We start from the raw sequence: 57068 nt of genomic DNA on the forward strand, positions 1-57068 counted from the left end.
CCAAAAGCGGCTTCAGCTCCAGAATATCCGCCGCTGCCTCGACCCGCTCGTCGATCTCCTTCTGCGACCGCTTGGCGATTTTCAGCGAGAAGCCCATATTCTCGCGCACCGTCATATGCGGATAAAGCGCATAGGACTGGAACACCATGGAGATGTTGCGCGCCCGGGGCGGCAGGTCGTTGACTACCTTCCCGCCGATCTCCAGCGCCCCGTCGCTGATATCCTCCAGCCCCGCGATCATGCGCAGCGTCGTCGATTTCCCGCAGCCCGAAGGGCCGACCAGCGCCACGAATTCGCGATCCTTCACATCGAGGTCGATGCCATGCACCACTTCGACCGTGCCATAGCGTTTGACGAGTTTTTTCAGCGAAACAGTAGCCATGAAAGCGTTACCCCTTTACCGCGCCGAAGGTGAGGCCGGAGACCAGATGTTTCTGGATGATGAAGGTGAGGATCAGCGCCGGCACGATCATGACGACGGCAAGCGCGCACATGCCGCGCCAGTCGATGGTGAACTCGGCGGTATAATCGAGAAGCCCGACCGGCAGCGTCTTGGAATTGACCGAGCGGGTCAGCTGCGAGGCGAGCGCATATTCATTCCATGAGGTGAGGAAGGCGAAGATACCCGCCGACGCGATGCCGGGCCCGGCCAGAGGAAACTCCACCTGCCAGAATGCCTGCCAGCGGGTGCAGCCATCGATTTGCGCCGCTTCGGCGAGATCACGCGGCACCTGCCGGAAGAACCCGTCGATCAGCCAGATCGTGAAGGGCACATTCAGCGCCACATAGGTGAGAATCAGCCCGAAATGCGTGTCGATGATGCCAAGCCGCGCATAGATCATGAAGAGCGGCAGCGACAGGGCGATACCCGGCACGGCACGCGTCAGCATGAAGCCAAGGAAAATCGCCGACTTTCCCTTGAAGCGGAAGCGGGCGAAGGCATAGCCCCCCGCCATGCCGATGGCGAGCGCGATCACCGTGGAGGTAATCGACACGATGATCGAGTTGCGGAAATAATCCCACACCGGCACGCCGCCCGCGCCGATGCCGCCGAACATCGCGCGATAGGCATCGAGCGACAATTGCGTCGGTATCCACACCGGCGGTTTCGCCATGATCTCGACGGTCGGGCGCAGCGAATTCAGCACGATCCACAAACCCGGCAGGCAGATGACCGTCATCGCCAGGAAAAGGCCGATCAGATGCGCGGCCTTGAGGACGCGGCGCTTGATGCGATGGGCAGCGTTCTGGTCGGCCATCTTACCACTCCGCTCCGATCTGCTGGCGCGCGGCGGCCAGTTTTCTGAAGAAATAGACGGTGAAAAGGATGGAGGTGAGGATCGATACATAGGCCATGGCATTGGCCACCCCCATGCGCGCATCACTATAGGCCGTCCGGCCCACCAGCGTCCAAAGCAGCTCCGTCCGCCCCGCCGGCCCGCCATCGGTCATGATCTTGACGATGTCATAGGCGCGGGCGACATCGAGAGAGCGGATCGTCATGGCGATGAAGGCGAAGGGCATGACAAACGGCCAAGTGACATAGCGGAAAGTCTGCCAGGGCGTGCACCCATCCACCCGCGCCGCCTCCACCGGCTCCTGCGGCATGGCGAGGAGCCCGGCGAGGATCAGGATCGCGAAGACGGAGGTGGAAGACCAGACCTCGGCGACGATGATCGAAAACAGCGCCAGATTGCCATTGATCAGCCAGGGGATCGCCTGATCGGTCAGCCCCAGCGCTTGCAGCGCATTGTTGACGAGGCCGATATTGTCGTTGAACATGAATTTGAACTGGAAGCCGACGAGGACTGGCGAAAACATCATCGGAAACATCATCAGCGTGCGCAGGACCCGCTGCCCATGTGTCGCCTTGTTGACGAGCATCGCCAATCCCAGCCCCAGGAACATTTCAGCATTCAGCGCGATGGTGAGCAGCAAAATGGTGCGCCCGAATGCGACCCAGAAATCCCAATTGCTGAGGACATTGATGTAATTGCGCAGGCCGATGAAGGTCCACAGCGTGTCGGGTCTCGTGAGACGGAACGGCGTGAAGCTGGAGTAAAAGGACAGAAGCAGCGGGAGAAGGATGACCGCGACGAGCACGATGATCGCGGGGAGAAGCAGCAGGATGGGGGCGGGGAGTTTGAGTTTCATTGATAAGCCCTGCTCCTGATCGGCATGCGGCATAAAGGTTCGCGCCCGCCTTCCCCCTTGCGGGGAAGGTGCCCGCGTTAGCGGGCGGATGGGGGTGGTGAAGAAGGTGCTTTTGCTGGAGGCAGTGGCGAAACGTCACCACCCCCACCCCTAACCCCTCGCAAGGGGAGGGGAAAGAGGAGCGCGCTACAGCTTCCCCGCATCCTCCAATATCTGCGTGGCCTTCTTCGCCGCATCATCCAGCGCCTGCTTCGACGTCTTGTCCCCAAGGATCGCCGCCTGCAGCTCCGGATAGACCGCGTTGGAAATCTCGATCCACTCGGCCGTCGGTGGCACGGGGAAGGCGTATTTCGCCGCTTCCTGGAAGGTCTGCAGCACTTCCGTGCGATAGGCATCGCCCTTGGCCTGCTCGATATCCCACGCCCACACCGCAGTGCGGGTCGGCAGCGGACCGGCGGAGGATTCGAGCTTCTGGCTGTCCTCATTGGTTAGCCACCAGACCAGCGAAGCAGCCGCGTCCTTGTTGGCGCAGTTTTCGGTCACCGAGAAGCCATGGAAGCCGGACCAGCCGGTACGCTTGCCGGACGAACCCTTCGGCTGCACCTTGACGGCGACATTGCCTGCCACCTTGGAAGTCTTCGGATCGTTGAAGAAGCCCGCCCAGCCCGGCCAGTCAAGATTGAGCGCGATGGAACCTGAGGCAAAACCCTGCCCGAGATCGTCCCAGAGATAGTTGGTCGTACCCGCCGGTACGGCCTTGGCCTTGTAGAGATTGACGAACCAGTCGAGCGCCTTGACGCCGGCTTCTGAATTGAAGGCAGGCTTGCCGTCCTTGTCCAGATATTCGCCGCCATCGGCGACCAGCATTTCATAGAAGCGGCCATTGATCGCCTCTTCCTTGCCGGCGAACTGCGTGCCGTAGAAGGTGGGCGGATTGGCGAAGAATTCGGCCTGACGCGCCACTTCGTCCCACGTATCGGGTGGCAGGAGGTCCTCGCCATATTTCTCCTTGTATGCCTTCTTCTTCGCCTCGTCCTGATAGAGGCTCTTCTGGTAATAGAGCGCCGAAACATCGAACTGCGCGCGCGGCAGCATCACAAGCTTGCCATCCAGCGTCGCCGCCTTGATGGTGGACGGCACGAAAGCGTCGATCTCTTCCTTCGGAATATATTTTGTCAGGTCGGTATAAAGACCCGGATATTGCGGCGCGAAGGATGAGTGGTTCGACCCCACGCACCAGTTGACGCTGCCCGCCGCGATATCCGACTTGATTTCCTTGTCGAGCTCGAAATGGTTCTTCTTGGAGAGAATATTGACCTTGGCGCCGGTCAGCTTTTCCCATTCGCCGATGCGCTGGTAGAGCGCCTCATATTGCTGGCCACCGATCAGCTTGGCGTCGATGGTAACGCCTTCGAACTTGCCGGGCAGATTCTGCGCCCCTGCGGCTCCCGCGGCAATGATGAGCGCTGCCGTGGAAACGGCAGTAAGCAATGCCTTCATGACTTCCTCCCAAGCCAAGTCCCGGAAAAGTGCGAAGCGGTCTTCCGTACGGACTTTGCACAAAATAACAGGCCATCGCCTCCCGACGCCCGGAACGCTCATTGATGAGCGCTTCATTCATATGCAAACACTTAATTTATGCCCCGTCAAGCGATCATTTTGCTTTTCGGGCATATCGCTGTTCGTATATGAGTGAAGAAATTTATAGGAGAGGAATATGTCCGACGACGAGGACAGCGAACGCTATCGTGCGCCGGCGCTCGACAAGGGGCTGGACATTCTGGAGCTGCTCGCCGGCATCGATGGCGGTCTGACGCAGGCGGAGATCGCCAAGGAGCTTGGCCGCAGCCCGAACGAGTTCTACCGCATGCTCGACCGGCTGGTGCGGCGCGGCTATGTCACCCGGCTCGACGGCGACCGTTTCTCGCTGACGCTGAAACTCTTCGGCCTCGCCCAGCTTCATGCGCCGGTGCGCCGCCTTGCCTCTTACGCCACGCCCATCATGCGCGATCTGGCCATGAAGACGCGCCAAGCCAATCAGCTCGTGGTGTTCGACCGTGGCGCAGCTGTGGTCATCGCTCAGCAGGAAGCACCCGATTATTGGGGCATTTCGGTGCGCGTCGGCTCGCATATCGGCCTTTTCAACACCGGTTCCGGCCATGTGCTGCTCGCCTTCCGTTCGGAGGAGGAGCGGCTGATGATGATATCGGAATATGAGCGCCGCGCCGACGAAACCATCCAGCCCGCCGATTTCGACGCCCGCCTCGATGCCATTCGTGAGCGCGGCTATGAGATCATGACCAGCGCGCAGATCGCCGGGGTCTATAATCTCTCCGCCCCCATTCTCGCCCCCGACGGCCACGCCATCGCCGCGCTGACGGTGCCCTATGTCACCCTCGTCAACGCGCCGGGCGCACCTGACATCAGCCAGACCACGGAATTGCTGGTGAAAGCCACCAGGGCGCTGTCGGAACTGGCGGGGGCGAAGCTGGGGTAGAAGACATGCGCGTCATTTTCGGGACAAGCCCAAGAATGGCGGCCGGAATAAGCTCTGGGAGGAGCGCTAATGTTCATCGACACACATCTGCACATCATCGACCGGCAGGCGCTGGCCTATCCATGGCTTGCTGGCGTCCCGGCGCTCGATAAGGATTTTCTCTATTCCCAATATGCGACGGAGGCGAAGCGAGTGGGCATCACCGCCGCGCTCCATATGGAGGTGGACGTCGCGCCTGACGCGATGGCGGCCGAAACCGATTATATTCGTGGCCTCGCCTCGCAATCCGGCAGCCTTATCGCCGGAGCAATTTCCTCCTGCCGCCCGGAAGAGCCGGACTTTCCCGCTTTTCTCGAGCGCTGCAAGGCCGACCCCTTCATCAAGGGATTCCGCCGCGTTCTTCACGTCATGCCGGATGATCTCTCCGAATCCGCTCTCTTTCGCGAGAACGTCAAGCGCCTCGACGGAAGCGGCCTCACCTTCGATCTCTGCGTCCTGCCGCACCAGATCCCCCGCGCGATCGCTTTGGCCGACCTCGCGCCCGGCACGCAATTCATCCTCGACCATTGCGGCGTCCCGGCCATCGCAGCTGGCGAGGAACACCCGTGGCGGGAACACATCGCCGATATTGCCCGGCGCCCCAACGTCACCGCCAAGATTTCCGGCGTCATCGCCTATGCCGATGCGGAAGTCTGGGACGTCGCCACGCTCGCGCCCTATGTCGACCATGTGGTCGATTGCTTCGGCTGGGACCGCGTCGTCTGGGGCAGCGACTGGCCCGTCTGCACGCTGGGCGGCGGGCTATCGACATGGGTAGCCGCGACGCACGCGCTGTTTGCCGGGGTGAGCGAGGAGGAGCGGAAGAAGCTTTATTCGGGAAATGCCAAGCGGATTTGGGGGCTTGCGGAGTAATTACTCAGCGGCGCGCCCCCCTTGTCCCGCGACCTCTCCGTTCGAAACGCTACCCCGCCAAATGCCGGAACGCCCCCACTATCTGCTCATACAACGCCCGCTTGAACGGCACGATGAGCGACGGCAGTTCCTCCATCGGCTTCCATGCCCAATCGTCGAACTCGGCGGCATGGCCGTCCGGCGGCGGGTTAATGGCGATTTCGCTTGTGTCGCCTTCGAAGCGGTAGGCGAACCATTTCTGCTTCTGGCCGCGATATTTGCCCTTGAGCGCCACGCCGACGAGATGCGGCGGCAGGTCGTAGCGGATCCAGTCCGGCGCTTCGGCCAGCAGCGACACCGAGCGGATGCCGGTTTCCTCGTAAAGCTCGCGCCGTGCCGCGGCTTCGGCGTCCTCACCCTCGTCGATCCCGCCCTGCGGCATCTGCCAGAGCTGCGACGCCCCTTCCATCTCGCCATCGGGAACGACGATGCGCCGCCCGGCCCAGACGAGGCCCTCGCGGTTCAGCACCATGATGCCAACACAAGGCCGGTAAGGCAGCGTCTCGGGGTCCACGGCAGCCTTGGTCTCACTCATGTCGATCTCCCCTCAATCTCACCTGAACGCAAAGCCTCTCCACTGCCATTCCCCGCCTGATGGCCGAGAATGACGGTTAAAAAAGGCATGGAAAGCCCTATTCCCTTTCCGGGTCACGGACAAGCGCGGAAACCGGCACGATCTCGATACCACGAGTCTTCGCCTCGTTCGCCCAGACCGACACGGCCTCGACCGTGACCGGAAAAGCCGAGCCGGTGGCGATGGCCGTGCCCTTGGCGCGGGCGGTTCGCTCCAATTCGTCCAGTTTTTTCAGGATATCGCCCCTCTCCTGCACCGCGTCGAGCAACAGGTCGGCGGCAGCGAAGGGCGCCGCCTGCTCCAGCGCGATCCGCTCCGCCTGGCTGCGCGCCGACGTGCCATCGTCGAGATAAAGCAGCCCGCGCCGGCCGATTTCCTGCACCACCGGCGTCAGCGCCGCCGGGTCCGCCGTGAACCGCGCGCCCATATAGTTCATGACACCGGTGTAATTGGTGATGCGCGACAGCGTCCAATGCAGGTCGCCGATATTCTTCTCCGCTCCGCCATCCACCGTCAGCGTATGACGCCCTGGATCGACGCGCGGATAATCGAACGGCTCCAGCGGCACCTGCATCAGGATTTCATGGCCGCGCTGGCGTGCCGTCTGCATCCAGCGCGTGAGGCTGTTGCCCTGCGGCGCGAAGGCCAGCGTCACCTCCTCGGGCAATTGACGGATGGCATTCTGCGTGCCGGTCTGCGACAGGCCGAGCCCGCCGATGACGATGGCAACCCGCGCGCCCCGCGCGCCCGACCATTCCCGCGCATAAACATCGAGCGGACGCCGCCCATCCGGCCCGCGCACCGGCAGCGGGCCGGTTTCGGTCTGCTCGATGAGTTCAGGATCGGGGAGATGAGCAATGCGGAGATTCTGCCCGATTTTTGTGGGATCGGTGACGGAGATATTGGCCGGCATGTCCGGCGTCACTCTGATGATCGCCGGGCCGTCGCCCTGCCGCAGCGGCGGCAATTGCGGCCTGCCCGCCGCGATGACATTCGACGCGGCCGCTTTTTCCTGCGGCGGCGGGGGCGCTGGATTGCGGAACACCGCGCCATTGCTCATCGCCAGATAGCCCGCGATGCCCGCAATGCCGATCACGGCGACAGCAGGCATCATCCATGAATAAGCGCGAGGACGGCTGTCCCCGCGCTTGCGCTTTTTTTTGTCCTGCCCCAGCGGGCTATGAATGTCCGACATGGACCATCAGTTCGGCACGCCCTTGTTCGGGTCGGGCGGGAAGGCTGCGTTGGCCATTTCGCCGCGCAGCAGCTTGAAGGCCTGGTTGAGCTGGACGTCGTCCTTCGGATCGGGCGGCACGTAGGCCGCGGAACCGGAGCCCTTGTCGTCCTCTTCGGCGCCCTTGATATGGCCCTTCAGCTCCGACTCGCCACGCGTGACGTTCTGGTCCTTGAACTCCTCGGGCAGCGGCTGCTCCACGACGATGTCGGGCGTGATGCCCTTGCCCTGGATCGACTTGCCCGACGGCGTGTAATAGAGCGCCGTAGTCAGCCGCAGCGAGCCGTTTTCACCCAGCGGAATGATCGTTTGCACCGAGCCCTTGCCGAAGGACTGCGTGCCCAGCACCGTGGCGCGGCGGTGATCCTGCAAGGCGCCCGCGACGATTTCCGAGGCGCTGGCCGAGCCGCCATTGACCATGACGATCAGCGGCTTGCCATTGGTGAGATCGCCCACCCGCGCGTCGAAGCGCGTCACATCCTGCGGATCGCGGCCGCGGGTCGAGACGATCTCCCCCTTGTCGAGGAAGGCGTCGGAAACCGCCACCGCCTGATCGAGCAGGCCGCCCGGATTGAGCCGCAGGTCGAGCACATAACCCTTGAGCTTGTCGTTGGGAACCTTGGACTGAATGTCCTTGATCGCCTTCTGCAGATCGTCATAGGTCTGCTCGGTGAAGGAGATGACCCTGAGATAGCCGATATCGCCCTCCACCTTATAGCGCACGGCGCGTACCTTGACGATGTCGCGAACGATCTTGAGCTTGATCGGCTTGTCGACGCCCTTGCGCATGATCGTCAGTTCGATCGGCGTATTGACCGCGCCGCGCATCTTGTCGACGGCGTCGTTGAGGGTCATGCCGCGCACCTCGGTCCCGTCGATCTGGGTGATGAGATCGCCTGCCATTACGCCCGCCTTGGAGGCTGGCGTGTCGTCCATCGGCGAGATCACCTTGACGAGGTCGTTGTCCATCGTCACCTCGATGCCGAGGCCGCCGAACTCTCCCTTGGTCTGCACGCGCATGTCCTGCGCGGCCTCGGGGTTCAGGTAGGACGAATGCGGATCGAGCGAGGTCAACATGCCGTTGATCGCATTTTCGATCAGCTTCTTGTCTTCCGGCGGTGTGACATATTGGGCACGCACGCGCTCGAAAATATCGCCGAAGATCGCAAGCTGTTTATAAGTATCGCTGCCGGCAGCCGCATTGCTGGCCGATGAGGCCGGGGCCCCCTGCACCACAACCATCGCCGAGGCTCCCAGAAGGGCGCCAGCGAAGAGAAGCGATAGTTTACGTATCATTTTGGGTCCTTCCAGAAAGCCGCACCGTCCACCAGGGGGCGGGATCGACTGGTTTTCCATCTTTCCTGAATTCTATGTAGAGCATGGGTGCGCCATTGTCCCCACCCATGGAAGCAGCACTCGCCAAAAGCCTCTCCCCCATCGCCCCGACCGGCTCGCCCGCCAACACGAACTGACCTTGGCTGACGTCGATTCTCTTCATTCCCGCCAGAACGATATGATATCCACCACCGGCGTCCAGGATCAAGAGTTGACCATAGGAGCGGAATGGACCGGCATAGAGCACCACGCCATCGGAAGGTGACGTAATCGTGGCGTTCGCGGCGGTCTCCAGCATTTCTCCCATGCTTGTGCCTGATATGTCGTCCCTGTCACCGAAACGCCTCACCAGACGCCCCGACGCCGGCTGGATCAGTTGTCCGCGCAGCGTGCCGAAATCCGCCTGCGCCGTCAGGCGAAGCGCGTCGGGATCTTGCGTTTCCGCCCGCTCCTGCCCCTCCGCAAGCCGCCTTTCTTCCGCTGCTCGCGCGGCCTCTGCCGCCTGCCGCACCGCCTGCATCTGGCTGTCAAGCCCGGCGATCAGTTCCTTGAGGCTCGTCGCCTTCCGCGACAGCTCTTCGGCATGGGCGCGCTCGGCGGCAAGCTGCTCTTCCGATTGGGAATGCAGCTTCTTCTTTTCCTCCAGCAGCAGGGAAAGCCGCTTCTGCTCCTCGACCTGCGCCTGGCGCGTTCCGGAAAGCCGCTGCTGCTCCTCAGCAATCGAGGCGGTGACGCGGCTCATATCCTTGAGATCGTCCATCAGCTCTTCGGTCTGCTGGCGCATCTCCGGCACCACCGCGCCGAGCAGCACCGCGCTGCGTACCGAGGCAAGCGCATCGTCCGGCCGCACGAGGATGGCAGGCGGCGGATTGAGGCCCATGCGCTGCAGCGCCGCAAGCACCTCCGCCAGCACGCCGCGCCGCGCCCGGAGCGACAGCCTGATTCCGTCCTCCTGCTCCTTGAGCGAGGTGAGCCTTTCGTCGATGTCCGCGATGTCTTTGGCCAGCTTTTTCTCGGTCTTGGCCGACTGGATCAGGGCGGCCGATATCGTCGTCTGATCCTTTTTGAGCGCCGCGATTTCCGCGTCGAGCTTGGCGAGCTTTTCCTGACTGAGGGTGATTTCGCTCGTGACCTTTTCCAGCTCGCTGCCGGTCTCAGCCCGCCGCGCCTCCAGCGGCGTCTCCTGCGCTCCGGACGAAGCCAACCCTGCCCCCAACCCGGCGCACAGGAACATGAGAAGCCCCACGCCTTTTCTCAAAGCGCGGCATCCTCCCGAAGCGGTCCTCGATACGCTGGACTTCTGGCACATATACGAATTCGCCGCCCGTGAAGCGCGGCCCGATGGTCATGATTGGTCGCATGCCTCCGAAAGCTGCGGACTTTTCGGATAGGATCATGCGGTGAAGCAGTGCCGACATTATGCCCTGTTTCGTTAAGGAAGCATCAACCATAATGCGGAATGTGGGAGAAAAATGTTCCTGCCGTTATCGGCTGCGATCTGTACAAGCCGATTGTATCCCCGCCTCTCTCCATACTATCGTTGCGCTACATTCGAACTGTCCCGGAGGCCGCTATGCCCCAGACCGTCTACAAAATCAGCGAAGCCCGCAAGAATTTCACCGAAATCCTTGACCGCGCCAATCGGGGTGAGGAAATCCTCATTATGCGCGGCGCGCAAATTTATGCCCGTATCGGTCCAGCCAATAGCGAAAAGCGCCCGTTCGGCCTCCTGCGCCATCGTGGCCTGCCGGACGATTTGTTCGACGACGCGGACGGAGGTGCATAGGGAAGCGTAGCGGACGGTTAGGGGGGTGCTTGGCGCGGCAGAGAGGATGAGCGGTATGCTGGGCACTTCTATCAAACATCAACCGCCCGAAGCAACTCCGTCAAACAAGAACGGCTCAAACCCGGTGATAAGGATGCCCTGCCAATATCGTCGCGGCGCGGTAAAGCTGCTCGGCGATCAATATCCGCGCGATCTGGTGCGGCCAGGTCATGGCGCTTAGGCTCAGGATCAGATCGGCCCTTTCGCGCAGGCGCGGATCGTGCCCATCCGGCCCGCCGATGGCGAGGATCAATTGCCGCTTCCCGTCGTCGCGAAAGCGGCCGAGACGACCGGCGAAATCTTCCGAGCCCAGCGCCTTGCCGCGTTCGTCGAGCAGGATAAGCCCTGCCCCGCCATCCAGCGCCTCGAACAATCGCGCCGCTTCCTCTTGCTTGCGTAAGTCAGCCGTCGCGGCGCGGCTTTCAGCGATTTCCGACACGCCGGAGAATTCCAGTCCCAACGGCGGCCCCGCCTTGGAAAAGCGGTCGAAATAACGGTCGGCCAATTCCCGCTCGGGGCCGGCCTTCATCCGGCCCACGGCAAAAACGGCGATGCGCATGACCTTCCCTCTTCCTCTGATTTCAGCCGACAAGCCGGCTTGATATCAGTGAAAGGTTCCCGTCTCAAACTCCTCGTCGAGGTCAGGCGCGAGCCACATCTTTTCGATGTTATAGAACTCGCGCATTTCCGGACGGAAGAGATGGATGATGATATCGCCGGTATCGATCAGGACCCAGTCGCCATTCGTCAACCCCTCGACCCTGGCATTGCCGTAGCCGGCATCTTTCAGGGTGCGCAGGAGCTGATCGGCCACCGCCGTCACATGACGGTGCGAGCGGCCCGACGCGACCACCATGTAATCGCCGAGCGCCGACTTTCCTCTGATATCGATGGGAACGATCGCCTCCGCCTTGGAGTCTTCGAGACTGGCGAGGACCATTTCGAGAGCATGGGTTACGGAGTGAAGCCCGCTGACCCCAGCTGTTGAAGGAGCAAAATTGTCCTTCTTTAAGATTGCTGTTCTCAGTGTCTTTCCTTTCCAACAAGAACAACGAGGAAGGATCCCAAACAAGGACCCTACACACCCAAGATAGGCAGAGTCTCATGACAGTTTCAAGACCTGCCTCCCTGCAATGTTACTTATCCCTTATTTGTTCCCTGCTTCGCATGGCCATTACGAATCGCAGTTGACGATAGCGACGAACGCGGCCCGTGAATGAAGGTCCATACGGGCGGGCGAAGATAAGGAAGCAGCAGCGCGTCGTCCTCGTCGATACGCGCATGGGAAAAGGTCTTGGCAAGCCGCGAAGAGAGATAGGAAAGCGTCGAACCGGGCCGGTCGATGACCGCGATGGGAAAGGTTGTGGCAATCTGCTGCCAGCGCTGCCAGCGGTGGAAGGTGACGAGGTTATCCGCTCCCATGATCCAGACGAAATGAACGCCCGGATTGCGCGCCTTGATGAGAGCAAGCGTGTCGGCGGTATAGCGCACATTATATGTCGCCTCGAACGCCGTCACCTTGATGCGCGGATCGCGGGCAATCTTGCGGCTTTCGGCCACGCGGGTTCGAAGCGGCGCAAGCTCGCTCCTGTCCTTCAACGGATTGCCCGGCGTCACGATCCACCAGAGCTGGTCGAGCCCGAGCTGCCGCAGCGCGATTTCCGCCACCAGCGCATGGCCGGCATGGGGCGGGTTGAACGAGCCGCCGAAAAGGCCCACCGCCATGCCCTTCTCGACATGCGGCATTCTGAGATAGGGCGCGTCGAGGCCAGCCGTTTGATCGCTCACGGTCTTGTCTGGCCATTGCCGCGCACGCGGTATTTGAACGAGGTGAGCTGCTCGACGCCGACAGGCCCGCGCGCATGCATCTTGCCCGTGGCGATGCCAATCTCCGCGCCCATGCCGAACTCCCCGCCATCGGCGAACTGCGTCGAGGCATTGTGCAGGAGAATGGCCGAGTCGATCTCGTTGAAGAAGCGCTCAACGGCTTGGGCGTCTTCCGCCACGATGGCCTCGGTGTGGTGCGAGGAATAGCGATTGATGTGCTCGATCGCTCCGCCAACCCCATCGACCAGCGCCACGGAGATAATCGCGTCCAGATATTCGGTCGACCAATCCTGCTCGCTTGCCGGCCTTGCTTGCGGGTAAAGCACGCACACCTCCTCGCTGCCGCGGATTTCGCAGCTCGCCGAGCGCAGATCGTCAAGGACAGGCACGAGATGCGTTGAAGCCACCGCGCGGTCCACCAGCAGCGTTTCCGCTGCGCCGCAAATACCGGTGCGCCGCATCTTGGCGTTGACGGCAATGCTTCGCGCCATGGCAAGATCGGCGGTGGCATCGATATAGAGATGGCACAGCCCTTCAAGATGCGCGAACACCGGCACCCGCGCTTCCGACTGAACCCGCCCCACAAGGCTTTTGCCGCCGCGCGGTATGATGACGTCAATATTGCCGCTGAGGCCCTTCAGCATCTCGCCCACCGCTGCGCGGTCCGTGGTCGGCACGATCTGGATGGCGTCTTCCGGCAGCCCCGCCGCCTTCAAGCCTTCGAGTAGCGCCGCATGGATCACCGCCGTCGATTGCGCCGAGTCTGAACCGCCGCGCAGGATCACCGCATTGCCGGCTTTGAGGCAGAGCGCCCCGGCATCGGCGGTCACATTCGGGCGGCTCTCATAGATGACACCGACGACGCCGAGCGGCGTGCGCACCCGCTCGATATGGAGGCCGTTCGGGCGATCCCATTCCGCGATGATATCGCCCACCGGGTCCTTCAGTTCCGCAATCGCCCGCACCCCATCGGCCATGGCGCGGATCCGGTCGCGGGTGAGTTTCAGCCGGTCGAGCATGGCGGCGGAAAGCCCCGCTTCCTCGCCATTGGCGATATCGAGGGCATTCGCCGAAAGCAGCTTGACCTCGCAGCGCATCAAAGCATCCGCCATGGCGATGAGCGCCGCATGCTTGCGCTCCGCCGACGCGATGGCAAGTGGCGCAGCAGCGGCCCGTGCCTTAGCGCCGATCTCCGCCATCAGGCCTGCAATATCCGCTTCTCCGTCCGCCTTCGTCAGCATCGTCATCCCTCCACGCGCATCTCTTCACGCATCGCCGTGCCGCGCACCACCATATCGTTGCGATGGATCATCGCCGCGCGCGCATCATATCCCAGAATCGCCGCGATCTCATTGCTCTTGTGGCCCGCGATCCTGATGGCGTCAGCCGCGTCATAGGCGACGAGCCCACGCGCCACTTCGCGCCCATCGAGGCTCATGACGGCCACCGTATCGCCGCGCTGGAAATTGCCCTCGACTTCACGCACCCCGGCGGGAAGCAGCGACTTGCCTGACCGCAGCGCCGCAAGCGCGCCATCGTCGACGACAAGCCGGCCTGCCGGTTCGAGATTGCCAGATATCCACGTCTTCCACGCGCTGACCGGATGCGTGCTCGCCTTGAACAAGGTCGCCCGCTCGCCTCGGTCGATGGCCGAGAGCGGCCCCATCCGCGTGCCCGAGGTAATGATCATCGCCGTGCCCGCCGCATTGGCGATCTTGCCCGCGTCGAGCTTGGTCTTCATGCCGCCGCGCGACAATTCCGAGGCCGCCGCCCCCGCCATCGCCTCGATGTCAGGCGTAATCGCCTCCACCACCGGGAGGAATTGCACGTTTGGGTTGAGATGCGGCGGCGCGGTATAAAGACCGTCGATATCGGAGAGAAGGATGAGGAGGTCGGCCCCCACCATGGTGGCGACCCGCGCCGCGAGCCGGTCATTGTCGCCATAGCGGATTTCCGACGTCGCAACCGTGTCGTTTTCGTTGATGACAGGCACAGAGCCGAGCTTCACCAGCGTCTCGATGGTGGCGCGGGCATTGAGATAACGCCGCCGCTCCTCAGTATCCGCCAGCGTCAACAGGATCTGCCCGGCGCGGAGGTTATGTCGCTCCAGCACATCCGTATAGGCCCGCGCCAGCGCGATCTGACCGACGGCGGCGGCAGCTTGGCTTTCCTCCAGCTTCAGCGCCCCCTTCGGCATGGCAAGGATGGTGCGTCCGAGCGCGATGGCCCCGGACGATACCACCAGCACCTCAACGCCCGCAGCGCTGAGGGCCGCGATGTCCTGCCCGAGGCTCTCCAGCCATTCGCGCTTCAAGCCCGTGGCGCGGTCGACCAGCAGCGCCGAGCCGATCTTCACCACAATCCGGCGATATTGCTTCAGCGCCTGCCGTTCCATGGCCGCCTGCCCTATTCCTCTGTTGCCGCGGCGCTATTGCCCGCTTCCGCCTGCCGCGCCTCCTCGATAACAGAGGCGAGCGCGCGCAGCGCCTGCTCCAGTCCCTCGCGGCTGACAGCCGAGAGAAGCAGCGGCGTCTGCCCGCAGGCCTTCTTCAACGCCGCCGCCTTTTTCTTCCGCGCATCGCTATCCAGCGTATCGATCTGCGACAGCGCGACGATCTCGATCTTGTCGGGAAGCCCATGGCCATAAGCCTCCAGCTCGCCCCGTACCGTCTGGTACGCTTTACCGACATCCTCCTCCTGTGCCGAGACTAGGTGCAGGAGCACCCGGTTGCGCTCGACATGGCCGAGGAAGCGGTCGCCGATGCCGACGCCCTCATGCGCGCCTTCGATGAGGCCGGGAATATCGGCAATGACGAATTCGCGCCTGTCGATCCGCGCCACGCCCAGATTGGGATGGAGCGTCGTGAAGGGATAATCCGCGATCTTTGGCTTCGCCGCCGTCACGCTTGCCAGAAATGTTGATTTGCCCGCATTGGGAAGCCCCACAAGCCCGGCATCGGCGATAAGCTTCAGCCGCAGCCAGATCGTGCGCTCCTCACCCGGCAGGCCGGGATTCGCCCGGCGCGGCGCGCGGTTGGTCGAAGTGGTGAAATGCAGATTGCCGAAGCCGCCATTGCCGCCCTTGGCGATGCGGAAGCGCTGGCCGACCTCGGTCATGTCGCAAATCAGCGTCTCATTGTCTTCCTCGAATACCTGCGTCCCCACGGGCACTTTCAGCACCACATCCGCGCCCTTGGCCCCGGTCATGTTGCGGCCCATGCCATGCATGCCGGTCTTGGCCTTGAAATGCTGCTGGTAGCGATAATCGATCAGCGTGTTGAGCCCGTCGACCACCTCCACCCAGACATCGCCGCCGCGCCCGCCATCCCCGCCATCCGGGCCGCCGAACTCGAGAAACTTCTCACGGCGGAAAGACACCGCCCCCGCCCCGCCATCGCCGGAGCGGACGTAGATCTTTGCCTGATCGAGAAATTTCATTGCGGTGCAACCTTATTGTTTTGAGACGGCTTACAGGAAAGAAGGGAGTAAGGGAATAAGTGAGTGGGCGAGTATGTTACCGGAAACTTACTCCCTTGCGCCCTTCCACTCCGGATCGGTGAAATCGATCTGGATCAGGTCCTGATCGAGATATTGCCCCTGCACATAAAGCGATTTCCGCTCCACCCCATAGGTCTTGAACCCTAGCGTATGATAGACCCGTTTTGCAGGTTCATTCGTCGCGACCACCTTGGCTTCCAGCACCACGACATGCTTCGCCGCGTGGTCGATGATTTGCTGCACCAGCGCCTTGCCAAGTTCGAGCCCGCGCGCTTCCGGCACGACATAGACGCTGACCAGCGTGCCGCGATGGCGCTCGGTCCTGCGCTCACGCCGGTGGTGCGCGGCGATGCCGAGAAGGTTCTCGCCATCGAACGCGCCGAAAATCACATTGCCGTCCACCTGCTCCAGACGCCGCGCGAAGACAGCGTCCGAATAGGCGTTCTCCTCCTCGAAGGTCGAGCCGAAAGCCATCGGCGCGCGTTGCAGCGCGCTGAGCCGGATGGCGCGATAGCGGTGAAGGTCGCCCATGCCGAGCGCCCGCACAATGATCGTATCGCGTGCAATGGAGCCGATCATCTGTGCCAGCTCCTCAGCCCTACCCATGTCCGCCGGTCGAGCGTATAGCGTTCGATCGGCACATTGCCGGCGGCCAGCGAATCCATCATGCCGGTCCCGGCATATTGGAAGCCGCTCTTGTGGATGACCCGGCGCGAGCCGGTATTGGTCACCCGGCAGGAGACATGCAGCCGCTCGATATCCGTAGCGCGGAAAGCAAGGTCGATCAGCGCATGGGAGGCTTCGGTGGCATAGCCCCGGCCCCAATAAGGCTCGCCCAGCCAGTAGCCGATTTCCAGCCCCTCGCCATGCTTATAGTCATGGATGCCGCAGCAGCCCATGAAGATGCCGGTTTCCGCCTGCGTAATGGCATAGACGCATTTGCCGATCCCGCCAGCCTTGGCGCGATTGACGAAATCCACCGCATGGGCGCGCGTGTAGGGATGCGGCATGCGGGCAAGCATTTCGGCGACGCGGACATTGCTGGCGAGATCGGCAATTGCATCCACGTCCTCTTCATGCGGCGGGCGCAGCACCAGCCGTTCGGTGACGAGGACGGGACAATCGATCCGCCTCGAGCTTTCTTCGTCGTCCTCTAAGATTTCGGCAACCATTTCTCATTCCTCCAGATGCGAAAAAGGGAAGGTGGGGGCGTCCCATCTTCCCTTTTTGATCTCTCGGCTTGGCTGCCAAAACACCGGGTCCGATGGGACGCCGGTGCTTGGGAGTGGAGTGCGACCGGCTTACTCCGCTGCCTCCGTAATCGGGTTGACCGATACGAAGGTACGTCCGTTGGCTTTCGTGCGGTAGGATACGGCGCCATGCGTCAGCGCGAACAGCGTGTGATCCTTGCCGATGCCGACATTCTCGCCGGCATGCCACTTGGTGCCGCGTTGACGCACGAGGATGTTGCCGGCGAGAACGCGCTCGCCACCGAACTTCTTCACGCCAAGGCGCTTGGACTCTGAATCGCGACCGTTGCGCGACGAACCGCCAGCTTTCTTATGTGCCATCGGTGTTCTCCTTCAAACTCTGGCATGATTCCCGAAAGTTGCGGACTTTCAGGTAATATCCATGCCGCTAAAACTCTAGAACATGATCCCGGAACATTCGAATGTTCCGGCCACAATCATGCGGCTAATTCAAGAACCTATTCGGCTGCCTCGGTCTTGGCTGCGGCCTTCTTCGGCGCTGCCTTGGCCTTCGGAGCCTCGGTTCCCTCTTCCTTCTTGGCGGCCTTCTTCGAAGGCTTTGCGCCGCCCGTCAGGATTTCCGAGATGCGGATCGTCGTCAGCTCCTGGCGATGACCGCGCGTACGCTTCGAATTCTGGCGGCGACGCTTCTTGAAGGCGATGACCTTGGGGCCACGGCCCTGCTCGACGACCTCAGCCGTCACCAGGGCGCCTTCGACGAGCGGCGCGCCGATCGTGGCCGAAGCGCCTTCGCCGACCATGAGCACTTCGCCGAATTCGACGACATCACCGGCTTCGCCGGAAACCTTCTCGACCTTCAGGAGGTCGTTGGCGGCAACGCGATACTGCTTGCCACCCGTCTTGATGACTGCGAACATCTTTTTTCCTTGTCGTTCGGTCCGGCTCTCACACGGAAATCCGCATGGGCCGTCTTTTTGTCAGTCGTGACAGATTATATGGAAAAGGCCGCCGTTTCCCGGAAAAGAACACGCCAACCCGCACTCAAACCATGGGCGCAAACTTCTCCACGCCTAAAGCCGCCTGGGCTTATGGATCGAAAGGATAGCCAAGTCAAGAAATTTCCATGGAACTTCCGCCAATTTGCTCTTGTATATCGCAAGCCAAGCCGCTATCTAGCCCACCGCGCACTCAAGCAATCGCGTGCACATCGGCGGACGCAGGGAACAACGCTTCCCCAACAAGTTCGCCTTACGCGGAGAGGTGGCTGAGTGGTTGAAAGCACCGCACTCGAAATGCGGCATAGGGGCAACTCTATCGGGGGTTCGAATCCCTCCCTCTCCGCCAGTTTGCTTTTACCAACAACTTAGAGAGCTAGAGCGCGCCAGACGCGAAGCTTTCCTTGTTCTCTGTGAACTTCCATGCCGCAAAACGAAGGCGTCTTGAACAAATTCAAGTTTGACAGCGCAACGGTTTTGGCGTCAGCTTCCGTTATTGATAACACGCTCGAGCGAGTCTTAAGATTATGCCGGATAATTCAGCGACCAATATGAGCCTTTGATTATTTCGCAGATGACCGCTAGGCTCCACGAGATTTTCGATCCATATATAAATCTTGCTGACTACGCTACCAAGCCGGCCGCAGAGCGCGAAAAAGCCTTCCTCTCCCGAGCGTATGTAGCGCTCTATTTCCTTGATAAACTCAGCCTTTCTCCTGAAGAGGCGGCCAATTGTATTACTGACGGCTATGAAGATGACGGCATTGACGCCGTTTTTGTAGACAAGACTAACTCGCGATTATATTTTGCTCAATCTAAATGGCACTCAAACATGGCGAAAGGTGTCAAGCTCACTGATTTTACGAGATTTCGTGATGGCGTGAAAAACATTCTCACACTTAAATGGAACAAGAACAACAGAAATTTACATAGGTTTAGAAATGATATAGAATATCAACTTAAAAATATAAATACAGAACTAAGATTAATATTTGCTCACACTTCAGAGAATGAGATTTCTGAAAATATATATGAGTATATAAATTTGTTTCTCGCGGAGAATAACACTTATTACAGCGACTTTTTAACCTTTTCCGAATATGGAATAAAAGATGCGGCTCAGTCTGCCAGATCATATACCAGACCGGAGAACATAAATCTTTCAGTAATGCTAGGGCATTGGGGCATTATCAACGGGCCATATAAATCTGTATACGGTTCCGTTGCTGCTTCCGATCTCGTTTCATGGTTCAGAGAACATAATAACAAACTGTTTGCTGAGAATTTACGATACGGAATTGAAAAGTCGGACGTGAATGAAGGAATTATACTTACAGCAAGCAAAGATCCCGATAGTTTTTGGTATTTTAATAACGGTGTAACGGCTATCTGCGATAGCCTAGCGAAACAGCCTATTGGAGGCAACGATACAAGCAGTGGTGTTTTCGATGTCAAGAAAATTAGCGTAATCAACGGGGCGCAAACGATAAGCTCCTTGGCAAAAGCAAATGCTGCCGGCGCAGATATCTCGAAGATAAAGGTTCATCTTCGTATCATTTCACTTTTAGATACCCCTGAGGGTTTCGCCGCCAGCGTAACGAGCGCCAACAATACGCAAAATGATCTGAATCCAGTCGACTTCGTGGCAAGCGACCCAAACCAAGAACGTATAAGAAAGGAAGCGGTCCAAAGGGGCCTGCTTTATACGTTTAGGCGAGGAGACAAGGATCCTGAGAAGGGCAAGGGATTTACCATACGCACCGCGACAATTGCCGCAGCATGTGCGTCTGGAGATTTAAAGCTTGCGGTCTCATCAAAGCGATATATTAGCGGTCTATGGGAGAACACTAAGAGGGATCCTTACACTCGCCTTTTTAACGATAAAACTACAGCGGACTACCTGTGGTCCGCTGTCAGAGTGATGAATGCCGTTGATGAAGAGCTTGTTGCTCTGTCCCAGGAGCACACAGGAAGGGATCGCTTAGTTGCTGTTCACGGAAACCGATTCATATTATTCTGCGTTTTTAATTTGATCGATCTTAACAACATAAAATATACACAATCCGACGAAGAAATTTCGAATTTATGCGCAGAAATTACCCGAACAATTACATCTAGTTTAATTGAGATAATTTCAAATAAATTTCCTGAGGCTTATCCGGGAAACATCTTTAAAAATCAAGAACGGCAGAGCGAACTGGTGGCGGCACTAGGGGAGGCGGTGAGTCTAAATCAGAGCAAAGAGCCAAAACTCAACAAGCCTATGCAAGCTATGTTGGTATAAATCCTTGGCCCATGCACCGCTTGGCAGATCTATCCGCTCGGTCAGACCCTGGTCGTTGTTTCCGGCGTCGGCCGTGCGCAGCGCGAGGGCGGGCCAGTGGAGGAGATACGGCCCGGCGATATCATCTGGTTCGAACCGGGTGAAAAGCACTGGCACGGCGCCTCTCCCGATGTCGGCATGAGCCACATCGCGATCGGCGAGACGCTCGACGGCAAGGTCGTAGACTGGCTTGAGCATGTCAGCGACGAGAACTATCGCGGCAAATAGCGGCCTCCGAGGTCGCTCCACGGCGCTAATGCTTGCCTTCGCCCGTAAACATGATAATTAGCATCATATTAAAGATGGCGCGGGTGACCAGAGGCATTGAGCTACCAGCATTCGATGATTTGCGCGACGGAAGGCATCAGGGCGCTCGTGCCGGAGAAATGGCGCGGCCTCGATGGGATAATGGGCGTCTATTGGGATGCGGAAGCCCAGGCCGGGGCGAATGGCTATTACCTCTCGCCCGACCCGCGCATCGTCATTTTCTTCAATGAGGTGTCGCCCCATATCCGCATGGCCAATGAGGCCGAGGGCTTGGGGCGGCGCGACCGTCCGATGACGCGCGCCGTCTATGTCCCTGCGGGCGTTCCGCTCTGGACGCGGTTCTCCTCCCCCCACCGCTTCTCTCATCTCGACCTGCATCTGCACAAGGACCGGCTCCTGCGCTTCCTCTCGCCATCGGTGGGCGCGTCGGTTGCCCGCGCAGCGCTGCGCCGTCCGGTGGAAATCGAGGATGTCGGCGCCATAGAGACCCTCGCCGGCCTCCTGGTGGAGGAGCTTTCCAACCCGTCGAAGCATCCGGTCTATGCCGAAAGCCTCGCCGGCGGCATCGTCACCGCCCTTCTCGACATTCCGCGTGAGGCGGATATCGAGGCGGACGGCAGGCTCACCCAGGCGCAGATGAAGAAACTCACCGCCCGCCTCAACGCCCGGGGCGATGGCCGCCTGAGCGTCGCCGAGATGGCGGAAACGGTCGGCCTGTCTGAAAGCTGGTTCGCCCATGTATTCCGGCAGACGACCGGAAAGACGCCGCTGCAATGGCAGCTCGCGCGGCGCGTCGAGCTGGCGCAGAAGCTGCTGCGCGAGACCGACCTGACCGTGGCGGACATAGCCGCCCAGCTCGGCTTTTCCGACCAGGCGCATCTGACGAAGGCGTTCCGGCAGGTTGCGGGGGAGACGCCGGCGGCGTGGCGGCGGATGCAGCGATAGAGATCCGCTGTCGCCAATCATCAACGTCGAAGAATAAGTGCCGTCATCGATGAAGGCCGATCTCCCCCCTTGAGGGGGAGATGCCCGGCAGGGCAGAGGGGGGTGTGCTTGGGCGCCCCCCTCAAAACACCATCACCAGCTCTGCCTGATCGTCGCATAGATCGTGCGGCCGGGGTTATAATAATACGCCCCGCCATCGTCGTTTGCGACATGCTTTTCATCGAACAGATTGCTGGCGTTGAGCTGGAAGGTCGTGTTTTCCTTGATTTCATAAGTGAAGGCGGCGTCGAAGACGACAGCGTCCTTCGATTTGCGCGTATTGGCGTTGTCGAAATAATAGGAGCCCGTATAGCGCGCGCCGAGGCCGAAGGTCATGTCGCCGCGGGTTCCATTGCCTTCGAGCTTATAGGTGCCCCAGACCGAAGCCATGTGCTCGGGAACCTGCGCGAAGCGCTTGCCGTCATATGTGCCGCCGCCGTCCTCGACGATCCTGGAGTCGATATAGGAATAGGCGGCGATCAGATTGATATTGTCAGTGATCTCCGCCTTCGCCTCGATATCGATGCCGCGGTGCCGCACCTTGTCCACCGTCGCGGGCAGATAGCTGGGCGCCTCGAAGGTGGTGATATTCTCCATCGTCAGGTCATAGACGGAGGCGGTGATGAGGGCCGGGAATGCTGCTGGGCTGTATTTGACCCCGACCTCATACTGCGTGCCTGATGTCGGCTCGTTCCCCGTGCTCGGCGGCGCGACGGATTCGGCATAGCTCGTATAAACCGCCACTTCGTCGGTGAGCTTGTAGCTCACACCGAAACGCTTGCTGAGTTCGCTGTAGTCGCCCTTCTTATCGGTGCCCGCGAGCCGGTCTCTTTCCTCAAGATCGAGCCAGTCATTGCGAAGGCCGACGCTTACCGTGAGCTTGTCAAAGAAGGTCAGGTCCTGCTGGACATAGATCGCATTTGTGGTCTGGTCGTTTGTCTTGGCCGTGGTGAGCGGGATGGGGCCGGGCACGCCGGAATGAACAGGGTTCTTCCAGTCGATGCCGGGCGCAGTGCCGCCCCAAACCGGCGGATACAGAGCGTAACTGTTGTTCTCCGCTTCGATGTTGTTGTGATCGACGCCGACGAGCGTCCGGCTTTCCACCTGATCGAAATTCGCTTCGTAGAGGAAATGCGCGTCGATCACGAACTGCCGGCTCGCGCTGTCGCCGCCGAAGAAAATGCGGTCCACGCTGGTGTCCGACGGGTCGCTCGCGCCCAGCGCATCATAGACATAGGCGTAGCCGAAGCTCGTATCCGCCTTGCTGTAGCGCGCATTGGAGTTGAAGGTCAGGCCATTGCCGAAATCATGGTTGAACAGGACGCTATAGGTGTTTCTGTTCGTCGTATCGTAATTATAGCCCGGCTCGCCGAAGAAGCGGTCCCTGTCGAAATCGGTAAAGCGCGGATGGCCGCCGCTGCTGGGCGTGCCGTCCTTGTCCAGATGGTCGAAGACGAAGGTCAGGCTGGTGGCCTCTGTGGGTCGCCAGGTCAGGCCACCCATGATGAAGTTCTCGTCATCCTGCGAATAATCATATTCGGCATCCGAGCGCTGGAACTTGCCGGTCAGGCGATAGGACAGAGTATCGTCCTTGGTGATGTTGTCACCGAAATCGAAGCCCATCTCCTTATGCTTGAACGAGCCGGCCGTGCCATAGATCTCGCCGAACCGTTCGCTCCTCGGCGTTTTGGTGACGTAATTCACCGACCCGCCAGGATCGGAAACCCCGAAACCCGTGGAATTGGCGCCCTTCAGCACCTCGACGCGCTCGAAGGCATAGGGCTCTTCGCGGACCCCGCTCCAGGTCCGGCCGACGACCAGCCCGTCGCGATAGGTGAAAGGGGTGAAGCCGCGGATCTTGAAATAGTCGTAACGGTCGTCCGAACCGTAGAAATCGGTGTTGACGCCGGCGGTGTATTGCACAACCTGCTCGATGCTTTCGGCGCCGCGCTCCTTGATTTCCTTGGCGGTGATGACGGAAACGGTGGCAGGCGTCTCCAGAATCTCGCCCGGCATCTTGCCGACAGCGGTGGTCCGGGTCGCCACGATCGACTTTGCATCGTCATCCTGCCCGCCATTATCGACTGTGATCGTATCGAGAACTGTGGTGGAACCCGAATCCTGCGCCTCCTGCGCCATCGCCCCCGCCGGCAAGGCAATGAGCGCGGTGCAGCTTAAGAGCAGCGCCGTCCGGTAGCGGGCCGCCGCCCTTATCCTGTCAGTCCCCATAATCAAATCCCCATCCGTCTATAACGTCCGGATGGCTACTAACTTGAGCGTCTTTATCCAGTATTGTAGATTTCCCTGTTTTTGTAGGAAACCACGGAAACTTCATCCCCCTCGCCCCACCCGCTCGGGAACGGCCTTGACGCAGGCGGATGAAGTTGAGAGGAGAACTCCAGTTATATCAGATGGAGCGTTTCGCCAATGTTGCGGTTCTTTCCCCTCGCCGCGCCGCTTCTCGCGGCATGGATGTCGATCCTTGCGCTCGCACCCGCATGGGCCGGGGAAACCGCTTATCCAATAACCATCAAGCACGCCTTCGGCACCACCACCATCGCCAAAAAGCCCGAGCGGGTGGCGGCGGTGGCGTGGGGGAACCATGAAGTGCCGCTGGCGCTCGGCATGGTGCCGGTCGGCTTCGCCGCGGCGAATTTCGGCGACGATAATGGCGACGGGCTGCTGCCATGGGTGGCGGAAAAGCTGGCGGCGCTCGGCGCGCAGAAGCCGGTGCTGTTCGACGAGGGCGACGGCATCGATTTCGAGGCCGTGGCCGCAACAAACCCGGATGTCATTCTGGCCGCCTATTCGGGCCTGAGTCAGGCGGACTATGACACGCTGAGCCAGATCGCCCCTGTGGTGGCCTATCCGCAAGCCGCCTGGTCCACCGACTGGCGCGACATGATCCGCCTCAACAGCGCCGGGCTCGGCATGTCCGCCGAGGGCGACGCGCTGATCCGAGAGATCGAAGGCGAGATCGCCGCGACCGTCGCCAAGCATCCCGGGCTCAGCGGCAAATCGGCCATGTTCATCACCCATCTCAATGCCACGGACCTCAGCACCGTCAATTTCTACACCGCCAACGACACACGGGTGAAATTCTTCACCGAGCTAGGCCTGAAAACGCCTAAAAGCGTTCTGGAAGCCTCCATCCCCGGCCGCTTCGCCGGCTCCATCAGCACTGAGCGCATCGACGCCTTCGACGATGTCGATATCCTCGTCACCTATGGCGGCCCGGAACTGCTCGCCGCGCTGAAGGCCAACCCGCTGACGGCCCGCATGCCTGCCGTCGCCAACGATTCCATCGTCCTCCTCGGTGCCGACCCGCTCGGCACAGCCGCCAACCCGACGCCGCTATCAATCTCCTGGGTGCTCGAGGATTATGTGGATCTGCTCGCCAAGGCTGCGGCGAAGAGCAAATGAACATGAAGCGTAGGCGGGACGACGACACCCCCCTCTGCCCTGCCGGGCATCTCCCCCTCAAGGGGGGAGATCACGCTGTCATGAACGTCCCGCACGAATCACGAGCGTTGGAGGAAGAGCGCCGTGAGCCATGTCAGCCAATCTCCCCCCTTGAGGGGGAGATGTCCGGCAGGACAGAGGGGGGTGTCCCCGGCGATTCCATCCAAACATCGGGCACCCTGACTTCATCTCCCACCACCAACCCCCTCTCCCTCGCCGCCCTCATCGCCGCGCTCCTCCTCCTCTGCGCCCTCTCCGTCGGCATCGGCACGCGCGCGGTCGGCTTGAGCGACATCGCCGCCGCGCTTCAGGGCCATACCGAGACCATCGGCCAGGCCGCAGTCGCGATGCGCATACCGCGCACGCTGCTTGCGCTCATCGCAGGGGCTGCTCTCGGGCTGGCGGGGGCGGTCATGCAGGGCGTGACGCGCAATCCGCTTGCCGATCCTGGCATTCTCGGCGTCAATATGGGCGCGTCGCTTGCCGTTGTTGTAGCCGTAGCGTGGTTCCATATCGCCTCGTCTCAAGCCTATATTTGGACGGCAATTCTCGGCGCCGGATGCGCGGCGGCTTTCGTTTACACCATCGGCTCCATGGGGCGCGGCGGGGCAACGCCGCTCAAGCTGGCGCTTGCCGGAGCGGCCACATCGGTTGCCTTTTCCTCGCTGGTCATCGCCGTGGTGCTGCCGCGCAACGACATTGCCGGCGGCATCCGCGCCTGGCAGGTGGGCGGCGTCGGCGGGGCGACCTTCGACCGCATTTCCCATGTGCTGCCCTTCCTCGTCGCGGGCTTCGTCATCAGCCTCCTCTCGGCGCGCAAGCTGAATTCGCTGGCGCTGGGCGACGACCTCGCCGCGGGGCTGGGTGAAAAAGTCGCCATCGCCCGCGCCATCGCCGCCCTGGGCGCCATCCTTCTATGCGGCGCGACCACAGCCATCTGCGGCCCCATCGGTTTTGTCGGGCTGGTCGTGCCGCATCTCTGCCGCCTCATCACCGGCGTCGATCACCGCTGGCTGCTGCCCTTTTCCGCGCTGGGCGGGGCCTGCCTCCTGCTGATAGCCGATATTGCCGGCCGCATCCTCGCCCGCCCCGCCGAGCTCGATGTCGGCATCGTCACCGCCTTCCTCGGCGCGCCATTCTTCATCTGGATCGTCCGCCGCCAGCGGGTGCGTGAGCTATGACCACCCTCGATACCATCGCCACCAGCCGGCAACGCCGCGCCAGACAGCGCCTGTCCTTCATTGCGATTCTGGTGGCCATACTCGGCCTCCTCTTCGCCCTCACATTATCGCTCGGCCAATCCTACACCCCGCCCTCGCAAGTCCTCCGCGTGCTCATGGGCGAGGATGTGCCGGGCGCGGCCTTCACGATCGGCCAATTGCGCCTGCCGCGCGCGGTCCTCGCCGTGCTGGCGGGCCTCAGCTTCGGCCTTGGCGGCGCGGCCTTTCAGATCATGCTGCGCAATCCGCTCGCCAGCCCCGACATTATCGGCATCAGCTGGGGCGCGAGCGCGGCGGCGGTGTTCGCCATCATCGTCCTGTCGCTGAAAGGCCCTGTTGTCTCCGGTTTCGCCGTCGCCGCCGGCTTGAGCGTGGCGCTCGCCGTCTATGCGCTTTCGTCGCGCAACGGCGTCGCCGGAACGCGGCTGACCCTCGTCGGCATCGGTGTTTCCGCCATGCTGGAAAGCTTCATCGCCTATATCTTGACCGGCGCCCCCGCCTGGAGTTTGCAGGAGGCGCTGCGCTGGCTCACTGGCAGCGTCAACGGCGTGCAGCTCGATCAGGCGCTGTCGCTGCTTCTGGCGCTCATCCTCTTCGGCGGCGGCCTCCTCAGCCGCGCCCGTGATCTCGAAGCCCTGCGGCTGGGCGACGACACCGCCGCCGCGCTCGGCGTCAATATCGCGCGCACGCGCATCGTCATCATGACAACCGCTGTCGGCATGATCGCATCGGCGACGGCGGTAACCGGCCCCATCGCCTTCGTCGCCTTTCTCTCCGGCCCGATTGCCGCCCGTATCGCCGGCCGCAACGGATCGCTGTTGATTCCAGCGGCGCTCACTGGCGCAATCCTGGTGCTGGCGGGTGATTATTGCGGCCAGTTCCTGTTGCCGGCCCGCTATCCCGTGGGCGTCGTCACCGGCGCGCTGGGCGCTCCCTATCTGATTTACCTGATCGTGCGCGTTAACAGGAACGGAGGCTAGCCCCATGACGGTCCACGCCCTCACCGCCAGCGAGCTTTCCGCCGGCTATGGCGACAGCGTCATCCTCGACGGGCTCGACCTCACCGTGCCATCAGGCAAGATATCAGTCATCGTCGGGGCCAATGCCTGCGGTAAGTCCACGCTGCTGCGCACCCTCTCCCGCCTCATCGCGCCGCGCCGGGGCAAGGTGCTGCTCGACGGAAAATCGATCCACGCCATGCCGTCGCGCAAGCTGGCGCAGACGCTGGGCCTCCTGCCGCAATCGCCCATCGCGCCCGAGGGCATCACCGTCGCCGATCTCGTCAGCCGTGGCAGGCACCCTCATCAGGACCTCTTCGCCCGCTGGACACGCAGGGATGACGAGGCTGTCCATGCCGCGCTCACCGCGACGGGAATCCTCGATCTCACCGAGCGGCCGGTGGACGAGCTCTCCGGCGGTCAGCGCCAGCGGGTGTGGATCGCCATGGCGCTGGCGCAGGAGACGGACATCCTGCTCCTCGACGAACCCACCACCTTCCTCGACATCAGCCACCAGATCGAGGTGCTGGATCTCCTGACCGATCTCAACCACACGCGCGGCACCACCATCGTCATGGTGCTGCACGACCTCAACCTCGCCGCGCGCTATGCGGATCACCTCTTGGCCATGGTCGGCGGCAAGCTTCACGCGGCAGGCACGCCCGAGGAGGTCTTGAGCGAAGAGAATGTCCGGCAGGTCTTCGGCCTCGAAAGCCGCATCATGACCGACCCGATCTCAGGCCGTCCAATGATGCTGCCGATAGGCCGGCACAGAAAGGCCGGGGCGGATGCGGGCGGCGCGGTAGCGCGCTGAAACGGCGGGGTAAAAGGTTAGAAGAAATTGTGTTTGACGGAAGCGCGAGACACCCCCTCTGCCCTGCCGGGCATCTCCCCCTCAAGGGGGGAGATTACACCTTCATCGATGCCCGGCACCAATCGCAAACGTCGCAGAATGAAGGCGGAAGACATTGTCAGCCAATCTCCCCCCTTGAGGGGGAGATGCCCGGCAGGGCAGAGGGGGGTTACTGTCCCGCTAATGCTTCCGGGTGCTAGAACCTCACACCCGGTCGAAATTCGTCGGCAGGACCAGCATGTCGCGGATCGTGACGTTGCGGTTGCGGGTCAGCATATATTCGATGGCGTCCGCGACTTCGCTCGGGTCGATCAGGCTGCCCGATTCCTTCGCCTTGCGCAGGTTTTCTTCCGGCCAGTCGGCAAGCAGAGCCGAGACGACCGGGCCCGGCGAGACCTGGCTAACCCGCACGCCATGCGGGATCATCTGGCGGCGCATGGTCTGCACGAAGCATGTCACCGCCCATTTGGAAGAAGCATAAACCGGCTCCCAATAGGTCGGGAAATGACCGGCGATCGAGCAGGTGACGATGATGTCGCCGGTCTTCCGTTCGATCATGTGCGGCGCCACGGCGTGAACGTTCTTCATCACGGCGTTGACGTTGAGGTTCAGCATCTTGTCGATTGCCTCGGCGGTCGTCTCGGTGAGATCGCCGCCGATATAGGTGCCCGCATTGCAGTAGAGTATGTCGATGTGATCGACCTTCTCTAGGATTTCCGGCACCATCGCCGCGCAGCTTTCCGGGTCGAGCAGATTGGTGACCTGCGGGATCGCCTTCTCTCCGAACTTGCCGGCGAGTTCCGTCAAGGCCTTTTCGTTCCAGTCGACCATGACGACCGTGACGCCATTGGCCAGCAGCTTCTCGGTGGTCGCCAGACCGATGCCCGAGGCCGCGCCGGTGATGACGGCGATCTTGCCTTCCAGTGATTGAGCCATGCTTTTCTCCTCGTGTTTATAGGATTGGTAGATTGCTTAACGCCATTCGCGGGCGATGTAGATGGCCAAAAGAATGATGAAGCCGCGGATGATTTCCTGCAGATATGGGTTGATGCCCATCAGATTGAGGCCGTTGTTCAAAATGCCGAGCAGCACGGCGCCGATCAGGGTCCCAAGGATCAATCCGCGCCCGCCGGCAATGGCCGTGCCGCCCAGCACCACGGCGGCGATGGCGTCGAGCTCGAAGCCGACGCCCGCATTGGGCTGGCCGGACATCAGCCGTCCGGTCAGGATGATGGAGGCAAGGCCTGCGGTGAGGCCGGAAATGGCATAGACAGCGAGCTTGATCCGCCCCGTCTTGACGCCGGAGAGTTTCGCCGCCGTCTCATTGCCACCGATGGCATAGACATGCCGTCCGAAAGGCGTCCGCTCGAGGAGTATCCAGGCGATGATGTAGACGAGGATCATCGCGATGACCGGAACCGGGATCGTGCCGATCCGCCCGACGCCGAACCACGAAATCCACGAGGGCAGGCCCGAGATCGGATAGCCGCCGGAATAGATGAGCCCGGCGCCGCGGGCGATGCCCATCGTGGCGAGCGTCACGATGATGGCCGGCATCCGGCCCCAAGTGACCAGCAGCCCGTTGAAGAGGCCGAGCCCGACCGCGATGGCGATCCCGGCGAGGAGGCCAACCGCGCCGGGCACGCCGAAATGCACCATCAAGCCGGCCGCCATCGTGCCCGCCAGTGCCATGACGGCGCCGACCGAGAGGTCGATGCCGCCGGTCAGGATCACGAAGGTCATGCCGACCGCCAGAATGCCGACGATCGAGACCTGCCTCAACACATTGAGAATGTTCGAGACGGAGAAGAAATTGTCGGAGGCAAAGCCCATCAGGATCGAGACGACGATCAGCCCGGCCAGCGGCAGGGCCAGCGGCGAATGGATGATGGAGCGCCATGCCGGAGCTCTGGAGGCTTCCGCTGTTCCGCCGGTGATAGCGTTCGCGTCATGCGACATGTTTTGTCCTCCCGGTTGTAGCACTGGTCATGATCTCTTCCGAGGTGATGGCGGCGCCCTCCAGGGTCGCCACGATGCCGCCCGAGCGGAAGACGCAGACCCGGTCGGACATGCCGATGACTTCCGGCAGCTCGGACGAAATCATGATGATGGAATAGCCCCGCTCGGTGAATTCGCGCATGAGCTGGTAGATCTCGGCCTTGGCGCCGACATCGATGCCGCGCGTCGGCTCATCGAAGATCAGCACCTTCATGTTGTGATTGATCCAGCGGGCGATGACGACCTTCTGCTGGTTGCCGCCGGAGAGCGTATCGACGCGGGTATGCGGGCTCTCAGCCTTCACGCGTACCTGCTGCATCGCCCGGCGCGTATCCTCATATTCCCTGGCGCGATTGAGGAAGAAATGGCCTAGGAGATATTTGCCGTAATTATTGAGCGACACATTCTGGAGAATGGGGAAGCTGGTGATCAGCCCCTGCTCCTTCCGGCTTTCGGGCAGAAGGCCGATACCGGCCGCCAGCGCCTCGGACGGATTGGAAAAGCGGATATCGACGCCGTTCATTCTGAGCTTGCAGCGCGCCGCCGGATAGGCTCCGAGCATGGCCAGCATGGTTTCCGTGCGTCCCGACCCGACAAGCCCGGCAAAGCCCAGAATCTCTCCGGCGCGCAATTTGAAGCTGGATACCGGCCCCGTCCTGGCAAGCTGGATTTCGGTTTCCAGCACCGCCGGCGTATCCACTGGGAAATCCGGTTTCGGCGGAAAGCTGTTTTCGATCCGACGTCCCACCATCATCTCGACGAGGCGCGACTGGTCCACCTCGCTGACAGCGCAGGAGCCGACATATTCACCGTCGCGTAAGACGGTGATGCGGTCGCATATCTCGAAGATTTCCTCCAAATGATGCGAGATGAAGATGATCGCGACGCCCTGCTGCCTGAGGCTGCGCATGACATGGAAGAGATGCTCGACTTCAGCGGGCGTCAGCGTGGCCGTGGGCTCGTCCAGCACGAGGATGCGCGCGTTGAGCGAGAGCGCCTTGGCGATTTCGACGAATTGCTGCTCCGCGACGGAGAGATTGCGCACGGGCACATCGAGCGGAATGGATATTCCGAGCTGCTTCATGATGTCGGCCGCGCGGGCGCGCATGGCGGCGCGGCTGAGGAAACCCAGGGCATTGCGCATCTCGCGGGCGAGGAACATGTTCTCGACCGCATTGAGATAGGGAATGAGGGAAAATTCCTGGAAGACGACGCCGACGCCATTGTCGATCGCCTCATTATAATCGGCGAAATGGCGCGCCTTGCCGTCGATGCGGATTTCGCCTTCGCTGGGCTTCAGGATGCCGCAAAGGATTTTCATCAGCGTCGATTTGCCGGCGCCGTTCTCGCCCAGAAGCGCATGGATTTCCCCCGCGCGAACCGTAAGGTCGACGCCGTGCAACACCCGGATGTTACCGAAGCTTTTCTTGATGCCGCTCAGTTCCAGCATTGTTTCCTCCCCGCATACGACAAGAGAAAGGGTCGCTCCCGCCGAAGGGCGGGAGCGCTCGGGAGGCGCTTACCAGCTGAAGCCGGCAGCGTTTTCCTTGGTGACGGGCTTGACGTCGATGGGCACTTCCTTCGGCACCACGCGGGCGCCCCACTTCTGCGCCAGCGCCATGGCGAGGCCGACGCGCACCTGATCGCGCGGGAACTGCGCCGTGGTCTCGATGAAGGGCGTGCCATCGGCAATCGCCTTCACGGCTTCCGGAGCGCCATCCACAGAGGTCAGCTTGATGTCGCGGCCGGAGCCCTGAATGGCGGCAAGCGCGCCCATGGCCCCGCCGTCATTGACGGAGAAGATACCCTTCAGGTTCGGATGCGACTGGATCATGTTTTCCACCACGCCGAGGGCGACGGAGCGGTCCTGCCGGCCGTTCTGCGTATCGACCAGCTTGATGCCCTTGAACTCCGCCAGCGCCGCCTTGCAGCCTTCGACGCGCTGCAGGATCGGCACGACCGGAATGCCGTCGAGGATCGCAACCTCGCCTTCGCCATCAAGCGCCTTCGCCAGATGCTGGCAGGACTGATAGCCGGCATCCCGGTTTTTGGAGCCGACAAAAGTATCGACCGGCCCGCTGGCATTGGCATCGACGGCGACGACAATGACGTTCTGCGCCTTGGCCGCCTGCACCGCCGCTTCGACGCCCGCCGAATCGGTCGGATTCAGAAGCAGGATGTCGATCTTCTGCTGCAGCATGTCCTCGACGTCGGAAATCTGCTTGGCGACGTCATGGGCCGCATCGGTGACGATGACCTCGGCGCCCAGAGACTTGGCGGCCTCATCAAGCGCTTCCTTCATCGAGACGAAATAGGGATTGTTCATTTCCTGAAAGGACATGCCGATCTTCAGCTTGCCCTCCTGCGCCAGGGCAGGCGTGGCGGCCATCGCAATGGCGGCGATCGATAATGCAGTCAGGGTTTTCTTCATTTAGGTTGTCCTCCCGTTGGACTTGCGACAGGCAATGCCCGTCCGTTTCAAGAAAGCACCGTGCTTTCCGAATGATTTGCCGCCATCAGGCGAAAACCGGCCTCCCCGCCCGGTTTCCTCGTCTCTCTCCAGCGAGCGAAATCCAGCGCTCCCGGTAAGCCGGGAGACCTTCGATGTGCAGCGGCTCCACCCTGCTGCACTGGCTGGCGAAAGGTTTGAGGCCCATCTGCTCGAAGGCGAGCGCGGCGGCGCCGAAAGCGCTCCCTTCGGCATTGGCACTCGCCAGCACCGCCTGATCGGGCCGAAGCGCCGCAAGCAGCCCCGCATAAAGCGCTGTCTTGACCAGCCCGCCATCGATGACGAGATCGTTGCGCGAACGGATCAGGTCGAGCGAAAGGTCGCTCATCAGCACCACATAAAGCACCGCCGCGGCGGCGCGTTCTTCCTCCGTGGGCTCGGGCCCGAAAAAGCGGCCTTCCGCGCCCGGCATGGGGCCGCCCGGCGCGAAAGACGGCAGGGCGAAAATGCCTTTTTCGATCACCGAGCGGACGGCCTCGAGCGGCACGGGCTTCGTCCAGCCGCCGCTCGCCAGCTCATATTCGCGCCCGCCCATGAAGCGGATCGTCGGCGCGGGCTGATGGTCGACAGTGACATTGGCCAGCATGTCGCGCTCTTGGTCGAGCACCTCCAGCGGACATGCGGAATTGAAAATGATGACCCACGTTCCCGTCGAGACGAGCGTGAAATCGGAAAAGCCGATGGAGCGGTAATAATAAAGCGCGGCGTTGCTGTCATGTACCCCGTTGTGAACGGTGATCGCCTTGCCATTCGCAGTCTGCCAGCTGCCGAGCGTCGCCCCGGCCCTCGCCATCGGCGGCATCTTCCGCCGCCAGCCCCGAGCGTCCACGAGACTGCTGTAATCGTCCCGCGGCGGCGACCAGAGATGCGAGTGGCAGCCCAGATAGGAAACCTCCGAAACCGCCTTGCCTGAAAACCGCCATGACCAGAATTGCGGATAGGCGAGGATGGCGTTCGCGTGGCTCAAGAGGGCCGGGGCGCGCTCCTCCATCCAGAGGATATGGCGGCCATAATTGAAGCCCAGCGGCAGCTTCGGCGAGAAGGTCTCCTCGAAGGGCGGCGCCAATCGATCAAGCTTCGCCGCGATTTCCGCCGGCGGCTCCTGCTCGTAATCGAGGATCGGCGCGGCAAGATCTCCGTCGCGGATGAGTGCGAAAGTGCAGCCATGCCCGGAGAACATGATTCCGGCAATGCCGTGGCTCTCTGCAAGCCCGTCAAGCTGCTCCTGCATCCAGGCGAACAGATGCCCGTCATCGAGCACGCGCAGATCGCCCTCCTGGCGCCACAAGGGCCGGGTGCGTGTTTCCGCGACGATGCGGCCATCATCCCCGAAAACGAAAAGCTTGGAGTTCGTCTTGCCGAGATCGAAAACGGCAATGCTGCGCGATGTGCTGTTCAATTTACCCCTCCCGTGCCGTCGCTTGCGCCATCGGCGATCAGGATCGTCACCCCGGCATCCTCCAGCATCCGGGCATCGGCTTCGGTAAGCCCGTCATCGGTGACGATTGTGCTAATCCGCGAAAGCGGCAGTGCCAGATTGCGCGGCTGGATGGAGAGCTTCCGGCTGTCGGCGAGAACGACGATTTCATCCGCGCGCGATGCAAGCTCGGCCACCGCCTTCGTCAGCAAGGGATGCGATTCCAGCAGACCCTCGCTGCTGATGCCCTGCGCGCCAACGAAGAAGCGCGAGGCAAAGAAGCTGGGCGCGCCTCCATGCACATCATGGAGAATGCGCGGCTCGCGATGAAGCTCACCGCCTGCGACGGTCAACTGGCAGGTGCCGTTTTCGCCGATATAGGCGGCGAGCGGCATGGAGTTCGTATAGATTTTCAGATTCCTGTGCGCCAGCAGCAGCCCAAGCTGGTAGCAGGTCGATCCGGCATGGACGATGATGGAATCCCCGTCGCGCACCAGGCTCGCAGCCTTCTGGGCGATGGCACGCTTCGCCTCGACGGCTATATCGCGGTTTTCGTCATAGGAGCGCGCGGCGACCCGGGTGCTGCTCGCGCCCTCGCTGGCCGAGATGCCGCCATAGACCTTGCGGGCCTTGCCCATCGCATCGAGCTTGTCGATGTCGCGCCGTATCGTGGCGGCGGACACATCCAGCCTGTCCTGAAGATCGCGGACCGAAGCAAAGGGCCGCTCCTTCAGGAGATCGATGATGATCCTGTGCCGCTCGGCGTCGTTCAACGAGGCTCCTCCTCAATGCTCCCATGCATTGTGATGGAGTATAATCACATGATTTACGAACGGGCAAGCATGACGCTCAAAAAACATCATCATTGACGAACCACAATCATGTCACTACGCTTTCACGAGACATCTGCATCATGCAGTGCAGCATTCGTGAGCGGGCGCACGCGCCCAATGACATACGGCCAGGAGGAAAAATGCCAGGAGAAGTCAGGCGGCCGGAGGATTTCGAACGCTTCATCGCGCTATCGCGGCGCATTGGCGGCGACATCCTGAAAACACAGGGCGCAGGCGGCAATACGTCCATCAAGGCCGATGGCGTGATGTGGGTGAAGGCCTCGGGAACCTGGCTGTCGCAAGCGGGGTCAAGTGAAATCATGGTGCCTGTCGAAGTGGCCCCTCTGGTCGAGGCACTGCGGGCAGGTGACCCAAGGGCGGAGAAATCAACCGATTTCGTGGTCGAGGCTATGAACGCAAGCGGCCTTCGCCCCTCCATCGAGACCAGCTTCCATGCCGCGCTGCAGCATCGCATCGTCGCGCATTATCATTGCGTCAACACCATCGCCCATGCGGTGCGGAAGGACCGCGAGGCGGTGCTGCAGGGGCGCATGGCCGCGCTTCCCCACCTTTCCTGCGCCATGATTCCCTACCGGCGTCCCGGCGTTCCCCTCGCCCGCGAAATCGAGCGGGTTGCCGATGAGCGTCCGGATATTCTTATCCTCTTCAACCACGGCATCATCGTCTGCGGCGATACGGTCGAGGAGGTCGAAGAGCGGATCGGTGAGGTGACGGCGGCGCTGGCGATAGAGCCGCGGCAGGGCAGCACCCCTGACCTTGCCGCCCTCAACGCGCTCACCGAAGACACCGGCTTCCGCCCCGCCGCCGACCCGGTCAGCCACCGGGCCGCGCTCGATATTGCGTCGGTTCGAATGGCGGCCGGCGGCTCGCTCTATCCGGACCATGTCATCTTTCTGGGCACGAAGATCGGGCTTCTTGGTGAGGGACAGACGGTCGGCGATCTCGTGAAAACGTTCGAACAGAAGGGCGAGCCCACCCCCAAAATGCTGATTGTGCCGGGCAAAGGCGTTCTTCTCTCGAAAGTCTTGACCGCCGGCGGCGAAGTGATGGCCCGCTGCCTTGCCGACGTCGTCACCCGTATCCCTGAGGAAGCCAACATCGCCTATATCACCGAGGCTGACGAATACGAGCTGACCAATTGGGAGGCCGAGCAATACCGGCAGGCGCTGGACCGCAGAGCGGCGGGCCGCTGACATGAGCGCATCCGAGCCAGCGATTGCCATCGGGATCGATCTTGGAACCTCGGGCGCGCGCGCCGCTGCCCTCTCCGCCAGCGGCGAGGTGGTGGCTTTCGCTGCCGCGCCGTTCCCCAATCCAGATGAAACGAAAGAGCCTGCCATCTGGTGGGAGCGCGTCGGCCAATGCCTGTCTGAACTGCAGCGGCAAACCTCGCTGGCAGACGTAAAAGGCGTGGCAGTGGATGGCACCTCGGGAACGCTGGTGGCGATTGACGACCAAGGCCGTCCTTTGGACGTGCTGATGTATAAGGAGCCCTGCCCCGACCGCGCCATCGTCGACAATATCGCCGCTGCCGCCCCGGTGGACAGCCCGGCGCGCGGCGCGAATGCGGGGCTGGCCAGGGCGATCTACCTCGCAAGAAAATATGGCGGCACGCGGCTCGTGCATCAGGCCGACTGGATCGCCATGCGGCTCGGCCTGACGGAGCCGGTTTCCGACGAAAACAATGCGCTCAAGACCGGCTACGACCTTGATGCCGAATGCTGGCCGCTGTGGATTACGCAAGCGGGCCTCGATATCGAACGGCTTCCACAGGTCCGCCGCGCCGGAACGCCAATCGGCGTGACCGGCGAAGCGGGCAAGCCCTTCGGCCTCCCCGAAACCTGCCGCATCCATGCAGGCACGACGGATGGCTGCGCCTCCTTCCTCGCCACCGGCGCGAACGCCATCGGCGATGGCGTCACGGCGCTCGGTTCCACCCTCGTTCTGAAACTCGCCTCCGCGCGTCCCATCAATGCTGCGGAATATGGCATTTACGCTCATCGCGTGCTGGATTTCTGGCTCATCGGCGGCGCGTCCAACGCCGGTGGAGCGGTGATCCGCGCCCTCATCGGCGACGACAGATTGCAGGAACTGACCCTCAGGCTCGATCCGAACCGGCCCACCGGCCTCGACTATTACCCGCTGCTGCGCCCCGGCGAACGCTTTCCGGTCAACGATCCCGCCTATGCCCCGAGGCTCTCTCCGCGGCCGGAGGATGACGGCGTGTTCTTCCAAGCCATTCTGGAAGGCATGACCGCCATCGAGAAGCGCGGCTACGGGCTTCTTGAATCGCTCGGCGGCCCTGCGCTCCGCTCGGTCCGCACGGTCGGCGGCGGCGCCCGCAATCCGGTCTGGACGCAGATGCGGCAGAAAGCGCTAGGCGTCGATTTCGCCGCGCCCCGCTCCGTCGAGGCAGCCGTCGGCGCGGCCTCGCTGGTGCTGGCAAGGGTGTGCTGAGATTCAGGTCAGGGCGAGACGGAAATGGTGATTACGAAACCGATCTAAACCGTTGTCGCGATGGAGATGTCGAGGCAGGGATTTCTGTGACAAGCACATGAATGACGAAATGAGGGATGGCTGTCCCTCACCGAGAACCGTAGTGCAGCCTGCGAGGCTGAGGATTATCAGCGACATCAAAGCAATCCGTCATTCCTGTGCATGTCACAGGAATCCATGCCTCGACCTTGCCTCCTACGCGAGGGTGAAGAAGCGCATACTGCTTTCGTCTGAAAATAAATGCTCTAGGAGGCAAGCCTGATGGACATCCCCGCCGCCACCCTCTCACAACTGATCGACCGTTACGATGTCTTCTTCCTCGACCAGTTCGGCGTGCTGCGCGATGACGAGGGGGCCTATCCCGGCGCGGCGGAGGCCCTGGAGCGCTTGAAGGCAGCGGGCAAGACGGTGGTGATCCTTTCCAATTCTGGCCGCAGCGGCGATTATAATGCCGAGCGCTTCGCCAGGCTGGGTTTTCCCCGCGAAAGCTTCGATTTCTTCATCACATCAGGCGACACCGCCTATGAGGCGCTTATCCGCCAGGGTTCCCCGGTTCCGCAAGGGGCCGCCTGCCTGACCATTTCCAGCGGCGGCGACCGTAACCTCGCCGAACGTCTCGGCCTTCGCCACATCGACGATTCAGGGGAAGCCTGCCTTGTCGTCATCTCCGGAAGCGAGGCGGAGCGCATTCCCATGGAAACCTACCGCGATCTGCTACGGCCCGCGGCGTCGCGCGGCGTCCCGGCGATCTGCACGAACCCCGATATTCACAAACTCGCCGGCGGCACCACTGCTCCGGGCGCCGGCAGCATCGCCCTGCTTTACGAGGAGCTGGGCGGCACGGTCCGCTGGTTCGGCAAGCCCCATCGCGATATTTACGAACTGGCCATCCGGGCAAGCGGCAATCCTCCCCTCCGATCCATCGTCTGCGTCGGCGACAGTATCGACCACGATATCTTGGGTGCCCGCGGCGCTGGCCTCAACTCCGTCCTCGTCCGCACGGGAATTCTCGCCGATCTGCCTCAATCGGCGCTTGCCGGGCTTATCCGCGACGACCGCCGCCCGGATTTCATCATGGCCCGGTTCGGAGAGTAACTGACAGCCACTCCTCGCCGAGGTGGCATTTTCCTCATTTGACCCCACGAACGGTAAGGGTTGGCATTGCGCGCGCCGCCGTGCAGGATAACATGGCGTGCGAATGCAGCGGGGCTTCCCGGCTGTGTCGATGAATTGCTCGAACGAAGGGGAACGATAATGAAGACGATTTCTCGCCTGGGCCGGATCGCGACCGGCCTTTTGCTTTGCGTGGCCGCTCTCACCACCGCCGCCGAAGCCGCCGACGATGCCGCCTGTAAGACGATCCGCATGAGCGATCCCGGCTGGACCGACATCACCGCCACCAACGCCGTCGCTTCCGTCCTCCTGGATGCGCTGGGCTATCAGGCCGATGTCAAGAGCCTCTCCGTGCCCATTGGCTACCAGGCCATGAAGAGCGGCGAGATCGATATTTTTCTCGGCAACTGGATGCCGGCGCAAAAATCCTTCATCGATGATCTGAATGCCGCCAAGGCCGCCGAAGTGCTGACGAAAAACCTCGAAGGCGCGAAATTCACCCTCGCGGTGCCGTCCTATATGGCCGAAAAGGGCGTGAAGGATCTGGCGGACCTCGCGAAGCATGGCGATGAATTCGGCAAGAAGATCTATGGCATCGAGCCGGGCGCGCCCGCCAATGAGAACATCCGGAAGATTCTTAGCTCCGGCAAGTTCGGCCTCGACGGCTGGTCGCTGGTCGAATCCGGCGAACAGGCCATGCTGGCGCAGGCCGACCGTGCCACGAAAGACAAGAGCGGCATCGTCTTCCTCGCCTGGGCGCCCCATCCCATGAACGAAAAATTCCCGATCACCTATCTCTCGGGCGGCGACGATTATTTCGGCCCGAATTTTGGCGGCGCGGAAGTCTATACGCTCGCCCGCACCGGCTGGAGCGCGAAATGCCCCAACGCTGCCACCTTCTTCAAGAACCTGAAATTCGACATCGGCATGGAAAACACCCTCATGGGCGATATCCTCGACGGCGAGGACGCCAAGGCAGCGGCAAAGGCCTGGATCAAGGCCAACCCAAAGGTGCTTGACGGCTGGCTTGCAGGGGTCACGACGCTGGATGGTAAGCCGGGTGCAGAGGCGGTGAAGGCGGGGCTGGGGATTTAGCGCCGCATGATTTTTAGATAGAAGCGTCTGCGGGGCACTTACCCCCTCTGGCCTGCCGGCCATCTCCCGCTCAAGGGGGGAGATTAGCTATCAGTTCCGCTTGCGCCAATCTCCAACGTTTCAGGATGAAGCCGTCATCGATGCCAGCCAATCTCCCCCTTGAGGGGGAGATGCCCGGCAGGGCAGAGGGGGGGTGTCCTGGCACCTCCATCAAAACAGAATTGCATTGCATAACCCAAGGAGACCAGCGCGTGGCGCGTCCGAATATCCTCATTCTCATGGCGGACCAGTTCAACGGAACCCTGTTCCCCGACGGTCCCGCCGATTTCCTCCATGCACCGCATCTGAAGGCGCTGGCGGAGCGTTCCGTGCGGTTCGCCAACACCTATACGGCAAGCCCGCTCTGCGCCCCGGCGCGCGCATCCTTCATGTCCGGCCAATTGCCCAGCCGCACGCGGGTCTATGACAATGCGGCGGAATTCGCCTCCGACATCCCCACCTATGCCCACCATTTGCGTTCGGCTGGCTATCACACGGCGCTGTCGGGCAAGATGCATTTCGTCGGCCCCGACCAGTTGCACGGCTTCGAGGAGCGGCTGACGACGGATATCTACCCCGCCGATTTCGGCTGGACGCCCGACTACACCAAGCCCGGCGAGCGTATCGACTGGTGGTATCACAATCTCGGCTCGGTGACCGGCGCGGGCGTGGCCGAAATCACCAACCAGATGGAATATGATGACGAGGTCGCCTATCACGCGACTCGCAAGCTCTACGATCTCTCGCGCAGGCTGGACGACCGCCCCTGGTGCCTGACGGTCAGCTTCACCCATCCGCACGACCCCTATGTGGCGCGGCGCAAATTCTGGGACCTCTACGAAGACTGCCCCGCGCTCGACCCCGAAGTTCCGGCGCTGCCCTTCGACGATAACGACCCGCATTCGAAGCGGCTTCTGGAAGCCTGCGACCATAAAGCGTTCGATATCACCCGTGAGCATATCCGCCGGGCGCGACGCGGCTATTTCGCCAATATCTCCTATATCGACGAGAAGATCGGCGAAATCCTCGACGTGCTCAAGCGGGCGCGCATGGAGGAGAACACGATCATCCTCTTCGTCTCCGACCATGGCGATATGCTGGGCGAGCGCGGCCAATGGTTCAAGATGTCGTTCTTCGAGGGCTCCGCGCGCGTGCCGCTGATGATCGCGGCCCCCGGCTGGGCGCCTGCCCGCATCGACACGCCGGTCTCCACGCTGGACGTGACGCCGACGCTCTGCGCCCTCGCCGATCTCGACATCACCGCGCTGAAGCGCTGGACCGATGGCGAGGACCTGTCCGGCCTGGTGGCTGGAACGGCAACCCGCGCGCCGGTCCCTATGGAATATGCCGCCGAAGGCTCCATCGCGCCGCTCGTCGCCATCCGCGACGGGCGCTACAAGCTGACCGTCTGCAATGAGGACCCGCCGCTGCTCTTCGATCTCGAAGCCGACCCGCACGAACTGACCAATCTCGCCCGCGATATCGGCCATGCCGGCATCCTGGCTTCGCTTGAAAAACAGGTTCGTGAGCGTTGGAACCTCGATGCCTTCGATGCGGCGGTGCGCGAAAGCCAGGCCCGCCGTTGGGTGGTCTACAAAGCCCTGCGCAACGGCGCTTACTACCCCTGGGATTACCAGCCGCTGCAAAAGGCGTCCGAGCGCTACATGCGCAACCACATGGACCTGAACGTGCTGGAAGAAAATCAGCGCTATCCAAGGGGAGAGTAGCTCTACCGGAAATCCCGCGTCTTCACCCTGATCGCACCCTGCGCATTGTCCGGATCGAGCGGCGGCGGAGCGGGATAGAGCCCGTCGCCCTCCATGAGTGCCCCGCGTTTGCCGACGCTGGCCAGTTCAGCGGATAGGTCGAAAAGCTCGCGCGCGACGATATGCACGACTTCCCCCTCCCGCTGGACGCGGCCCCTGACGCCGATCAGGCTCGCGCCCAGCACGACGCGGCGGAACTGCTCGAACACTTTCTTCCAGACGACGATATTGGCGACGCCCGTTTCGTCCTCGATGGTGAGGAAGATCACGCCCTTCGCCGAGCCGGGCCGCTGGCGCACGAGGATCAGCCCCGCAGTATCGACCGCATGCCGGTCGCGCGCGGCCACGGCCTCGGCGCACGACAGAATGTGGCGGCGCGCAAGATCGGCCCGCAGGAAGGAAACCGGGTGCTGGCGCAAGGTCAGCCCGACATGGCCGTAATCCTCCACCACCTCGCTCCCCGCCGTCATGGGCCGAAGCGAGACGGCCGGCTCCATCTGTTCGGCAAGCAGCTCCGCCTCGCGCGCGGCGGCCGCGGCGAAGAGGGGCAAAGGCTCGTCGCGCAGCGCCTTGATCGCCCATAGCGCCTCGCGGCGAGCGAGACCTAGCGAGGGGCGGAAAGCATCGGCCTCCGCGAGCCGCTCCAGCGCCGCAGCCGGAATGGAAGCGCGGCGCCAGAGATCGTCCACCGAGGCGAAAGGCTGGTCCTCCCGGCAGGAGACAAGCCGCGCCGCGTCGGCATTGCTCAAGCCCTTGACCATGCGTAAGCCCAGCCGGACCGCCAGCCTGCCGTCATCGGCATCGCGCGGTTCCAGCGTGCAGTCCCATCGCGAGGCGTTGATGCAGACCGGGCGGATTTCCACCCCATGCTCCCGCGCATCGCGCACGATCTGCGCCGGAGCATAGAACCCCATCGGCTGGGCGTTGAGAAGCGCCGCGCAGAACACATCCGGATGCCGGCATTTCACCCAGCTGCTGGCATAGGCGATGAGCGCGAAGCTCGCCGCATGGCTTTCCGGAAAACCGTAGGAGCCGAACCCTTCCAGCTGCTTGAATATCTTCTTGGCAAAGTCCTTGTCGTAGCCATTGGCCGCCATGCCGTCGATCAGCTTTTGGCCGAAGGTCGAGATCGTGCCGGTATGCTTGAAGGTCGCCATGGCGCGGCGCAGCTGGTCGGCCTCACCGGGCGTGAAACCGGCGCACTCGATCGCCACCCGCATCGCCTGTTCCTGAAACAGCGGCACACCGAGGGTCTTGCCGAGAACGGCTTCGAGTTCCGGCTTCGGATAGACGACATCCTCCTTCCCCTCGCGCCGCCTGAGATAAGGATGGACCATGTCACCCTGGATCGGGCCGGGGCGCACGATCGCCACCTCGATCACCAGATCGTATAAATCCTTCGGCTTCATGCGCGGCAGCATCGACATCTGCGCACGCGACTCGATCTGGAAAACGCCTATCGTATCGGCGCGCTGGATCATCGCATAGGTCGGCCCGTCATCGGGCGGTATCGTCGCGAGACTATGCCGGATGCCCTTGTGCTCCTCCAGGAGGTCGAAGGCGCGGCGCATGCAGGAGAGCATGCCGAGCGCCAGCACATCGACCTTCATCATCTTCAGCGCCTCGACATCGTCCTTGTCCCACTCGATGACCTGCCGGCCCGCCATCGCTGCCGGCTCGATCGGCACCAGATCGTCCAGCCGGTCGCGCGTGAGGACGAAGCCGCCCGGATGCTGGCTCAGATGGCGCGGCGCGCCGACAAGCTGCCCGGCCAGTTCCAGCGTCAGGCGCAGCCGCCGGTCGCCCATATTGAGGTTGAGCGCCTGGGCATGTTTTTTCTCGACCTCTTCCGACCAGCCCCAGATCTGCGAGGAAAGCGTCTTCGTCAGATCCTCCGGCAAGCCCAGCGCCTTGCCCACATCGCGGATGGCGCCCTTGGCGCGATAGCGGATGACGGTGGAGCAGAGCGCGGCGCGGTCACGGCCATAGTGTTCATAGATCCACTGGATGACGTCCTCGCGCCGTTCATGCTCGAAATCCACGTCGATGTCAGGCGGCTCGCGGCGCTCCTCGCTGACGAACCGCTCGAACAGAAGATCATGCCGGCTGGGATCGATCGAGGTGATGCCGAGCACATAGCAGACCGAGCTGTTGGCCGCCGATCCCCGCCCCTGGCACAAAATCCCCTTCGAGCGCGCGAAACGGACGATGGAATTCACCGTCAGGAAATAGGGCGCATAATCGAGCTTCTCGATGAGACGAAGCTCGTGCTCGAGGATGCCGCGCACCTTGCCCGGCAAACCGTTCGGATAGCGGTCGGCCGCGCCTTCCCAGGTCAGCTTTTCCAGCGTCTGTTGCGGCGTCAAGGCCGGGTCGGTGCGCTCCTCCGGATATTGATAGGCAAGCTCGTCCATCCGGAAGGTGCAGCGCTCCATGATCTCGATGGTCCGGCCCAGCGCCTCGCCATACCGGCTGAACAGGCGGTGCATCTCCTCCGGCGGCTTCAGGAAGCGGTCGGCGAAGCGCTCGCGGCGATGGCCCAGCTCGTCGATGGTGACATTGTGCCGGATCGCGGTGACGACATCCTGCAGGATCTGCCGCCCCGGCTCATGGAAGAGCACATCATTGGTGACAACAGCGGGCACACCCATCTGCGTGGCGAGATTGGAAAGCGCGTGAAGGCGCAGCTGGTCGTTGGGACGCCGGCGCAGCGTCAGCGCCATATAGGCGCGGTTGCCGAAAACTTGCCCCACGCGACGCAGCCGCACCGCGCAAATCTCGTCCGCCGCGTCAGGCACGAGAACCGCGATCAGCCCTTCCGCGTGAGCCGCAAGGTCCGCCCATTCCAGATGGCATTTCGCCTTGCCGCCCCGCTTCTTGCCAAGCGAAAGCAGGCGGCAGAGCCGGGAATAGGCGGGCCGATCCATCGGATAGACGAGAACCGACATGCCGTCCACAAGATCGAGCCTGCAGCCGACGACGAGGCGGACGCCCGTCACCTTCGCCGCCTCATGGGCGCGCACGATCCCGGCAAGGCTGTTGCGGTCGACGATGCCGAGCGCCTCGATTCCCATCATGGCAGCCTGCGCAAACAGCTCCTCGCAACTGCTCGCCCCGCGCAGGAACGAGAAGTACGACGTCACCTGCAGTTCGGCATAGCGTTTCATCCGAATATCCCGTGCAGATACCATTGATGACTGCCGCTTTGCGGGCGCTCGCCATCGCCGGAGCGGAACAGCCAATAGCGCTCGCCCGCCTCGTCCTCGACGCGGAAATAGTCCCGGACCGTCGCCATTTCGGCGTCGCGCTTCCACCATTCGCCGCGAATGCGCTCCGGCCCGTCGGCGCGGCGGATGCGGCGGCGAACGCCCCGCCAGGTGAACCAGACGGGCGGATTATCGGGCAGGAGGGCTATGGTCTCGATCGGCTCGGGCCGGCTGAGCAGGCGCGGCGGACGCGGCCACTCGCCTTCCCATGTCGCGCCGGTTTCCGGGGCAAGCGAGGAGACGCGGGCAACGGAGCGCTCCGGCACGTCGCTCTGAACCGGCACGAAGCGGCAGAGATTATGCGCCCCGACGCGGTTGGCGAGAACATCAATCAAATCGGAGATGTCGGGTTCCTCCTCTTCGGCCAGCGAGGAAACCGCCTGCCGGTCCCTGAGCGGCTCGGCGATAACAGCCGCAAGGTCCATGGCCTCGATGCCGAAGCCCGGATCGACCGTCTCGATCTTCTCGCAGAGAAGCCGCGTCAGGCGCTTCGCATCGCGCACCGGCTGGGCCGTGCCGACACGGATCGCCTGATGCGTATTGTCGACGCGCCGGAACAGGAGATCGAGCCGCCGCGCGCCCAGCCCCTTCTTTTCCAGTTCCGCGCACAAGGCGGTGGCGAGCAGGCCTATATAGCGCGCGATGGTTTCGGCGGCGGCGATGGGCTCGGCGAAAACGCGGCGGACTTGAACGATTTCAGGATCGCGAAGCGGCTCAATCGGCTCCGCCACGGTGCCCAGCGCCTGATCCAGCCTGCGGACGATTTCGGGGCCGAAGCGCTGGGTCAGGGGCGCGCGCGGCTCATGCATGAGATCGCCGACCCTCTCGAAACCGAGCGTGCGCAGGCTCCGCACCGTCGCCGCATCAAGACGCAGCGCCGCGACCGGCAAAGGTTTCAGCATGGTCTCGGCTGCGCCGGGCGGCACGACCAGAGCATGATCCCGAAAAGTTGCAGACTTTTCGGATAAGATCATGCGGCAAGACAAAGGGTTAGAGCGTCGGGTGAGGAAGCGCGCGGCGGCATGGGCCGCGCCCCATGTATCGGCGATTGCCGCGCGCGCCTCGACGCCGAAGGAGGCGAAGCGCTCGACAAGCGAAGCGAGCATGGCCGCCTCCCCGCCATGAAGATGGTCGGCGCCCGTGGTGTCGATCACCAGCCCGTCCGGTGGATCGGGCATGACGACCGGAGAAATGCGTTTCAGCGCCCACAGCGCCAGCTTGCGCAGGCCCTCGGCATCCGCGCGCGGATCGCCATCCATGACGGTGAGACCAGGCACCAGCGCCTGCGCCTTGGCAACCGGCATTCCCAGACGCAAACCCAAGCCTTCGGCATTGGCGTCGAGCGCGGTTATGATCCGCCGGCCTCCTTCGCGGCCGATAAGGATAAGCGGGGCCTTAGCCGAAAGCACGGCGCCATCCGCTTTCCTCCTCAGACGATCCACCGGCCATCGGGGTAGATAGAGCGATACGACCCTTTGCATCACAAGCTTCCACTTCAAAATCCGCGCTTTCGCCTCCTCGGCAGCGCACGAGTTCCAGACGCCAGCGCGACCGTCCGAGACCCGGCACCGGAAGCGGCGCGGACGGCAGGACTGAGACGCGCCAGCGCGTGACGCTCGCCGTCGGCTGGCCGAAATCGCCAGCCTCCGCCGGCCTGCGCCAGCGGCGAAGGGCGATGCCGATGGTGCCCGAGCCTTCCGCCGCCAGTTGGAGGCGGCGGGAAGCGGTCATTGAAAGCCGCGCGATTTCCGCGACGACGGCTCCGAGGCCGCCATGGCGCAAGCCTTCCTCGAAGCAGGCGAGCAGCGCTTTCTCGTCGCCCGCCTCCACATGGATCAGCCGGTCGGGATTGAGCCCGGCCTGTGCCAGCCCCGGCGCGAAAAGATCGCGCCGCGTCACCACCCAAAGGACTTTGCCGCGCGTCCTCCCGGCAATGCCCGCCGCGAACAGCGCCGCCGCCGCACCATCCACCGCCCCATTCCCGCCACCCGCCACCTCATGCAGCCCGCCCAGCGCCAGCCCCCCGCCGGGAAGCCTGCCATCGATGTCGGGCACCCCGAAGGGCAGGACGTCAAGCACACGCCCCTGCCCCCCATCGAGGCGCGCAATACGCTCCCGAAGCTCGGCAATCACTGGACTGGCAACACGATCCAGCATGGGCGAAACGGTTCTCCGCAAGGCATTAAACCGGCATTCATGCCGCTATGTTCCTTATTTGTTCTTAATGCGAAACAGAGTCAACTGGAGTCTTGTTTCACCCTTTTGGAAAGGCTGGCGGGACAGCGCCCTCCTCTGTCCTGCCAGCCAATCTCCCCCGCAAGGGGGGAGATTGGCTGGCATCGATGACAGCTCTTATTCTGCAAGGTCGGCGATTGGCACCGCGCATCAATGAAAGCCAATCTCCCCCCTTGCGGGGGAGATGCCCGGCAGGGCAGAGGGGGGCGCCTAGCGATTCCGTCAAAAACAGGAACCGCCGACCAGCAACAACCTATGCCGGTTGGCCCGACAGCCCCCGAATGCGCTCAAGGTCCGCAACAAACTCCGCATAGGCCTGATGCCGCGCCGCCTCATCCGGCACACGCAGAAGATAGGAAGGATGAACCGTGACATACCCCGCGCGTCCGTCGAAATCGAACGGGCCGCGATTGCGCCCGATGGGCGTTGCCCGTCCGGCAAGCGCCAGCGCCGCCGTGGCCCCGAGCGCCACCACGAGATGGGGATGGACGAAGTCAAGCTCCTTTTCCAGCCACCAGCGATAGCGCTTGACCTCGCCGGCGGTCGGCTTCTGGTGAATCCGCTTCTTGCCGCGCTGGACAAATTTGAAATGCTTCACCGCATTGGTGAGGTAGATTTGGCGGCGGTCGATGCCCGCCTCCTCCATCGCCCGGTCGAGCAATTGCCCCGCCGGTCCGACGAAAGGCCGTCCCTGCCGGTCCTCCTGATCGCCCGGCTGCTCGCCGACAAAAGCGATGGCTGCGCCTTCCGGCCCCTCGCCCAGCACAGCGCGCTCGGCCCCGGCAACAAGCGGAGGGGATGCCATGATAAGGCGGTTGAGCGCCTCCAGCGACTTGGGCTCATCAGGCGATTGCGCTGGTTTGCTTATGGCGGACATGGGCGGTCTCCCGTTCGGTTTCTTCCCTTAACGCGCGAGACCGTGTTTTGGACGAAGCGGGAGCTTGGCAGATTGTGTTTGACGGAATCACCGAACGGGATTTTTGCCGTTGTTGTCATGGAGAGGTAGAGGAATGGATCCCAGTGACGAGCACTGGGATGACGGATGGGATTGGCTGTTCTCGATAATCTCCAACCGTTCCGCATTCCACAATGGTTGTCCAGTTGGCGAAAACCTCTCCACCCGTCATCCCAGTGCTTGTCACTGGGATCCATTCCTCTACAGTGACGTTGCCACCTACGAAAGCAGAGTTTCGTTGCTTTCGTTTAAAAACAAAAGCCCTACCCCCTCGCCGAAGCGGCGTTGGCATCGTCCAGATAATAATTCGCGTAGCGCTCCATGAAATATTCCGAGCTGCCATAGGAGCTGTATTTCGCCAGGCCGCGCATATCGGTCTTGTTGAGGATGAGACCCAGCACTTTCGGCTGGATATGGCCTTCCGCCTGCAAGGTCGATTTGACGAGCGCGCGCGGGGTGACGCCCCATTCGGCCACCATGAGGAAGGCATCGGCTAGCGGCGCGAACGCCTTGGCATCCACCACCGGCCCGAGCGGCGGAAGATCGACGATGATATAGTCGAAGACCTCGCGCGCCTCCGCCAGAAGGGTCTTCATGGCGAGGGAGGATATGAGCTCGCTGGTGTGCGACAGATGGCGCGGCACCACCGTAGGCAGGATCGCGAGCTTGGTCTTGCCGTCCACTTTCACCGCGCTCTGCCATGGCAGTTCGCCGACGAGCACCTCGACAAGCCCCTTCTGCCGCGTCAGCGACAAGGCCCGCGTCAGGCCCGGATCGCGCAGATCGCCATCGATGAGAAGCGTCTTTGCGCCATTGGCGGCGAGGAGCCCGGCGAAATTCGCCGCGACCGTGGATTTGCCCTCGTCGGGCAGGACGGAGACGACGCCAATGACCTTCGCCTTCTGCCCCTGCAGCACCACATCGGCGGCGATCTTCGCGTTGCGCAGCGTTTCGGCGAAAGCGGAGGCGGGCGCGTCGATGGCGATGCGCATCATGTTAGTAACGCGCGGCGGATGTCCCTGATTGTCGGGTTTTCCCTCCCCTTTCCCCCCGATAAGGGGGAGATAGCCGAGGAATTTTACCCCCAATATCCCTCTCACCTCCTCGCCTACTCGGAAGAACCGCTCGCGGAATTCGCGCCATGCCCCGATGCCCGCTCCGGCGAGGAGGCCCAGAAGCAGCGACCCCGCCAGCATCATGGTCCGCTTCGGGCTCGACGGATCGGTCGGCTTCGACGCCGCCGAGATGATCCGTGCCTTGGCGATGGGGAAGGTCTGCTGCTGCGACGCCTCCTGATAGCGCTTCAAATAGGTCTGGTAGAGGTCGCTCAGCGCCTGCGATTTCTGCTCCAGCTCCCGCAGATGCACCAGCGACTGGTTCGCCGTGGAGGTCGCGCCGGTCGCTTTCTCCAGACTATCCCGGAGCGAGGTTTCACGCGCCCCGGCCACCTCATACTGGTTGCGCGCGCTCTCCATCATCTGCCGGATTTCCTGGAAGATCTGCCGCCCGACTTCCTGCTGTTCCGTGCGGAGGCTGACGGCTTGCGGATGATCCTCGCCGAACTGGCCGGTGATTTCCTGTATGCGCTTGCTGATCGCCAAATAGCGGGTCCTGAGCGGCGCGATCACCGAGGCGTTCCCCAATTCCGACAGCACGGCGGCATTGTTGACGGCGGCTTCCGGGCCTCCGTCGACGATGGATTTCAGCTGGTTGTACTGGGCAAGCGTCCGCGCCGTATCGGCTTGCGCGAGAATATACTGGCTGTTCAGATCCGAAAGCTGCTGCTCCGAGATGAGCGCTCCCTTGGCGGAGGTCAGGCCGTTCGCTGCCCTGTAGCGTTCCACCTCCAGCGCCGCCTGCTGCGAGCTGGTCCGCAAATCCACCAGCCGGTCCTGCAGCCAGACCGTCGCCCGCTGCGTCGCGTCGAAATTCGCATCGAGCTGGTCGGCGAGATAGACGTCCGCATAAGCGCGCGTAATCCGCCCGGCAAGCTCGGGATCCGCAGCCGTAAAGCTCAAATCTATGACAAAGCTGCGGCCTTGGCGCTCCACATTGAGGCTTTTCTGAAGCAATGAAGCGGCCAAACCGCGGCGCGCCGCCGGATTGGACGGGTCGGCCGCCGAACCGTTCCCGCCCCCGAACAGGCCGATAATGCCCCGCGCCATGCCCTTGATACGCGAGACGAGCGAGCGCGGCGGGTTCATGAAGGCCTGGTTTTCGGTCAGCTTCTCCCGGTCCACCACCTTCCCGGCCAGCTCCGTCGATTTGAGGATGGCGATCTGGCTCAGGATCATCGCATCGGTCTGTGCATTGGCCGGCATGGGCGACGGCTCGTCGGCGAGCTTGCCGAGATTGTCGTCGAGCAGGATGCTTGTCGAGGCCGTGTAATAGGACGTCGAGAAGATCAGGCTGACGATGCCGAGCAGCAGCCCGAGCGCCGCGACGATGGCGACCGTCTTGGCCTGACGCCGCGCCATGGCGAGCAATTGCTCGACATCGATGAAACTGTCGGCATCCGGCTGCCCCTTCGCATTGACCGCGAATCTCGGAAGATTTCCCTGGTGCATGATACCGCCAATTCCATATGCAAATTCAAGGAGAAGGGCACGGCCCGCCGGAATGCGGGCCATGCGGGCAGATAGGTTCATGCCGCCGCTTCGACGGCCGGCTCGTGCGCGAGGATGATGCTGCGCAAGGGCTCGAGGACCTTGCCGCTGATATCCGCCCGCGCCAGCGCGAAGGCCACATTGGCCTCGATGAAACCCTCCTTCGATCCGCAATCGAAGGTGCGGCCTTCGAAGGGATAGGCGAAGAATTCCTGCTTCCCCGAGAGGGACAGCATGGCGTCGGTCAGCTGGATTTCGTTGCCCGCGCCGCGCTCCTGCCGCTCCAATATGTCGAAGATCTCTGGCTGCAGGATATAGCGCCCGTTGATGTAATAGTTCGACGGAGCAACGGCGGGCGCGGGCTTCTCCACCATGCCGGTGATTTGGAAACCCTTGCCGATATCCCGCCCCTTGGCGACGATGCCATATTTGCCCGTGTCGGAGGGATCGCATTCCTCCACCGCGATCAGATTGCCGCCGGTACGGTTATAGAGTTCGGCCATGCCCGCGAGGCAACCCCGCGCGCCGAAGGTGACCATATCGGGCAGAAGCAGCGCAAACGGCTCGTCGCCGATGACATCGCGCGCGCACCACACCGCATGGCCGAGGCCGAGCGGCGATTGCTGCCGGACGAAGCTCATGCTTCCGGCCTTCGGCAGCAGCCGCTGCAGCGAGGCGAGCTGCTCGAACTTCCCCGATTCGGTCAGGGTCGCGACGAGTTCGGGCTGGATATCGAAATAATCCTCGATCGCGCCCTTGTTGCGGCCGGTCACGAAGACGATGTGCTCGATGCCCGCCTCGAAGGCTTCATCGACGGCATATTGCACCACCGGGCGGTCCACGATGGTCAGCAGTTCCTTGGGCGTGGATTTCGTGGCGGGTAGAAACCGCGTGCCCAGACCGGCAACGGGAATAACGGCTTTCTTGACGTTCTTCATCGAAATGTCCTTTCGTTCGAGCGTAGAAATTGACTGTTCAAAACCCCGCCACCCAATTCCCCGAGCGATTGCCTCGCTTCTCGTTTTGTAATTCCCCTAGCCTGCCTGCCCCACCGGCATGAGCCGTTTCAGCCGCACCGCGATGGGCATCGAAAGATGCCGCAGCGCCAGCGGGTCGCTCACCGCCACCTTGACGATGTCCATGAATGACCGGCGCTTGATGTGATCGACGAGCGCGAGGAAGGATCGCGCTTCCTCAAGGCTGCGCGTCCGCCGCGCCTGCGCCGCCCGCGCCTCGGCATCGAGCTCGAAGCGCGCCAGAAATTTCCTGTCCGCCTCCAGCATGGAAACGACATGGTGCATTTCGAGAACACGGGAAATCGAGCCCGCGCGTAAGTGATAGACATATCCCGCTATGGGCTCGACGATGAGCTTGCCGCCCTTAGCCAGCACGGACGCCAAGAAGATGTAGTCCTCGCCGATGCGCAGGGACTCGTCATAGCGAAACCCATGCGCCTCGATAAAAGCGCGCTCGAAGACCGGCTTCATATAGCCGAAATTGAAGGTGGACCTGAAAACCAGGTTCGATCCGATGAAATCCGCCAGGCTGATCCGCTCGATCTTTTCCAGCCGCCCGGGCGGGAACATCCTCTCTCCGCTCGTCTCCCCCTCGCGCACCACTTCGATATTGTCGACCACCGCCTGAGCGCCGGCCTTCTCGGCCCGTGCGATCATCCGCGCCATGCGATCGGGCAGAACGGTATCATCAGCGTCGAGCACCGCGAGCCACCGGCCCTTGGCCACATCGAGAGCCGCATTGCGCGCGCCGCCGGGGCCGCTGTTCCTGGGCAGGGTCACGACGCTTGTGTGGGGATAGGACGCGGCGATGGCCTCCGTGCGGTCGGTGGAGCGGTCATTGGCGACGATCACCTCGACGCTCACGCCCTCCTGCGCCAGCGCGCTTTCGATAGCCCGGCCGATTGTGTCCTCGGCATTATAGGCGGCGATGATGAAGCTCACATCAGGTTGCACGGGATTTGCCTCCGCCTGCCATGGCCGCTTCGCCATATTGCTGGATTTCCCTGATGCCGATGAGGCCGCTGACGACACCCGCATGCATGATGCCGCGCAGGATGGAGCGGTTGCGATGCGTGGGCGAAAACACGGTAAGGAGCGCGGCGGTGAAGCTGTAGATGGCCTTTGCCGACGCGAGGGTGATCTGCTTCGCAAAGCCGAAGCCCGCCGCATTGCGCTGAAGCAGCCGCCCATGGGTCTGGCCGAAACGGAAGCGCCGCTTGGCGAGCCATGAAAACCGCGCCCGGCCTTCCGGTACCGGCTCTTGCACCCAGGCCTCCGGCGCATAGGCGATCCTGCCGCCCGCTTCATGGAGTTCGGAGAAATATTGCGTATCCTCCCCGCCGCTGCGGCCCAGCGCCAAGCTGAAACGCCGCCCGGCAATGGCTGACGAAGCACGCCGCAAAAGAACGTTGCAGGTATAGCCGGCGCGGATTTCGCCCTTCACCCAGACCGGGAAGGTCGAATGAAAATCCCCCTTGCGCATCCAGCGCGGCGCTTGAGGGGCATAAACGGCCTCGACCGGCCCCAGCACCGCATCGGCTTTCGTCTCCTCAGCGGTGGCAAGCAGTTGGATCAGCCAATGCTCCGACGCCGTTTCGTCATCGTCGATGAAAGCAAGAAAATTGCCGTCGCTCGCATCGAGACAGGCATTGCGGGCGATGGAGATATTCGAAGCAGGGCAGTGAACATAGGTAATTTCAAAGGGCAGCGTCGCGGCGAGTGCGGCGACACGGTCCTTCGCGCTCGGGGTCACATCATTGTCGGCCACGATGACGCGGATGCTGCAATTCGCCGGAACCGCCAGCCGCCCAAGCGAGATGAGCGTCGCCTCCAGTTCCGGGCGGCGATAGGTGCAGACGCCGATGTCAATCCGCAATCCATCCATCACGATGGCTCCCTGCGCTTGCGGAAGCCGATGAGTTGGAGCCAGAACCCCAGCGACCAGGCGAGATGCATGATCATCGCGGAAACCGCCGCGAGCGGGCCGTAAGGGTTGCGCTCGCCCACGGCCATCCAGACACCATAGCCCATGCAGATCGCCACCCACAGGAAGGCGGGCACGGCAGCGGACCAATGGATAACGGCGAGGAAAGTGCCCGCCACCACCGGCAGGACCAGCAACGGAAGCGCCTGGCGCAGCTTCGGCACGACGCGGTGCTTGAGCACATTCTTCGCCCGGCCCCGGCCATAGCCGAGATATTGCCGGAAGAGCGAAGACGCGGACGCGCGGGGGTAATAGACCATCACCGTCCGGTCGGTCATCCAGATGCGGAAGCCCGCTTTTCTTAAGCGATAATCAAGCTCGGCATCCTCGTTGTGGGTGAAGGTCTCGTCATAGCCGCCCACCTGCTGGAACGCCTTTATGCTCATGAGCGCATGGTGGCCATGATCGACCCAGCCTCCCCTAGCGCCCTGGCGATGTTTCGAGCCGCCATTGCCGAGCCGGGAATTCTGCGCCGCGGCGGTCGCTTTCTGGAACAGGCTGAAACCTTCCGTGGCCATGGCGACCACGACCGAATCGGCGCCCGTGATATGGGCTTCCTCGATCAGCGCTCTGCAATAATCCGCCGGATATTTGCCATGCGCGTCGATGCGGATGAAATAATCATGGGCATCGCCATAGGTAGCCACCGCCAGATTGATGGCCGCGCTCTGGATGCGTTTTTCATTGTGAAGGAGCACGACGCGCGGGTTGCGCTGCATGATATCTTCGACAATGTGCACGGTCCCGTCGGTACTGCCGCCATCGGCCACGATGATCTTCATGTCGAGCTGTTCGGCTTCCAGGCTGAATTGCTCCAGCAGCGCACCGATGAAGCCGGCCTCGTTCAGGCAAGGAATGATGATGAGGCAACGGCCCGAAAGCCTCCGCTCTTTTGCGCCTGGCATCTTAAGTCCCCTCTCCTGTTCCATCCTCTACGCCGCAGCCGGCAAGACGACGCGCTCGCGCACGGGCAAGAGCGTGCTCAAGCGGCCCACCAACGCACGACAATCATCTTCGTTGCATATCCATGTGCTCGAATCCTGCGCGGCCACCCTCGCGCGCGCCTGCTCGTATCGCTCCGCATCGAGCGCACCGAACAAGCGGGCAAGCTCATCCGCATCGGGCCGGGCCAGCGTGAAGCCGATGCCCAGCCGTTTCAGGAACCGCGCCGTCTCGGTTCCCTCCATGGCGATGGGCACGCAATGATAGCGGCAGCCCTCATAAAGCCGGTTCGGAAGGAGCCAGCTGGAATTCAGCCCCTCTTCGAAGAAATCGATGGCCCAGGTGAAATGCACCTCACCATAAATGCCGGGAAGGTCTTCCGGGTTGCGGTAGGGCCCGAGGAATTGCATGTATGGCTCGACGGCGACGTGAGCGTCGAAATCGTCGAATTCCGTATAGGCCGGACGGCCCCGCAGAATGATCTCCACCCGGCCCTCCATCCGCCGCGAGAATTCGGACAGGAGCGCAAGCGAGCGGCGGCAACGCAACGCGCCGAACCAGCCGATTTTGAGGGGGGAAGCGCCGACGCTCTCCTTCCCCCTTGCGGGGAAGGTGTCTGCGGAGCAGACGGATGGGGGTGGTGACGCGTGCGCTTCTGCTGGAGACCTTGGTGTAAACGTCTCCACCCCCATCCGCCCGCTGACGCGGGCACCTTCCCCGCAGGGGGGAAGGAGGGAGCCAGGCGTCAGCTCCAGCACCTTGTTCTCCACCAGCTCCACTGGCGCAGCCACCTGCCCGAACCGCTCGAAATAATTCCGGACGAACGCCGGTGACGAAGTGATGAGCAGCGATGCATTGCGGCCAAGCGCGCGTTCCACGGAGCGGAGCGCCCTCCCCGCCGCATCCTGCCTCAGAAGCAGGCGATGAATGTCGAGGCATTCATAAACAATAGGAATGTCTTCTGCCCCGCCCTTAAGCTCCCTTCGGTCGCTGGCGGGGACCTCTGAAAAGATCGCGCGCGCCCGGTTGGCGAGCGCCAGCATTTCCAGATTGCGTCCGATGATTACATCCGGCTTCGCCGCGCCCTTCAGCGAGGCCTTGAGCGTCAGTGCCGCCCGCGCCACCGCCGCCATACGTTGGGCGAACCGGCCGTCGCCGGTCTTCCCGAGATCGATGGGCGACACCCCTGCGACCTCAAGCACCCGTTCACGGCTGCGGCGGAACCCCGCGAGCGTCACCGCGGCGCCGCCCGCCCTAAGCATGACCACGCGCCGCCGAACCGCGGGGTCGGAAAGATCATGCACCAGGTACAGGACTTGCAGCATGAAGATCAGTCCCTGAGCGTGGTCCCCAAAAGTTGCTTAACTTTGGACAAGACCATGCGGCTAAAGTTGTTGATCCGAGGATGAAGCCTAGTACAGCTTTTGCTGCACTGCAATAATACCTATGGCGCACTGCAAAATCATTTGAGCCCGCAGGCGACGGATTCCGGGAACTGGCAGGACTCGCCCAGCGCCGTGAAGGCGACGCGGGTGAATTCCGCCTTGACCGGCGCGGCGGGGCTTTCGAACTTGCCGAGCCAGTCCGTCAGTTTGTCGCTCGCCCACAGGCTCAGATAGATTTTCTGCGGATGGGACGGCAGTGCCGCCGGGTCGGTGACAGTATGGACCAATTTGCCGTTCACATAATAGCGCAGCCGGTCCTTCTCCCAGACGAAGGCGTAATCGTTGAAATCCGTATTCGCACCGCCAGGCACGGGAACCAGCTTCTCATTCCCGCCCTTGCCATTGACATAGGAGTTGAGCTGGACGGTCGACGGGTCCTTGCCGAGAAATTCGAAGTCGATCTCGTCCCAGGGCTGCTTGTGCGTCGGGCCGATATAGGTGAAGAAGCCGGTATTGAACCCCGAACCCGCCGCCGCCTTGATGCGCGCTTCATAGACGCCATGGCCGAAACGCGCATGGGTCTGGATCTCCGCGCAGGCATGGGCGCGGTCCTTGGTTTCCTTGCGCTCATAGCCGAGGCTCAGCGTGCCATCGGCGATTTTAACCTGATCGGCAGCCCATGTGCAGTTCTGGTGATCGCCATTGCTCCAGCCATCGGAAACATACCAGCGGCGCTTGTCGAGACTGGCGAAATTTTCGACGAAGGATTTCCCCGTCTCCTGCGCCTGCGCCACGGACGCCATCGCCATGAGGCCCAGAAGCGAATGAAGCGGTCTTGAGAAGATCATAGGCTGCTCCTTTGAAAAACCATCAGGCCCGGCTTCCGACGAGCAGGGCGTAAGTGCCGGGAAGAATGCGGCGCGTCATCGCGTTGGAGATGATGAGAACCACGCCGCCGATGGCGAGCGCGGAGGCGTAGAACACCGCATATTCATCGATATGGATGCGGTTCCAGATCATCCAGAGCATCAGCAGCACCGGATAATGGGCGCAGAAGATCCAGAAGCTGAGAGATCCCGTCCGCGCCATCCGCTGTCCGATTTCCGATTGGATCAGCAGCGCCGACAGCGCCCAGAAACCGGGAATGCCGATGAGAACGAAGATGTTGCGCGTGACGCCGAGCC

49 protein-coding genes, 1 tRNA gene and 3 pseudogenes (2 of these 53 cut by a window edge) are annotated in these 57068 nt (G+C 62.2%); 16 read left to right on the forward strand and 37 right to left on the reverse strand.

Annotated elements, in window-relative coordinates; all coding sequences use genetic code 11:
* The 4 genes from ACOWVG_RS08860 to ACOWVG_RS08875 all read right to left on the reverse strand — a co-directional run.
* Positions 1–382, reverse strand: the beginning of a protein-coding gene (locus ACOWVG_RS08860; RefSeq protein WP_420961517.1) for an ABC transporter ATP-binding protein. It extends 716 nt beyond the left edge of the window; the window shows 382 of its 1098 coding nt (coding positions 1–382); its start codon is at positions 380–382; the stop codon falls past the left edge of the window.
* Between the two features lie 7 nt (positions 383–389).
* Positions 390–1259: a carbohydrate ABC transporter permease gene (locus tag ACOWVG_RS08865; RefSeq protein WP_420961519.1), complete on the reverse strand. Its 870-nt coding sequence runs from the start codon at positions 1257–1259 to the stop codon at positions 390–392.
* A gap of 1 nt (position 1260) precedes the next feature.
* Positions 1261–2154 carry a carbohydrate ABC transporter permease gene (locus tag ACOWVG_RS08870; protein WP_420961520.1) on the reverse strand — a complete coding sequence of 298 codons (894 nt, stop codon included), beginning with the start codon at positions 2152–2154 and terminating at the stop codon, positions 1261–1263.
* A 186-nt stretch (positions 2155–2340) separates the two neighbouring features.
* Positions 2341–3654: an ABC transporter substrate-binding protein gene (locus ACOWVG_RS08875; RefSeq protein ID WP_420961521.1), complete on the reverse strand. Its 1314-nt coding sequence runs from the start codon at positions 3652–3654 to the stop codon at positions 2341–2343.
* A gap of 217 nt (positions 3655–3871) precedes the next feature.
* Between ACOWVG_RS08875 and ACOWVG_RS08880 the strand changes: the two genes are divergently transcribed.
* Positions 3872–4651: an IclR family transcriptional regulator gene (locus ACOWVG_RS08880; protein WP_420961522.1), complete on the forward strand. Its 780-nt coding sequence runs from the start codon at positions 3872–3874 to the stop codon at positions 4649–4651.
* 69 nt (positions 4652–4720) lie between these two features.
* Complete coding sequence (locus ACOWVG_RS08885) at positions 4721–5563, forward strand: amidohydrolase family protein (protein WP_420961523.1); 843 nt, start codon at positions 4721–4723, stop codon at positions 5561–5563.
* Between the two features lie 49 nt (positions 5564–5612).
* On the opposite strand, the gene ACOWVG_RS08890 is transcribed toward ACOWVG_RS08885, so the two are convergent.
* The 4 genes from ACOWVG_RS08890 to ACOWVG_RS08905 all read right to left on the reverse strand — a co-directional run bounded on the left by ACOWVG_RS08890 (position 5613) and on the right by ACOWVG_RS08905 (position 10054).
* Positions 5613–6137: an RNA pyrophosphohydrolase gene (locus ACOWVG_RS08890; protein ID WP_420961525.1), complete on the reverse strand. Its 525-nt coding sequence runs from the start codon at positions 6135–6137 to the stop codon at positions 5613–5615.
* Between the two features lie 97 nt (positions 6138–6234).
* Positions 6235–7371, reverse strand: a complete 1137-nt coding sequence (locus tag ACOWVG_RS08895) for a divergent polysaccharide deacetylase family protein (RefSeq protein ID WP_420961526.1) — start codon at positions 7369–7371, stop codon at positions 6235–6237.
* 6 nt (positions 7372–7377) lie between these two features.
* Positions 7378–8706: a S41 family peptidase gene (locus ACOWVG_RS08900; protein ID WP_420961528.1), complete on the reverse strand. Its 1329-nt coding sequence runs from the start codon at positions 8704–8706 to the stop codon at positions 7378–7380.
* Complete coding sequence (locus ACOWVG_RS08905) at positions 8696–10054, reverse strand: murein hydrolase activator EnvC family protein (RefSeq protein ID WP_420961530.1); 1359 nt, start codon at positions 10052–10054, stop codon at positions 8696–8698. The genes ACOWVG_RS08900 and ACOWVG_RS08905 overlap by 11 nt, the downstream gene beginning before the upstream one ends.
* Positions 10055–10318: 264 nt before the next feature.
* On the opposite strand from ACOWVG_RS08905, the pseudogene ACOWVG_RS08910 reads away from it, so the two are divergent.
* A pseudogene (locus tag ACOWVG_RS08910) lies at positions 10319–10519 on the forward strand (type II toxin-antitoxin system Phd/YefM family antitoxin); the annotation flags it as partial.
* Positions 10520–10646: 127 nt separating this feature from the next.
* Here the strand turns inward: ACOWVG_RS08910 and rlmH are convergent.
* The 10 genes from rlmH to rplU all read right to left on the reverse strand — a co-directional run bounded on the left by rlmH (position 10647) and on the right by rplU (position 18023).
* Positions 10647–11129 (reverse strand): 23S rRNA (pseudouridine(1915)-N(3))-methyltransferase RlmH, encoded by a 483-nt coding sequence (gene rlmH, locus ACOWVG_RS08915; protein ID WP_420961531.1) that lies wholly within the window; start codon positions 11127–11129, stop codon positions 10647–10649.
* A 45-nt stretch (positions 11130–11174) separates the two neighbouring features.
* Positions 11175–11510, reverse strand: a complete 336-nt coding sequence (gene rsfS, locus ACOWVG_RS08920; protein ID WP_420961532.1) for a ribosome silencing factor — start codon at positions 11508–11510, stop codon at positions 11175–11177.
* A gap of 200 nt (positions 11511–11710) precedes the next feature.
* Positions 11711–12316 (reverse strand): nicotinate-nucleotide adenylyltransferase, encoded by a 606-nt coding sequence (locus tag ACOWVG_RS08925; RefSeq protein ID WP_420961676.1) that lies wholly within the window; start codon positions 12314–12316, stop codon positions 11711–11713.
* A 38-nt stretch (positions 12317–12354) separates the two neighbouring features.
* Positions 12355–13638 carry a glutamate-5-semialdehyde dehydrogenase gene (locus ACOWVG_RS08930; RefSeq protein WP_420961533.1) on the reverse strand — a complete coding sequence of 428 codons (1284 nt, stop codon included), beginning with the start codon at positions 13636–13638 and terminating at the stop codon, positions 12355–12357.
* A gap of 2 nt (positions 13639–13640) precedes the next feature.
* On the reverse strand, positions 13641–14792 hold the full coding sequence (gene proB / locus ACOWVG_RS08935; RefSeq protein ID WP_420961534.1) for a glutamate 5-kinase: 1152 nt from the start codon (positions 14790–14792) through the stop codon (positions 13641–13643).
* Between the two features lie 11 nt (positions 14793–14803).
* Positions 14804–15835, reverse strand: a complete 1032-nt coding sequence (gene obgE / locus ACOWVG_RS08940) for a GTPase ObgE (protein ID WP_420961536.1) — start codon at positions 15833–15835, stop codon at positions 14804–14806.
* A gap of 87 nt (positions 15836–15922) precedes the next feature.
* Positions 15923–16474, reverse strand: coding sequence for a GNAT family N-acetyltransferase (locus tag ACOWVG_RS08945; protein ID WP_420961537.1), 552 nt, complete (start codon positions 16472–16474; stop codon positions 15923–15925).
* Positions 16471–17067, reverse strand: coding sequence for a GNAT family N-acetyltransferase (locus ACOWVG_RS08950; protein ID WP_420961539.1), 597 nt, complete (start codon positions 17065–17067; stop codon positions 16471–16473). Before ACOWVG_RS08950 ends, ACOWVG_RS08945 begins: the two co-directional genes overlap by 4 nt.
* A 129-nt stretch (positions 17068–17196) precedes the next feature.
* On the reverse strand, positions 17197–17466 hold the full coding sequence (gene rpmA / locus ACOWVG_RS08955) for a 50S ribosomal protein L27 (protein ID WP_420961540.1): 270 nt from the start codon (positions 17464–17466) through the stop codon (positions 17197–17199).
* A 137-nt stretch (positions 17467–17603) separates the two neighbouring features.
* Positions 17604–18023: a 50S ribosomal protein L21 gene (gene rplU, locus ACOWVG_RS08960; protein WP_420961541.1), complete on the reverse strand. Its 420-nt coding sequence runs from the start codon at positions 18021–18023 to the stop codon at positions 17604–17606.
* 337 nt (positions 18024–18360) lie between these two features.
* Between rplU and ACOWVG_RS08965 the strand changes: the two genes are divergently transcribed.
* From ACOWVG_RS08965 to ACOWVG_RS08980, 4 genes and pseudogenes are all read left to right on the forward strand, one after another.
* Positions 18361–18450, forward strand: a tRNA-Ser gene (locus tag ACOWVG_RS08965).
* Positions 18451–18675: 225 nt separating this feature from the next.
* Positions 18676–20385 (forward strand): AIPR family protein, encoded by a 1710-nt coding sequence (locus ACOWVG_RS08970; RefSeq protein ID WP_420961542.1) that lies wholly within the window; start codon positions 18676–18678, stop codon positions 20383–20385.
* 6 nt (positions 20386–20391) lie between these two features.
* A pseudogene (locus ACOWVG_RS08975) lies at positions 20392–20652 on the forward strand (cupin domain-containing protein); the annotation flags it as partial.
* A gap of 96 nt (positions 20653–20748) precedes the next feature.
* The gene (locus ACOWVG_RS08980; RefSeq protein ID WP_420961543.1) at positions 20749–21636 is read left to right on the forward strand and encodes a helix-turn-helix domain-containing protein; all 888 of its coding nucleotides are present in this window, start codon (positions 20749–20751) and stop codon (positions 21634–21636) included.
* Between the two features lie 132 nt (positions 21637–21768).
* Here the strand turns inward: ACOWVG_RS08980 and ACOWVG_RS08985 are convergent, their stop codons facing one another.
* Positions 21769–23904, reverse strand: a complete 2136-nt coding sequence (locus ACOWVG_RS08985) for a TonB-dependent siderophore receptor (protein WP_420961544.1) — start codon at positions 23902–23904, stop codon at positions 21769–21771.
* A 198-nt stretch (positions 23905–24102) separates the two neighbouring features.
* Here ACOWVG_RS08985 and ACOWVG_RS08990 point away from each other — a divergent pair, with 198 nt between their 5' ends.
* The 4 genes from ACOWVG_RS08990 (at position 24103) to ACOWVG_RS09005 (ending at position 28169) form a co-directional block, all read left to right on the forward strand.
* Positions 24103–25098 carry an iron-siderophore ABC transporter substrate-binding protein gene (locus tag ACOWVG_RS08990; protein WP_420961546.1) on the forward strand — a complete coding sequence of 332 codons (996 nt, stop codon included), beginning with the start codon at positions 24103–24105 and terminating at the stop codon, positions 25096–25098.
* Positions 25099–25259: 161 nt separating this feature from the next.
* A complete protein-coding gene (locus ACOWVG_RS08995; protein ID WP_420961548.1) occupies positions 25260–26318 on the forward strand; it encodes a FecCD family ABC transporter permease in 1059 nt (352 codons plus the stop codon).
* Complete coding sequence (locus ACOWVG_RS09000; RefSeq protein ID WP_420961550.1) at positions 26315–27337, forward strand: FecCD family ABC transporter permease; 1023 nt, start codon at positions 26315–26317, stop codon at positions 27335–27337. Before ACOWVG_RS08995 ends, ACOWVG_RS09000 begins: the two co-directional genes overlap by 4 nt.
* Before the next feature lie 4 nt (positions 27338–27341).
* On the forward strand, positions 27342–28169 hold the full coding sequence (locus ACOWVG_RS09005) for an ABC transporter ATP-binding protein (protein WP_420961552.1): 828 nt from the start codon (positions 27342–27344) through the stop codon (positions 28167–28169).
* Between the two features lie 243 nt (positions 28170–28412).
* Here ACOWVG_RS09005 and ACOWVG_RS09010 read toward each other — a convergent pair whose 3' ends face one another.
* The 6 genes from ACOWVG_RS09010 to ACOWVG_RS09035 form a co-directional block, all read right to left on the reverse strand.
* Complete coding sequence (locus ACOWVG_RS09010; protein WP_420961553.1) at positions 28413–29144, reverse strand: SDR family oxidoreductase; 732 nt, start codon at positions 29142–29144, stop codon at positions 28413–28415.
* 36 nt (positions 29145–29180) lie between these two features.
* Positions 29181–30167, reverse strand: coding sequence for an ABC transporter permease (locus tag ACOWVG_RS09015; RefSeq protein WP_420961555.1), 987 nt, complete (start codon positions 30165–30167; stop codon positions 29181–29183).
* Positions 30157–31656, reverse strand: coding sequence for a sugar ABC transporter ATP-binding protein (locus ACOWVG_RS09020; protein ID WP_420961556.1), 1500 nt, complete (start codon positions 31654–31656; stop codon positions 30157–30159). Before ACOWVG_RS09020 ends, ACOWVG_RS09015 begins: the two co-directional genes overlap by 11 nt.
* 69 nt (positions 31657–31725) lie before the next feature.
* Positions 31726–32637 carry an ABC transporter substrate-binding protein gene (locus ACOWVG_RS09025; protein WP_420961557.1) on the reverse strand — a complete coding sequence of 304 codons (912 nt, stop codon included), beginning with the start codon at positions 32635–32637 and terminating at the stop codon, positions 31726–31728.
* A gap of 85 nt (positions 32638–32722) precedes the next feature.
* Positions 32723–34114 (reverse strand): FGGY-family carbohydrate kinase, encoded by a 1392-nt coding sequence (locus ACOWVG_RS09030; RefSeq protein WP_420961558.1) that lies wholly within the window; start codon positions 34112–34114, stop codon positions 32723–32725.
* Positions 34111–34905: a DeoR/GlpR family DNA-binding transcription regulator gene (locus ACOWVG_RS09035; protein ID WP_420961559.1), complete on the reverse strand. Its 795-nt coding sequence runs from the start codon at positions 34903–34905 to the stop codon at positions 34111–34113. Before ACOWVG_RS09035 ends, ACOWVG_RS09030 begins: the two co-directional genes overlap by 4 nt.
* Before the next feature lie 200 nt (positions 34906–35105).
* Here ACOWVG_RS09035 and ACOWVG_RS09040 point away from each other — a divergent pair, with 200 nt between their 5' ends.
* The 5 genes from ACOWVG_RS09040 to betC all read left to right on the forward strand — a co-directional run bounded on the left by ACOWVG_RS09040 (position 35106) and on the right by betC (position 41456).
* Complete coding sequence (locus tag ACOWVG_RS09040; RefSeq protein WP_420961561.1) at positions 35106–36179, forward strand: class II aldolase/adducin family protein; 1074 nt, start codon at positions 35106–35108, stop codon at positions 36177–36179.
* A gap of 1 nt (position 36180) precedes the next feature.
* Positions 36181–37443 (forward strand): FGGY-family carbohydrate kinase, encoded by a 1263-nt coding sequence (locus ACOWVG_RS09045; RefSeq protein WP_420961563.1) that lies wholly within the window; start codon positions 36181–36183, stop codon positions 37441–37443.
* Between the two features lie 300 nt (positions 37444–37743).
* On the forward strand, positions 37744–38577 hold the full coding sequence (locus tag ACOWVG_RS09050) for a TIGR01459 family HAD-type hydrolase (protein ID WP_420961564.1): 834 nt from the start codon (positions 37744–37746) through the stop codon (positions 38575–38577).
* A gap of 159 nt (positions 38578–38736) precedes the next feature.
* A complete protein-coding gene (choX, locus tag ACOWVG_RS09055) occupies positions 38737–39690 on the forward strand; it encodes a choline ABC transporter substrate-binding protein (protein WP_420961566.1) in 954 nt (317 codons plus the stop codon).
* Positions 39691–39941: 251 nt separating this feature from the next.
* Positions 39942–41456, forward strand: coding sequence for a choline-sulfatase (gene betC / locus ACOWVG_RS09060; RefSeq protein WP_420961568.1), 1515 nt, complete (start codon positions 39942–39944; stop codon positions 41454–41456).
* Between the two features lie 2 nt (positions 41457–41458).
* Here the strand turns inward: betC and ACOWVG_RS09065 are convergent, their stop codons facing one another.
* From ACOWVG_RS09065 to ACOWVG_RS09120, 12 genes and pseudogenes are all read right to left on the reverse strand, one after another.
* Positions 41459–44662, reverse strand: a complete 3204-nt coding sequence (locus ACOWVG_RS09065) for an error-prone DNA polymerase (RefSeq protein WP_420961569.1) — start codon at positions 44660–44662, stop codon at positions 41459–41461.
* Entirely contained in the window at positions 44659–46242 is a 1584-nt protein-coding gene (locus tag ACOWVG_RS09070) for a Y-family DNA polymerase (protein ID WP_420961571.1), read from the reverse strand. Before ACOWVG_RS09070 ends, ACOWVG_RS09065 begins: the two co-directional genes overlap by 4 nt.
* Entirely contained in the window at positions 46157–46918 is a 762-nt protein-coding gene (locus ACOWVG_RS09075) for an ImuA family protein (RefSeq protein WP_420961572.1), read from the reverse strand. The genes ACOWVG_RS09070 and ACOWVG_RS09075 overlap by 86 nt, the downstream gene beginning before the upstream one ends.
* Positions 46919–47249: 331 nt before the next feature.
* Positions 47250–47891 (reverse strand): annotated as a pseudogene (locus tag ACOWVG_RS09080) (UdgX family uracil-DNA binding protein); the annotation flags it as partial.
* Between the two features lie 323 nt (positions 47892–48214).
* Positions 48215–50518, reverse strand: a complete 2304-nt coding sequence (locus tag ACOWVG_RS09085) for a polysaccharide biosynthesis tyrosine autokinase (RefSeq protein ID WP_420961573.1) — start codon at positions 50516–50518, stop codon at positions 48215–48217.
* A gap of 77 nt (positions 50519–50595) precedes the next feature.
* Positions 50596–51495 carry a UTP--glucose-1-phosphate uridylyltransferase gene (locus tag ACOWVG_RS09090; protein WP_420961575.1) on the reverse strand — a complete coding sequence of 300 codons (900 nt, stop codon included), beginning with the start codon at positions 51493–51495 and terminating at the stop codon, positions 50596–50598.
* Between the two features lie 96 nt (positions 51496–51591).
* Positions 51592–52563, reverse strand: a complete 972-nt coding sequence (locus ACOWVG_RS09095) for a glycosyltransferase family 2 protein (protein WP_420961576.1) — start codon at positions 52561–52563, stop codon at positions 51592–51594.
* Positions 52517–53458 (reverse strand): glycosyltransferase, encoded by a 942-nt coding sequence (locus ACOWVG_RS09100; protein ID WP_420961578.1) that lies wholly within the window; start codon positions 53456–53458, stop codon positions 52517–52519. The genes ACOWVG_RS09095 and ACOWVG_RS09100 overlap by 47 nt, the downstream gene beginning before the upstream one ends.
* Positions 53458–54462 carry a glycosyltransferase family 2 protein gene (locus ACOWVG_RS09105; protein WP_420961580.1) on the reverse strand — a complete coding sequence of 335 codons (1005 nt, stop codon included), beginning with the start codon at positions 54460–54462 and terminating at the stop codon, positions 53458–53460. The genes ACOWVG_RS09100 and ACOWVG_RS09105 overlap by 1 nt, the downstream gene beginning before the upstream one ends.
* Positions 54463–54489: 27 nt before the next feature.
* Positions 54490–55824 carry a glycosyl transferase family 1 gene (locus tag ACOWVG_RS09110; RefSeq protein WP_420961582.1) on the reverse strand — a complete coding sequence of 445 codons (1335 nt, stop codon included), beginning with the start codon at positions 55822–55824 and terminating at the stop codon, positions 54490–54492.
* 137 nt (positions 55825–55961) lie between these two features.
* Positions 55962–56732 (reverse strand): glycoside hydrolase family 16 protein, encoded by a 771-nt coding sequence (locus tag ACOWVG_RS09115; RefSeq protein ID WP_420961583.1) that lies wholly within the window; start codon positions 56730–56732, stop codon positions 55962–55964.
* A gap of 22 nt (positions 56733–56754) precedes the next feature.
* On the reverse strand, positions 56755–57068 hold the 3' portion of the coding sequence (locus tag ACOWVG_RS09120; RefSeq protein WP_420961584.1) for an acyltransferase family protein. It continues 733 nt past the right edge of the window; 314 of the gene's 1047 nt are visible here — the last part of the coding sequence; its start codon lies beyond the right edge, outside the window — the gene reads right to left on this strand; the stop codon is at positions 56755–56757.

The organism is Brucella sp. IR073, assembly GCF_049065735.1.
Lineage (GTDB): Bacteria > Pseudomonadota > Alphaproteobacteria > Rhizobiales > Rhizobiaceae > Paramesorhizobium.

Excerpts from the sequence above, each read along its gene's own strand:
- ACOWVG_RS08865 (WP_420961519.1), bottom strand. The coding sequence starts at position 1,259 with ATGGCCGACCAGAACGCTGCCCATCGCATCAAGCGCCGCGTCCTCAAG.
- ACOWVG_RS08870 (WP_420961520.1), bottom strand. The coding sequence starts at position 2,154 with ATGAAACTCAAACTCCCCGCCCCCATCCTGCTGCTTCTCCCCGCGATC.
- ACOWVG_RS08875 (WP_420961521.1), bottom strand. The coding sequence starts at position 3,654 with ATGAAGGCATTGCTTACTGCCGTTTCCACGGCAGCGCTCATCATTGCC.
- ACOWVG_RS08880 (WP_420961522.1), top strand. The coding sequence starts at position 3,872 with ATGTCCGACGACGAGGACAGCGAACGCTATCGTGCGCCGGCGCTCGAC.
- ACOWVG_RS08885 (WP_420961523.1), top strand. The coding sequence starts at position 4,721 with ATGTTCATCGACACACATCTGCACATCATCGACCGGCAGGCGCTGGCC.
- ACOWVG_RS08890 (WP_420961525.1), bottom strand. The coding sequence starts at position 6,137 with ATGAGTGAGACCAAGGCTGCCGTGGACCCCGAGACGCTGCCTTACCGG.
- ACOWVG_RS08895 (WP_420961526.1), bottom strand. The coding sequence starts at position 7,371 with ATGTCGGACATTCATAGCCCGCTGGGGCAGGACAAAAAAAAGCGCAAG.
- ACOWVG_RS08900 (WP_420961528.1), bottom strand. The coding sequence starts at position 8,706 with ATGATACGTAAACTATCGCTTCTCTTCGCTGGCGCCCTTCTGGGAGCC.
- ACOWVG_RS08905 (WP_420961530.1), bottom strand. The coding sequence starts at position 10,054 with ATGTGCCAGAAGTCCAGCGTATCGAGGACCGCTTCGGGAGGATGCCGC.
- rlmH (WP_420961531.1), bottom strand. The coding sequence starts at position 11,129 with ATGCGCATCGCCGTTTTTGCCGTGGGCCGGATGAAGGCCGGCCCCGAG.
- rsfS (WP_420961532.1), bottom strand. The coding sequence starts at position 11,510 with ATGGTCCTCGCCAGTCTCGAAGACTCCAAGGCGGAGGCGATCGTTCCC.
- ACOWVG_RS08925 (WP_420961676.1), bottom strand. The coding sequence starts at position 12,316 with ATGCCGCATGTCGAGAAGGGCATGGCGGTGGGCCTTTTCGGCGGCTCG.
- ACOWVG_RS08930 (WP_420961533.1), bottom strand. The coding sequence starts at position 13,638 with ATGCTGACGAAGGCGGACGGAGAAGCGGATATTGCAGGCCTGATGGCG.
- proB (WP_420961534.1), bottom strand. The coding sequence starts at position 14,792 with ATGGAACGGCAGGCGCTGAAGCAATATCGCCGGATTGTGGTGAAGATC.
- obgE (WP_420961536.1), bottom strand. The coding sequence starts at position 15,835 with ATGAAATTTCTCGATCAGGCAAAGATCTACGTCCGCTCCGGCGATGGC.
- ACOWVG_RS08945 (WP_420961537.1), bottom strand. The coding sequence starts at position 16,474 with ATGATCGGCTCCATTGCACGCGATACGATCATTGTGCGGGCGCTCGGC.
- ACOWVG_RS08950 (WP_420961539.1), bottom strand. The coding sequence starts at position 17,067 with ATGGTTGCCGAAATCTTAGAGGACGACGAAGAAAGCTCGAGGCGGATC.
- rpmA (WP_420961540.1), bottom strand. The coding sequence starts at position 17,466 with ATGGCACATAAGAAAGCTGGCGGTTCGTCGCGCAACGGTCGCGATTCA.
- rplU (WP_420961541.1), bottom strand. The coding sequence starts at position 18,023 with ATGTTCGCAGTCATCAAGACGGGTGGCAAGCAGTATCGCGTTGCCGCC.
- ACOWVG_RS08970 (WP_420961542.1), top strand. The coding sequence starts at position 18,676 with ATGACCGCTAGGCTCCACGAGATTTTCGATCCATATATAAATCTTGCT.
- ACOWVG_RS08985 (WP_420961544.1), bottom strand. The coding sequence starts at position 23,904 with ATGGGGACTGACAGGATAAGGGCGGCGGCCCGCTACCGGACGGCGCTG.
- ACOWVG_RS08990 (WP_420961546.1), top strand. The coding sequence starts at position 24,103 with ATGTTGCGGTTCTTTCCCCTCGCCGCGCCGCTTCTCGCGGCATGGATG.
- ACOWVG_RS08995 (WP_420961548.1), top strand. The coding sequence starts at position 25,260 with ATGTCCGGCAGGACAGAGGGGGGTGTCCCCGGCGATTCCATCCAAACA.
- ACOWVG_RS09000 (WP_420961550.1), top strand. The coding sequence starts at position 26,315 with ATGACCACCCTCGATACCATCGCCACCAGCCGGCAACGCCGCGCCAGA.
- ACOWVG_RS09005 (WP_420961552.1), top strand. The coding sequence starts at position 27,342 with ATGACGGTCCACGCCCTCACCGCCAGCGAGCTTTCCGCCGGCTATGGC.
- ACOWVG_RS09010 (WP_420961553.1), bottom strand. The coding sequence starts at position 29,144 with ATGGCTCAATCACTGGAAGGCAAGATCGCCGTCATCACCGGCGCGGCC.
- ACOWVG_RS09015 (WP_420961555.1), bottom strand. The coding sequence starts at position 30,167 with ATGTCGCATGACGCGAACGCTATCACCGGCGGAACAGCGGAAGCCTCC.
- ACOWVG_RS09020 (WP_420961556.1), bottom strand. The coding sequence starts at position 31,656 with ATGCTGGAACTGAGCGGCATCAAGAAAAGCTTCGGTAACATCCGGGTG.
- ACOWVG_RS09025 (WP_420961557.1), bottom strand. The coding sequence starts at position 32,637 with ATGAAGAAAACCCTGACTGCATTATCGATCGCCGCCATTGCGATGGCC.
- ACOWVG_RS09040 (WP_420961561.1), top strand. The coding sequence starts at position 35,106 with ATGCCAGGAGAAGTCAGGCGGCCGGAGGATTTCGAACGCTTCATCGCG.
- ACOWVG_RS09045 (WP_420961563.1), top strand. The coding sequence starts at position 36,181 with ATGAGCGCATCCGAGCCAGCGATTGCCATCGGGATCGATCTTGGAACC.
- ACOWVG_RS09050 (WP_420961564.1), top strand. The coding sequence starts at position 37,744 with ATGGACATCCCCGCCGCCACCCTCTCACAACTGATCGACCGTTACGAT.
- choX (WP_420961566.1), top strand. The coding sequence starts at position 38,737 with ATGAAGACGATTTCTCGCCTGGGCCGGATCGCGACCGGCCTTTTGCTT.
- ACOWVG_RS09065 (WP_420961569.1), bottom strand. The coding sequence starts at position 44,662 with ATGAAACGCTATGCCGAACTGCAGGTGACGTCGTACTTCTCGTTCCTG.
- ACOWVG_RS09070 (WP_420961571.1), bottom strand. The coding sequence starts at position 46,242 with ATGCAAAGGGTCGTATCGCTCTATCTACCCCGATGGCCGGTGGATCGT.
- ACOWVG_RS09075 (WP_420961572.1), bottom strand. The coding sequence starts at position 46,918 with ATGCTGGATCGTGTTGCCAGTCCAGTGATTGCCGAGCTTCGGGAGCGT.
- ACOWVG_RS09085 (WP_420961573.1), bottom strand. The coding sequence starts at position 50,518 with ATGCACCAGGGAAATCTTCCGAGATTCGCGGTCAATGCGAAGGGGCAG.
- ACOWVG_RS09090 (WP_420961575.1), bottom strand. The coding sequence starts at position 51,495 with ATGAAGAACGTCAAGAAAGCCGTTATTCCCGTTGCCGGTCTGGGCACG.
- ACOWVG_RS09095 (WP_420961576.1), bottom strand. The coding sequence starts at position 52,563 with ATGGCGAAGCGGCCATGGCAGGCGGAGGCAAATCCCGTGCAACCTGAT.
- ACOWVG_RS09100 (WP_420961578.1), bottom strand. The coding sequence starts at position 53,458 with ATGGATGGATTGCGGATTGACATCGGCGTCTGCACCTATCGCCGCCCG.
- ACOWVG_RS09105 (WP_420961580.1), bottom strand. The coding sequence starts at position 54,462 with ATGCCAGGCGCAAAAGAGCGGAGGCTTTCGGGCCGTTGCCTCATCATC.
- ACOWVG_RS09110 (WP_420961582.1), bottom strand. The coding sequence starts at position 55,824 with ATGCTGCAAGTCCTGTACCTGGTGCATGATCTTTCCGACCCCGCGGTT.
- ACOWVG_RS09115 (WP_420961583.1), bottom strand. The coding sequence starts at position 56,732 with ATGATCTTCTCAAGACCGCTTCATTCGCTTCTGGGCCTCATGGCGATG.